56 protein-coding genes and 1 pseudogene (1 of these 57 running past the window's edge) are annotated in these 57671 nt (G+C 62.9%); 28 read left to right on the top strand and 29 right to left on the bottom strand.

Features of this window, described 5'->3' with window-relative positions:
• Positions 1–136: the 3' portion of an iron chaperone gene (locus SB659_RS10980; RefSeq protein WP_410550429.1), read on the top strand. 209 nt of this gene lie to the left of the window's left edge; 136 of the gene's 345 nt are visible here — the last part of the coding sequence; the start codon falls outside the window, past its left edge; the stop codon is at positions 134–136.
• Position 137: 1 nt separating this feature from the next.
• Here the strand turns inward: SB659_RS10980 and SB659_RS10975 are convergent, their stop codons facing one another.
• The 12 genes from SB659_RS10975 to SB659_RS10920 form a co-directional block, all read right to left on the bottom strand.
• Complete coding sequence (locus SB659_RS10975) at positions 138–941, bottom strand: IclR family transcriptional regulator C-terminal domain-containing protein (protein WP_410550428.1); 804 nt, start codon at positions 939–941, stop codon at positions 138–140.
• 149 nt (positions 942–1090) lie between these two features.
• Positions 1091–1759, bottom strand: coding sequence for a 3-oxoacid CoA-transferase subunit B (locus tag SB659_RS10970; RefSeq protein ID WP_410550427.1), 669 nt, complete (start codon positions 1757–1759; stop codon positions 1091–1093).
• Between the two features lie 2 nt (positions 1760–1761).
• Positions 1762–2466 (bottom strand): 3-oxoacid CoA-transferase subunit A, encoded by a 705-nt coding sequence (locus tag SB659_RS10965; protein WP_410550426.1) that lies wholly within the window; start codon positions 2464–2466, stop codon positions 1762–1764.
• 4 nt (positions 2467–2470) lie between these two features.
• On the bottom strand, positions 2471–3688 hold the full coding sequence (locus SB659_RS10960) for a thiolase family protein (protein ID WP_410550425.1): 1218 nt from the start codon (positions 3686–3688) through the stop codon (positions 2471–2473).
• 93 nt (positions 3689–3781) lie between these two features.
• Entirely contained in the window at positions 3782–4225 is a 444-nt protein-coding gene (pcaC, locus tag SB659_RS10955; protein WP_410550424.1) for a 4-carboxymuconolactone decarboxylase, read from the bottom strand.
• On the bottom strand, positions 4222–5037 hold the full coding sequence (locus tag SB659_RS10950) for an alpha/beta fold hydrolase (protein ID WP_410550423.1): 816 nt from the start codon (positions 5035–5037) through the stop codon (positions 4222–4224). Before SB659_RS10950 ends, pcaC begins: the two co-directional genes overlap by 4 nt.
• A complete protein-coding gene (locus SB659_RS10945; protein ID WP_410550422.1) occupies positions 5030–6451 on the bottom strand; it encodes a lyase family protein in 1422 nt (473 codons plus the stop codon). Before SB659_RS10945 ends, SB659_RS10950 begins: the two co-directional genes overlap by 8 nt.
• Positions 6448–7038, bottom strand: a complete 591-nt coding sequence (gene pcaG, locus SB659_RS10940; RefSeq protein ID WP_284978701.1) for a protocatechuate 3,4-dioxygenase subunit alpha — start codon at positions 7036–7038, stop codon at positions 6448–6450. Before pcaG ends, SB659_RS10945 begins: the two co-directional genes overlap by 4 nt.
• 4 nt (positions 7039–7042) lie before the next feature.
• Positions 7043–7927 carry a protocatechuate 3,4-dioxygenase subunit beta gene (gene pcaH, locus SB659_RS10935; RefSeq protein WP_410550421.1) on the bottom strand — a complete coding sequence of 295 codons (885 nt, stop codon included), beginning with the start codon at positions 7925–7927 and terminating at the stop codon, positions 7043–7045.
• 47 nt (positions 7928–7974) lie between these two features.
• The gene (locus tag SB659_RS10930) at positions 7975–9846 is read right to left on the bottom strand and encodes a bifunctional sugar phosphate isomerase/epimerase/4-hydroxyphenylpyruvate dioxygenase family protein (RefSeq protein WP_284978699.1); all 1872 of its coding nucleotides are present in this window, start codon (positions 9844–9846) and stop codon (positions 7975–7977) included.
• Positions 9846–10760, bottom strand: a complete 915-nt coding sequence (locus SB659_RS10925) for a shikimate dehydrogenase (protein ID WP_410550420.1) — start codon at positions 10758–10760, stop codon at positions 9846–9848. Before SB659_RS10925 ends, SB659_RS10930 begins: the two co-directional genes overlap by 1 nt.
• A 191-nt stretch (positions 10761–10951) precedes the next feature.
• Positions 10952–11722, bottom strand: a complete 771-nt coding sequence (locus SB659_RS10920) for an IclR family transcriptional regulator (RefSeq protein WP_284978697.1) — start codon at positions 11720–11722, stop codon at positions 10952–10954.
• Between the two features lie 203 nt (positions 11723–11925).
• Here SB659_RS10920 and SB659_RS10915 point away from each other — a divergent pair, with 203 nt between their 5' ends.
• Positions 11926–13248, top strand: coding sequence for an MFS transporter (locus tag SB659_RS10915; RefSeq protein WP_284978696.1), 1323 nt, complete (start codon positions 11926–11928; stop codon positions 13246–13248).
• Between the two features lie 174 nt (positions 13249–13422).
• Here the strand turns inward: SB659_RS10915 and SB659_RS10910 are convergent, their stop codons facing one another.
• Complete coding sequence (locus SB659_RS10910; RefSeq protein ID WP_410550419.1) at positions 13423–14775, bottom strand: NosD domain-containing protein; 1353 nt, start codon at positions 14773–14775, stop codon at positions 13423–13425.
• Between the two features lie 400 nt (positions 14776–15175).
• Here SB659_RS10910 and SB659_RS10905 point away from each other — a divergent pair, with 400 nt between their 5' ends.
• From SB659_RS10905 to bioB, 9 genes are all read left to right on the top strand, one after another.
• Positions 15176–16456 (top strand): extracellular solute-binding protein, encoded by a 1281-nt coding sequence (locus tag SB659_RS10905; protein WP_284978694.1) that lies wholly within the window; start codon positions 15176–15178, stop codon positions 16454–16456.
• Between the two features lie 69 nt (positions 16457–16525).
• A complete protein-coding gene (locus SB659_RS10900; RefSeq protein ID WP_284978693.1) occupies positions 16526–17413 on the top strand; it encodes a carbohydrate ABC transporter permease in 888 nt (295 codons plus the stop codon).
• Positions 17413–18342, top strand: coding sequence for a carbohydrate ABC transporter permease (locus tag SB659_RS10895; RefSeq protein WP_284978692.1), 930 nt, complete (start codon positions 17413–17415; stop codon positions 18340–18342). The genes SB659_RS10900 and SB659_RS10895 overlap by 1 nt, the downstream gene beginning before the upstream one ends.
• Before the next feature lie 28 nt (positions 18343–18370).
• Entirely contained in the window at positions 18371–19738 is a 1368-nt protein-coding gene (locus SB659_RS10890; protein WP_410550418.1) for a NosD domain-containing protein, read from the top strand.
• 68 nt (positions 19739–19806) lie between these two features.
• A complete protein-coding gene (locus SB659_RS10885; protein ID WP_284978690.1) occupies positions 19807–20859 on the top strand; it encodes a LacI family DNA-binding transcriptional regulator in 1053 nt (350 codons plus the stop codon).
• A 50-nt stretch (positions 20860–20909) separates the two neighbouring features.
• Positions 20910–21884 carry a carbohydrate kinase family protein gene (locus tag SB659_RS10880; RefSeq protein WP_410550417.1) on the top strand — a complete coding sequence of 325 codons (975 nt, stop codon included), beginning with the start codon at positions 20910–20912 and terminating at the stop codon, positions 21882–21884.
• On the top strand, positions 21877–23415 hold the full coding sequence (locus SB659_RS10875; RefSeq protein ID WP_410550416.1) for a glycoside hydrolase family 32 protein: 1539 nt from the start codon (positions 21877–21879) through the stop codon (positions 23413–23415). The genes SB659_RS10880 and SB659_RS10875 overlap by 8 nt, the downstream gene beginning before the upstream one ends.
• A gap of 289 nt (positions 23416–23704) precedes the next feature.
• Positions 23705–24181 (top strand): hypothetical protein, encoded by a 477-nt coding sequence (locus SB659_RS10870; RefSeq protein WP_410550415.1) that lies wholly within the window; start codon positions 23705–23707, stop codon positions 24179–24181.
• A gap of 342 nt (positions 24182–24523) precedes the next feature.
• A complete protein-coding gene (gene bioB / locus SB659_RS10865; protein WP_410550414.1) occupies positions 24524–25558 on the top strand; it encodes a biotin synthase BioB in 1035 nt (344 codons plus the stop codon).
• A 231-nt stretch (positions 25559–25789) separates the two neighbouring features.
• Here bioB and SB659_RS10860 read toward each other — a convergent pair whose 3' ends face one another.
• A complete protein-coding gene (locus SB659_RS10860) occupies positions 25790–28567 on the bottom strand; it encodes an FG-GAP repeat domain-containing protein (RefSeq protein WP_410550413.1) in 2778 nt (925 codons plus the stop codon).
• 235 nt (positions 28568–28802) lie between these two features.
• On the opposite strand from SB659_RS10860, the gene SB659_RS10855 reads away from it, so the two are divergent.
• The gene (locus tag SB659_RS10855; protein ID WP_284978664.1) at positions 28803–29051 is read left to right on the top strand and encodes a hypothetical protein; all 249 of its coding nucleotides are present in this window, start codon (positions 28803–28805) and stop codon (positions 29049–29051) included.
• A 13-nt stretch (positions 29052–29064) separates the two neighbouring features.
• Here SB659_RS10855 and SB659_RS10850 read toward each other — a convergent pair whose 3' ends face one another.
• The 5 genes from SB659_RS10850 to SB659_RS10830 all read right to left on the bottom strand — a co-directional run bounded on the left by SB659_RS10850 (position 29065) and on the right by SB659_RS10830 (position 33545).
• Complete coding sequence (locus tag SB659_RS10850) at positions 29065–29352, bottom strand: MoaD/ThiS family protein (protein WP_284978663.1); 288 nt, start codon at positions 29350–29352, stop codon at positions 29065–29067.
• A gap of 7 nt (positions 29353–29359) precedes the next feature.
• Positions 29360–30523 (bottom strand): WD40/YVTN/BNR-like repeat-containing protein, encoded by a 1164-nt coding sequence (locus SB659_RS10845; protein WP_410550412.1) that lies wholly within the window; start codon positions 30521–30523, stop codon positions 29360–29362.
• A 422-nt stretch (positions 30524–30945) separates the two neighbouring features.
• Positions 30946–32244, bottom strand: a complete 1299-nt coding sequence (locus tag SB659_RS10840) for an LssY C-terminal domain-containing protein (protein ID WP_410550411.1) — start codon at positions 32242–32244, stop codon at positions 30946–30948.
• A 70-nt stretch (positions 32245–32314) separates the two neighbouring features.
• Positions 32315–33304: an NAD-dependent epimerase/dehydratase family protein gene (locus SB659_RS10835; protein ID WP_410550410.1), complete on the bottom strand. Its 990-nt coding sequence runs from the start codon at positions 33302–33304 to the stop codon at positions 32315–32317.
• A 94-nt stretch (positions 33305–33398) separates the two neighbouring features.
• Positions 33399–33545 (bottom strand): lmo0937 family membrane protein, encoded by a 147-nt coding sequence (locus tag SB659_RS10830; protein WP_284976819.1) that lies wholly within the window; start codon positions 33543–33545, stop codon positions 33399–33401.
• A 295-nt stretch (positions 33546–33840) separates the two neighbouring features.
• Here SB659_RS10830 and treS point away from each other — a divergent pair, with 295 nt between their 5' ends.
• Positions 33841–36093, top strand: a complete 2253-nt coding sequence (gene treS / locus SB659_RS10825) for a maltose alpha-D-glucosyltransferase (protein ID WP_410550409.1) — start codon at positions 33841–33843, stop codon at positions 36091–36093.
• Between the two features lie 57 nt (positions 36094–36150).
• On the opposite strand, the gene SB659_RS10820 is transcribed toward treS, so the two are convergent.
• Positions 36151–37398: an FAD-dependent oxidoreductase gene (locus tag SB659_RS10820; protein ID WP_410550408.1), complete on the bottom strand. Its 1248-nt coding sequence runs from the start codon at positions 37396–37398 to the stop codon at positions 36151–36153.
• Positions 37391–38683 (bottom strand): MFS transporter, encoded by a 1293-nt coding sequence (locus tag SB659_RS10815; RefSeq protein WP_284976816.1) that lies wholly within the window; start codon positions 38681–38683, stop codon positions 37391–37393. The genes SB659_RS10820 and SB659_RS10815 overlap by 8 nt, the downstream gene beginning before the upstream one ends.
• Positions 38684–38731: 48 nt before the next feature.
• Here SB659_RS10815 and SB659_RS10810 point away from each other — a divergent pair, with 48 nt between their 5' ends.
• From SB659_RS10810 to SB659_RS10795, 4 genes are all read left to right on the top strand, one after another.
• Complete coding sequence (locus SB659_RS10810) at positions 38732–39538, top strand: IclR family transcriptional regulator (RefSeq protein WP_410550407.1); 807 nt, start codon at positions 38732–38734, stop codon at positions 39536–39538.
• A 123-nt stretch (positions 39539–39661) separates the two neighbouring features.
• A complete protein-coding gene (locus SB659_RS10805; protein WP_410550406.1) occupies positions 39662–40804 on the top strand; it encodes a cupin domain-containing protein in 1143 nt (380 codons plus the stop codon).
• Positions 40804–41640, top strand: coding sequence for a fumarylacetoacetate hydrolase family protein (locus SB659_RS10800; RefSeq protein ID WP_410550405.1), 837 nt, complete (start codon positions 40804–40806; stop codon positions 41638–41640). Before SB659_RS10805 ends, SB659_RS10800 begins: the two co-directional genes overlap by 1 nt.
• Positions 41640–42392: a maleylpyruvate isomerase family mycothiol-dependent enzyme gene (locus SB659_RS10795; RefSeq protein ID WP_284978653.1), complete on the top strand. Its 753-nt coding sequence runs from the start codon at positions 41640–41642 to the stop codon at positions 42390–42392. Before SB659_RS10800 ends, SB659_RS10795 begins: the two co-directional genes overlap by 1 nt.
• A 32-nt stretch (positions 42393–42424) precedes the next feature.
• Here SB659_RS10795 and SB659_RS10790 read toward each other — a convergent pair.
• A pseudogene (locus tag SB659_RS10790) lies at positions 42425–42529 on the bottom strand (recombinase family protein); the annotation flags it as partial.
• A gap of 50 nt (positions 42530–42579) precedes the next feature.
• Positions 42580–43065 (bottom strand): alpha/beta hydrolase, encoded by a 486-nt coding sequence (locus tag SB659_RS10785; RefSeq protein ID WP_410550404.1) that lies wholly within the window; start codon positions 43063–43065, stop codon positions 42580–42582.
• 570 nt (positions 43066–43635) lie between these two features.
• Here SB659_RS10785 and SB659_RS10780 point away from each other — a divergent pair.
• On the top strand, positions 43636–44706 hold the full coding sequence (locus SB659_RS10780) for a glucose 1-dehydrogenase (RefSeq protein WP_284978652.1): 1071 nt from the start codon (positions 43636–43638) through the stop codon (positions 44704–44706).
• Entirely contained in the window at positions 44703–45665 is a 963-nt protein-coding gene (locus tag SB659_RS10775; RefSeq protein ID WP_284978651.1) for an aldose 1-epimerase family protein, read from the top strand. The genes SB659_RS10780 and SB659_RS10775 overlap by 4 nt, the downstream gene beginning before the upstream one ends.
• A gap of 155 nt (positions 45666–45820) precedes the next feature.
• Here the strand turns inward: SB659_RS10775 and SB659_RS10770 are convergent, their stop codons facing one another.
• Positions 45821–46321: a MarR family winged helix-turn-helix transcriptional regulator gene (locus tag SB659_RS10770; protein WP_410550403.1), complete on the bottom strand. Its 501-nt coding sequence runs from the start codon at positions 46319–46321 to the stop codon at positions 45821–45823.
• Positions 46322–46411: 90 nt separating this feature from the next.
• Here SB659_RS10770 and SB659_RS10765 point away from each other — a divergent pair, with 90 nt between their 5' ends.
• The 6 genes from SB659_RS10765 to SB659_RS10740 are packed head-to-tail and all read left to right on the top strand — an operon-like array spanning position 46412 to position 52448.
• The gene (locus tag SB659_RS10765; RefSeq protein ID WP_410550402.1) at positions 46412–46867 is read left to right on the top strand and encodes a hypothetical protein; all 456 of its coding nucleotides are present in this window, start codon (positions 46412–46414) and stop codon (positions 46865–46867) included.
• Positions 46864–47505, top strand: a complete 642-nt coding sequence (locus SB659_RS10760) for a gluconate 2-dehydrogenase subunit 3 family protein (RefSeq protein ID WP_410550401.1) — start codon at positions 46864–46866, stop codon at positions 47503–47505. The genes SB659_RS10765 and SB659_RS10760 overlap by 4 nt, the downstream gene beginning before the upstream one ends.
• Positions 47502–49157 (top strand): GMC family oxidoreductase, encoded by a 1656-nt coding sequence (locus tag SB659_RS10755; RefSeq protein ID WP_410550400.1) that lies wholly within the window; start codon positions 47502–47504, stop codon positions 49155–49157. The genes SB659_RS10760 and SB659_RS10755 overlap by 4 nt, the downstream gene beginning before the upstream one ends.
• 2 nt (positions 49158–49159) lie before the next feature.
• Complete coding sequence (locus SB659_RS10750; RefSeq protein ID WP_284976804.1) at positions 49160–50950, top strand: thiamine pyrophosphate-requiring protein; 1791 nt, start codon at positions 49160–49162, stop codon at positions 50948–50950.
• A gap of 3 nt (positions 50951–50953) precedes the next feature.
• A complete protein-coding gene (locus SB659_RS10745; protein WP_410550399.1) occupies positions 50954–52075 on the top strand; it encodes an enolase C-terminal domain-like protein in 1122 nt (373 codons plus the stop codon).
• 58 nt (positions 52076–52133) lie between these two features.
• Complete coding sequence (locus SB659_RS10740; RefSeq protein ID WP_410550398.1) at positions 52134–52448, top strand: hypothetical protein; 315 nt, start codon at positions 52134–52136, stop codon at positions 52446–52448.
• Positions 52449–52497: 49 nt separating this feature from the next.
• Here the strand turns inward: SB659_RS10740 and SB659_RS10735 are convergent, their stop codons facing one another.
• From SB659_RS10735 to SB659_RS10725, 3 genes are read right to left on the bottom strand one after another with little or no spacing between them, the layout of a single operon-like run.
• Positions 52498–52659 (bottom strand): hypothetical protein, encoded by a 162-nt coding sequence (locus SB659_RS10735; protein WP_410550397.1) that lies wholly within the window; start codon positions 52657–52659, stop codon positions 52498–52500.
• A gap of 54 nt (positions 52660–52713) precedes the next feature.
• Complete coding sequence (locus tag SB659_RS10730) at positions 52714–52989, bottom strand: LysE family translocator (RefSeq protein WP_284978866.1); 276 nt, start codon at positions 52987–52989, stop codon at positions 52714–52716.
• A gap of 20 nt (positions 52990–53009) precedes the next feature.
• On the bottom strand, positions 53010–53180 hold the full coding sequence (locus tag SB659_RS10725; RefSeq protein ID WP_284978645.1) for a hypothetical protein: 171 nt from the start codon (positions 53178–53180) through the stop codon (positions 53010–53012).
• A 485-nt stretch (positions 53181–53665) separates the two neighbouring features.
• On the opposite strand from SB659_RS10725, the gene SB659_RS10720 reads away from it, so the two are divergent.
• The 3 genes from SB659_RS10720 to SB659_RS10710 all read left to right on the top strand — a co-directional run bounded on the left by SB659_RS10720 (position 53666) and on the right by SB659_RS10710 (position 54887).
• On the top strand, positions 53666–54232 hold the full coding sequence (locus SB659_RS10720; protein WP_410550396.1) for a recombinase family protein: 567 nt from the start codon (positions 53666–53668) through the stop codon (positions 54230–54232).
• A 131-nt stretch (positions 54233–54363) separates the two neighbouring features.
• Positions 54364–54627, top strand: coding sequence for a type II toxin-antitoxin system Phd/YefM family antitoxin (locus tag SB659_RS10715; protein WP_410550395.1), 264 nt, complete (start codon positions 54364–54366; stop codon positions 54625–54627).
• The gene (locus SB659_RS10710; RefSeq protein WP_410550394.1) at positions 54624–54887 is read left to right on the top strand and encodes a type II toxin-antitoxin system RelE family toxin; all 264 of its coding nucleotides are present in this window, start codon (positions 54624–54626) and stop codon (positions 54885–54887) included. The genes SB659_RS10715 and SB659_RS10710 overlap by 4 nt, the downstream gene beginning before the upstream one ends.
• Positions 54888–55205: 318 nt before the next feature.
• On the opposite strand, the gene SB659_RS10705 is transcribed toward SB659_RS10710, so the two are convergent.
• Positions 55206–56261: a LacI family DNA-binding transcriptional regulator gene (locus SB659_RS10705; RefSeq protein ID WP_410550393.1), complete on the bottom strand. Its 1056-nt coding sequence runs from the start codon at positions 56259–56261 to the stop codon at positions 55206–55208.
• Positions 56262–56896: 635 nt separating this feature from the next.
• Positions 56897–57631: an alpha/beta hydrolase fold domain-containing protein gene (locus SB659_RS10700; protein ID WP_410550548.1), complete on the bottom strand. Its 735-nt coding sequence runs from the start codon at positions 57629–57631 to the stop codon at positions 56897–56899.
• Positions 57632–57671: the final 40 nt, after the last annotated feature.

The raw sequence follows: 57671 nt of genomic DNA, 5'->3' as shown, positions 1-57671 counted from the left end.
CCTGCCCACCATGTCCGAGGAACTCGGAGGCTATTCCTGGTCCCCGGGGACGTTGCGGTTTTCCGTGGACAACCCGGTGCCGGACTCGCTGATCCGCCGGATCCTGGAAACGCGGCTGGCGGCGATCCGCGGCTAGATTAGTGCTTCGCGGAGACGTCCTCGGAGATCGCTTTGGCGGTGGCCACGACGTCGAGCCGCACCGACTCGAGATACTTTGCCGGGTCAGGCTGCGCCGCGACGGCCTGCGCCTGCAAGGAGACATTGATGGCGGCAACGTTGTCGCCATTATTGTGGTTCCACACCGGCGCTGCGATGGACATGAGCCCGATTTCCAGCTCCTGGTCCAGCAGGCACCAGCCTTGTGCGCGGACACGTTCGACGGCGGCCCTCAAGTCGGGCGCGCTGGCAACGGTCCGGGGCGTGATCGGGGTGAGTTCCGCCGTCGAAAGATACGCCTCGAACTTGGCCTGCGGCAATCCGGCGAGCAGGACGCGACCCATGGAAGTGGCATAAGCGGGGAAACGAGTGCCCACCGTGATGCCCACGTTCATGATGCGTCTCGTGGCAACGCGGGCAACGTAGAAGATGTCCGGGCCGTCCAGGACAGCAGCCGACGTCGACTCCCCCAACTTATGGCTGAGCTGTTCCAGGTGCGGCTGGACCAACTGCGGCAGGGACAAAGCCGACAGGTACGAGTACCCCAACTGGAGCACCTTGGCCGTCAACGCAAAGGTTTTGCCGTCCGTGCGGACATAGCCGAGTTCAACCAGCGTGTGCAGGAACCTCCGGGCGGTGGCACGCGTCAGCTCGGTTCGGGCCGCGACTTCACTGAGGGTCATTACCGGGTTGTTCGCATCGAAGGCCCGGATCACGGCGAGCCCCCGGGCCAGCGACTGGACGTACTGGTCGCTGGCCTGTGGGGTTACTGCCGAATCGCTCATGGTTACCAATCCTAAGTGCGTTCACGCACGGGACTTGCGGGGCCTACTCTGCACACGCACCGGAAGTTGCGGGGCCTACTCTGCAGGCTCCACACCCGAATTTCCCTGCAAAGCGGGCCCCACAACGCACGGGGGCCAAGTTGCAGGGCCTACTCTGCAGGCTTCAGGGACAAGGGGACGAGTATTTGGATCTCCTCGAACGTGCAACCGAACGTCTCCCGGACGGTGACGCCGTCCGGGCCGATGAGGAACACAGCCTTGTCCGTGTACACGCGGGTGACGCAGCCGACGCCGGTCAGCGGGTAGGTGCACTGCTCCACGAGCTTGGACGCGCCTTCGCGGGTCAGGAGCGTCATCATCACGAACACGTCCTTGGCTCCTGTTGCCAGGTCCATGGCACCTCCGACGGCGGGAATCGCGTCGGGCGCGCCGGTGTGCCAGTTGGCGAGGTCACCGCTCGCGGATACTTGGAACGCGCCGAGGACACAGATGTCCAGGTGCCCGCCCCGCATGATCGCAAAGGAGTCGGCGTGGTGGAAGTAGGACGCGCCCGGTAGCTCAGTGACAGGGATCTTGCCGGCATTGATTAAGTCACCATCGACGTCGTCCCCCACCGCAGCAGGGCCCATGCCGAGCATCCCGTTCTCGGTGTGGAGCGTGATGTTCTGTTCCTCGGTGAGGTAGTTCGACACCAGTGTCGGTTGACCGATGCCCAGGTTCACGAACGAACCCCGCACGATGTCCCGGGCCACGAGCTGGGCAAGCTCATCGCGGCCCAACGGCTTCTCGGAGGTTTGGATACTTGTCTGGGTGCTCATGATCAGGCCACCTGTTCTGTGTCGATGGCCGCCGAGTTCGAACCAGCAGGATCCACCCGGACCACGCTGTTGACGTAAATCCCGGGCGTCACCACGTTCTCCGGATCCAAGGCACCCGTGGGTACGATCTCCGAGACCTGGACGATGGTGTGCTTCGCGGCGGCGGCCATGATGGGTCCGAAGTTCCGCGCGGTTTTGCGGTACACGAGGTTGCCCTTGCCGTCCGCTTTCAATGCCTTAATGAGGGCGACGTCGGCGTGAATAGGGGTTTCGAACACCTGCCACTTCCCATCCAGCAGCCGTGTTTCCTTGCCTTCAGCCAGCGTGGTGCCGTAGCCGGTGGGTGTGAAGAACCCGCCGATTCCGGCACCGGCGGCGCGGATGCGCTCGGCCAGGTTCCCTTGCGGAACCAGCTCCAGCTCAATCTCCCCAGCCCGGAACTTGGCATCGAAATGCCAGGAATCCGACTGCCGCGGGAAGGAACAGATCATCTTCCGGACCCGGCCTTCCTTGATCAGCAACGCCAAGCCCTGATCGCCCTGCCCGGCATTGTTGTTGACCACGGTGAGGTCCTTCGCGCCACAATCCATCAGCGCATCGATCAGCTCGAACGGCTGCCCGGCGTTACCGAACCCGCCGATCATCACGGTGGAACCGTCCTGGATGCCAGCGACAGCCTCGCCAACAGTGTCGATAAAATTCAGCAATTCCCTACGCCCCTCTCACTGAAGCAGTAACGTTTTCCAGCACCACGGCCAGCCCCTGCCCCACCCCGATGCAGATCGCCGCGACGCCCCACCGTTGACCAGAGACCTGCAAGGAACGGGCCAGTGTGCCGAGGATGCGCGTACCGGAGGCCCCGAGCGGGTGGCCCATCGCCAACGCGCCACCGTGCTGGTTCACGATCGACGGATCGATCCCCCATGCATCCACGCAAGCCAACGACTGCGCGGCAAATGCCTCGTTAAGTTCGACGGCGCCTACTTGCTCCCAGCCGATGCCCGCCTTTGCCAGAGCCTTGTTCGCGGCCTCCACCGGGGCGAAACCGAAGAACTGGGGGTCGTTGCCATGCGCACCCCGGCCAGCGATGCGGGCCACGGGTTCCAAGCCAAGGATCGAGGAAGCTGCCTCCGAACCGATCCATGCCGCAGATGCACCGTCGGACAAAGGCGAGGCATTCCCGGCGGTGACCGTTCCGCCGTCGGGCCCGTCAGACTCGGGACGGAACACCGTCTTCAGGCCGGCAAGCTTCTCAGCCGACGAACCGGCACGGATGCCCTCGTCCCGGACCAGGTCGGTGCCCGGAACCGGTGTGACCAACGAATCGTAGAACCCTTCGTTCCACGCAGCATCGGCCAGGTTGTGTGAATCCGCAGCGAACTGATCCTGTCGCTCACGGGTGATCCCGTACTTTTCGCGCAGGCGTTCGGTAGCCTCGCCCAAGGAGATGGTCCAGTCCTTGTTCAAGGCAGGGTTCACCAACCGCCACCCCAGCGTGGTGGATGCCAACGTCATGTCTCCGGACGGGTAGGGCTTGGAGGTCTTCGGCAGCACCCACGGCGCGCGGGACATCGACTCGGTCCCGCCCGCCAACACAACATCGGCGTCGCCAACGTTGATCTGGCGGGACGCGATCATCGCTGCGTCCAATGACGAACCGCAGAGCCGGTTGACCGTGGTGCCGGGGATCGACGTCGGCAAGCCGGCCAGCAAGGATGCCATCCGGGCGACGTTACGGTTTTCCTCTCCGGCGCCGTTGGCATTGCCGAACACCACCTCGTCGATGCGCTCCACATCAAGGCCCGGTGCCCGCTTTACCGATTCGCGGACCACATGGGCAGCAAGGTCGTCAGGACGGACGCCAGCAAGGCCGGAGCCGAACTTACCAAAGGGCGTGCGCACGGCGTCGTACACAAATGCCTGGTTCATGGGTTTCTCTCTCAATCTCCCAACTAGGGGACAGTTAGCGTCGCTATGAGACTTCAGTGGGACGTGAGCTGTCCCCTGGTTGGGTTAGCGGGGTCAGTTGGTTTCGGAGGCGTCGATGTCGGCGAATACTTTTTGGGCGGTCTTGAAGGCCGAGTTGGCGGACGGAACGCCGCAATAGATGGCGGACTGCAGCAGGATTTCCTTGATGTCGTCCCTGCTCAGGCCGTTGTTGAGGGCAGCCCGGACGTGCATGGCGAGCTCCTCCCAGTGGCCGTGGGCCACGAGCGCCGTGAGGGTGATGGCGGAACGCATCTGGCGGCTGAGGCCTGGACGCGTCCAGATGCCACCCCAGGCGATCCTCGTGATCATGTCCTGATAGTCCTCGGTAAAGGAATCCTTGCCGGCGTTCGCCCGGTCAACGTGCGCGCTGCCGAGGACTTCGCGGCGGACTGCCATGCCGGCGTCGTAAATGTCCTGCGCGGTGGCTTCAGGCTGGACGGCACCATTCCGTTCGGCGCCGTCAGAAACAGTACTCACAGTCCGTTCTCCTTCATGAAAGTGCGCATCAGTCCTGCCACGACGGCAGGCGCTTCTGCCGGCGCGAGGTGACCGACGCCGTCGAGCGTTTCGGTAACGGCCGTACCGCCCCCCGCCCGAATGGCCGCGACAGTCTCTTCGGCCAACGACGGCGGAGCCACCTCATCCTCGACGCCGGCAATTACCTGCGTGGGGACGGTGATGCTGCCGAGTTGCTCGCGGACATCGAACGCGGCGAGGGCTTCGCAGCAGAACGAGTAGCTGAAGCGATCGGCGTCCCGGAGCGCGTGCAGGAGGCGGCTGCTGATCTCCGGCTGGCGATCCATGAAACCGGCGCCGAACCAGCGCTGCGCCGAACCTTGGATCATCACCGCTGTGCCCAGTTTGCGGACGTTTTCTGCCCGTTCCAGCCACCCTTCAGGAGTGCCGAGCTTGGGCCCGCTGCACTGGACTGACAGGCTGCGGAGCCGGTCCGCGTGCTTGATGCCGAGTTGCAGGCCGGTGGCGCCGCCCAACGAGACCCCCGCGTAATGGAACCGCGCCGCCGTCTTCCCTGGCGGGACCACAGAGTCAACAAGATCGACTACGGCGTCCGCCAACTCCGCGACGTCGAAACCTTCCGTAGCGGCGGGCGAGATGCCGTGGCCGGGGAGATCCCAGCCGATGACGTCGTACTCGTCGCCAAGGAGGGCCGCGGTTGCAGACCACAGAATGGTGGAGGTACCCAGCGATGGGCCCACCACCAGGAGTGGCTTGTTTCCCAGTTCGCGCTGCGGGGAAAGCAGCACGGCCTTGACACTTGGCTTAGCCACGGGTGGCTCCCTTCGTTGAGGACCCGGCAAAGTCGGGGTACGCGGCGAGGATCCGCTGGCTAATCTCCGCAGCCTCACCCAGATAGTTCGCCGGGTCCAGCAATGCTTCAAGATCGGAATCGGACAGCTTCTCCGCGGGGACAGCTTCGCGCAGCAGTTTCCGGTAGGTTGCTGCCTGCTCCCCCGCGGGCATTGCGAGCGTTTCGTCGACGACGCCCTGCAGCTTTTGCTTACCGTCTTCACCCAGCAGGGGCGCGACGGCGGCCATCACACCTTCGCTGAGGAGCAGCGGACCCGAAATGTCCAGGTTCCGGCGCATTACCTCAGGGAACACCCGCAGGCCTTCGGTCAGTTCGCGGAGATGTCCTGCGGCCCCCAAAGCCAGCGCCAACAATTGACGCAGCGCCGGCCATTCAGTGTGCCAAGCACCATCAGGCCGCTCATCGTTGAAGGTCGCAGCGGCCAGGTGCAGCTGCGATGCGAGGCCCGGAGCCTGCAACGCTGCGCTGCGGATCAGCACGGACAGCACGGGGTTCTGCTTTTGCGGCATGGCCGAGGAAACACCACGCCCGGCCGCCAACGGTTCGCCGAGCTCGCCGACTTCCGGGCGGCTCAGGAAGAGCACGTCCGCGGCGATCTTGCCGAAGGAATCCACGAGCGCCGCAAGCCCATCGCCGAGGGCAGTGACGGCGAGTCGGTTGGTGTGCCACGGAGCCGTGGCGAGTGCCAGTCCGAGCTTCCCGGCCAATGAATCCGCCAGCGTAAAGGGAGACTCTGGAGAGCCTGCCGTCAGCCTCGTACCGGAGGCCAGGGTTCCGCCTGCCCCGCCGAACTGGACAGGCAACTCCAGCGATGCCAAGCGTTGGGAGGAAGCCGCTACGCCGTGGAACCACTGTGCAGCCCTGAGCCCGAACGTGTAGGGGAGTGCATGCTGCGTCAGGCTTCTGCCCACGCACAGCGTCGCCGCGTGTTCGGCCGCCAAGCCGGCGAGCGCCGTCGTCGTGCCCTTTACCTCAAGCAGCAACGCCGAAATGGTGCGGCTGGCGAGCAGCATGAGCGCGGAGTCGAGGACGTCCTGGCTGGTGAGACAGGAGTGAACGGCGGACGCCGCGCCGATAGCCGCGGAATCCAGGGACTTGACGCAGGCGCGGAGGTCCGCGAGCAGTGGGATGACCGGGTTCCCGCCGCCTTGTGCACGTTCGGCAACGGAGGCGACGTCGTAGTGTTCGGGAGATGCGGCTTGGGCCACCACAACGGCGGATCCGGCAGCCACAAGGCCCGCTTCCTCGAGCACGGCAGCCCAGGCGGCTTCGACGTCGAGGATTGCCGCCACCACTGCACGGTCGCCCGTCAACGCCGCCACAGTGGGCGACGCCGAAACGGGGCTCAGGAGGCCGAAGTCGCCGTCGGTCATGATTGGTCCGTCACCAAGTCCAGCGAACCGTCCTGCTGGAAATCCAGGAACACGGTCTCGTCCCCGCCCTGCAAACGGATGTCCCAGGTAAGGCCGCCGTCGGGATCGCGGCGGGCGATGAGCGTTTTGCGGCGCTCGGAGTCCAAGGAGCTCAGCAGCGGATCATTGGCCAGTGCTTCTTCATTTTCCGGCAGGTACACCCGGGTGAAGAGGCGGTTCATGAGACCGCGGGCGAACACAGCCACGGAAATGAACGCGGCAGCACCGGGCTTCACCGGGCCGGGATTGACCGTAGTGAAGGTGTACATGCCGGAATTTCCGACGGCGGCCCGGCCCCACCCCGTGAAGGTGTAACCGTCGCGGACCAAAGAGCCGGCGCGCTGGACGATGTTGCCGTTGGAGTCGGGCTGCCAGATTTCGAGGATGGCGTCCGGGATGGTGTTGCCGGCGCCGTCGTACACCGTGCCTTGGAGGCGGATGCTGCCGGGGCTGCCGGGAGCGAGGAGTTCGTTGTCCTTGTTAAAAGGAAGGGCGTAGCCGTAGAAGGGGCCAACGGTCTGACCCGGTGTGGGTGCCAGCTTGCTCATGCGCTTACTCCTCGTCCCCGGCGTCGCCGTATGCTTCGTTTTCCGTCCAGGTCCGCTTGGAACCGGTCAGGATGATGTCCCACTTGTACCCGAGGGCCCACTCGGGGCTGGTCAGCTCGTGATCGTACTGGGCCACCAGGCGATCCCGGGCGTCTTGGTCCACGATCGACTGGTAGATGGGGTCCAACGGGAAGAGCTGGTCGCCGGGGAAGTACATCTGGGTGACGATGCGCTGCGTGAATTCCGAGCCGAACATGGAGAAATGGATGTGGGCCGGACGCCACGCGTTCAGGTGGTTCTTCCACGGGTACGCGCCAGGCTTGATGGTGGTGAAGCTGTAAGAGCCGTCGCTGCCGGTAATGCAGCGTCCGACGCCGGTGAAGTTCGGGTCAAGCGGTGCGGGGTGCTGATCGCGTTTGTGGATGTAGCGACCGGACGCGTTGGCCTGCCAGATCTCCACGAGCTGGCCGGCAACCGGGCGGCCGTCGCCGTCGAGCACCCGGCCCGAAACGATGATTCGCTCGCCCTGCGGTTCGCCGTTGTGCTGGATGGTCAGGTCGGATTCCAGGGCGTGCACGTCCTGGTGGCCGAACGCCGGCGAGTAGAGCTCAATGGTTTCCGGGTCCGCGTGGTGCAGGCTCTTGGTGGGGTGGCGGAGGATGCTGCTCCGGTACGGCGCGTAGTCCAGCCGCGGCATGGTCTCCGGTGCTTTACCATTCTTAATCGCCTCGGCGTAGCGGGCTCCGATGGCCTTGATCTCTGCACTGAGATCCGCCTGTGTTTCCACATCCTTGGTCTCGTGGGCCGCGTGTGGCTCTGCGGGTGGCACGAGTTCCTCGGATTCGAGCGCTTCTGTGGCAGTAACTTGTGCTGTGTGGTCTTGCGGCACGGCTGGCTCCTTTCTATGGCTTCTTATGACGGTCAGGGGCGGTGGGCTTACACCCGGTGGAGCGAGTCGTACTGCACGGCGTGACGCACCGGAGCGTTGGGCGCCCCGTAGCCGTCATAGCTGCCTCGACGCTCCGCCATTTCAAAGAACACGCTGCCAACTGTGGCCGTGTAGAAGTGGAGGAATTCGCCGTCGGCGTCCCGGTCATACAGGAGGTTGAGCTCCTTGAGGGTGGCCAGGAAGCCAGGTTCGAGATCGAACCTTGCGTCAAGGTCCTCGTAATAGTTGGCGGGAATCTGCAGGAACTCGAGCCCCCGATCGCGTGCGGACCGGGCTGTTGCCACGAGGTCGTCTACTGCGAAAGCGATGTGTTCCTGATACGTTTTGCGTGCTTTTTCGGCCTGCTGCGCCGGCGCGAGGTTCAGCACCAGCCTGACGGCTTTGTTGCCGGTTTGCATCACCTGCGAGCGCACCAGCCCGCCGGGGCTGGGCACCTCGGCAAAGGGCTGCGGTTCCAAGGCGAGGGCGCTGGTGTAGAAGAGGACGGCTTCGTCGAAGTGCTGCCACGGCTGGGCCAGATTGACGTGGTCGATCACCGCTGCGCGGCCCGCCTCCGGATGTCCTACCCCTTCACCAAACTCCTGCGTCCATGCAGCGGTTCCGTCCGGGCTGCCCTGGCACAAGAAGATCTCGGTGGAGTCCGGGGCTGCGATTCCTTGGAAGACTTCCTCGTCGGCTTGGACCCTGCGGGCCACCACAGGTGCCTTGAGTTGCTGGGCGCGAGCGGAGGCAATCACCGGTGAATCGACGTCGAACCCCAACGCGGCGATGGCAGGCTCGGCGTGGGATGCGGCTTGCTCGTTGATGATGACGCGGGCCTGCCCCATGGTCCAGAGCTGGACGTCCTTGGTGCGGTGGCGGCCGTTGAATTCGAAGCCGAGCTGCCCCAGGAGCTTCTCAAGCTGCGCAGTGTCGTCCGCCTTGACCTCTGCAAAGTTGAAGCCGGCCGGCTCGTTCACCTTGGGCAACGTGGCAAGTTCCATGGGATAACGACGGCGGTTGTTCCCTTGGGTTCCTGCCCCGGTCTCCGCCGGGCTGCCGGACAACCACTTGGCGCTCTGTTCCTCCAGCCAAATGAGCGAACGCATGGCGTCGACGGCGGTCCGCTCGGTATCGGACTGCCGGAAAACGTCATTGAAGACTTCAAGCGAAACAGGCCCGGTGTAGCCTGCCCGGACGACGTGACCCATGAACTTGGCGAGCTCGAACTGGCCCTCTCCCGGGAAAACCCGGTAGTGGCGGCTCCAGGACAGCACGTCCATGGTGAGTTGGGGGGCGTCGGCCACCTGCACGAAGAAAATCTTCTCCGCGTTCATGTCCTCGATCGGGGCAGTATCCCAGTCGCGGGACAGGATGTGGAAGGAGTCCAGGCAGGTCCCAAGGTTGGGGTGGTCCACCATCTCCACAAGGCGGTAGGCGTGCTCGTAATCGTTGACGTACTTGCCCCACGCCAAGGCTTCATAGGCCACCTTGACCCCATGGTCGCCGGCAAGCCGGGCAAGTTCGTCCAACTGTTCGGCCCGCAGCCCGTCGTCGTCGATGGTTGCTGTGGCGACGTTCGAACAGACCAGGATGGTGTCCATCCCCAGGCGTTCCATCAGGTTGAACTTGGCCTCCGCGCGCTTGAGGTTGGCCTTCAACAGGTCCGGGGTGACGCCGTCGAAATCGCGGAACGGCTGGTAAAGGTCCAGGCCCAAGCCGAGGTCCGCGGCCATCTTCCGGACGTCCTCCGGGCTGAGCGCCGTGGTGACGAGGTCCTGCTCGAAGATCTCAATGCCGTCAAACCCTGCGATGGCGCAGGCCTGCATTTTCTCTTTCAGCGTGCCGGACAGGCAGACCGTGGCGATTCCGGTGCGCATCAGCGGCCTGCCTTTGCGAGGGTTGGGTCGGCAGCAGACGCTGCATCCTCGAAAGCGATGAGTTCCAAGAAGTGCGCCCGCATCCGTTCAGGGTTGGCTTCGCGCCCTGTGATGAGTCGGAAGGCGTCCGCCGCCTGCCCGACTGCCATGCGGCCGCCGTCGAGGACGTCGCAGCCCATGGCGCGAGCCTCGCGGACCAACTGAGTTTCGATGGGGCGGTAAACGATGTCCGCCACCCAATGCCGTGGCTCCAGGAGGGTGACGTCCAGGGGCAGGCCCGGGTGTGCGGCCATGCCGATCGGGGTACAGTGCACCAGCCCATCAGCCAGGGGCATGAGGTCCGGCAATTCGCCGGGAATGTGCGGCGTGACCGTAGTGGCAGGAAAGAGGCCGCCGAGTTCCTCAGCGCGTTCTGCGGCGCGGGCCGGATCCACGTCGACGAGATCCAAAGTGGTCGCACCGGCCTTGAGCAACGCATAGGCTACGGCGGATCCGGCGCCACCCGCGCCGAGCTGGACCACGCGGTCGAGTTTTGCCTCCGGGAGCCCGCTGGCGAGCGCCGCGCCGAAGCCGGAGAAGTCCGTGTTGTGGCCGATGAGCCGGCCGTCCTGAATCAGGACCGTATTGACGGCACCCAAGCGGCGGGCGTCGTCGGAAATTTCATCAAGGTGCTCCAGCACCACCTGCTTGCAGGGGTGGGTGATGTTCAGCCCGTTATAGCCCATGCGCTGGGCTGCGGTGAGGAGATCGCCGACGGCGGTGGCGGGCAAAGCGAGTTCCAGCAGGTCGATGGGGCGGTACAGCAAGCGAAGGCCCTGCACGTCGGCTTCGCGTTCATGCATGGGAGGGGTCAGCGAGGGCATGACGCCTTCACCAATCAGGCCCACCAGCACGGACTCGGCTCGGTTGCTCATCCTCAAGCTCCTTTGACTTAACCACCGCCGATGGGAGGCGATAGTGGCGCTCCCGCCTTCGGTGTTGTTTAGATTACTACAAATGTTCATACTCCGCACGCAAGTTCTTATTGCGAACAAACGTAGCGTTGCGGGGCCCGCTCTACACGCTCCCGGGTTCAATTACCCAGCAGAGCGGGCCTCGCAAGGGGTTAGCGCTGGGGCAGGCGTGCCGAAAGTTCAGCCGCAGCCTCCTGCAAGGTGGGCACGAAGGCAAGGAGCTCCTCCATGGTCATGCGGAAGACGGGGACGGCGGTGGCAAGCGAGGCGAAAGCATGGCCTTGGCCATTGAGCACCGGGACGGCGACAGCCCGCATACCGATCTCGTTTTCCTCGTCCATCACCGCGTAGCCTTGGCGCCGAACCTGGTCGATCTCCGCCCGGAAAGCATCCCTGTCAGTGATGGAGCGCTCCGTTAACGGCTCAAGGGGCAGTTCCTCCAGCAAGCGTTTCCGTTCTATTTCTTCCTCGAAAGCCACGATTGCCTTACCCACCGACGTCGTATGCAGCGCGCCCAAGTGCCCCGGATCGCTCGTTACCCGGAACGTCTTCGGTCCGTCCACCTTGTTGACCGTCAGGTGATGGTTCCCGTCGCGCACGGAGAGGATGGTGGCCTCTTGGGTGCGCTCCGTGACCCGCTGCAGGACCGGCAATGCAGTTGCGGCAAAGCCGTGATGATTCGACACCCGCTGCCCCAGTTGGAACACGCGCAAACCCAAGTGATAGCGGCGGCCATCGGGTTCATAATCGACAAAGCCGTCGCGCGTCAGGGAGCCCAGCAAGCGGTACGTGGTGCTGAAGGGAAGGCCCGCACTCCTGGCCAAGTCGGCGGCGCTGGCGCCCCGGGGCTCGTCCCCCAGCAGTACGAGCAGGCTCAGCGCCTTTCCAACCATGTCTGTTTTTGTGTCGTCTTTCACACTCATGTATTGATGCTCCCACATAGTGAGAGCTATTTCTAGATAGTGGGGACATCTCTTGACAGGTGACCGCTCTCACAGTCACTATTGCTGTATTGCACAAGTAACTTCCACCATGCGGTTACTTGCTCGGGATCGACAGGCCGCACTCGGCGTGAGACTCCGCAGAAGACAGATCAGCGACATCGTCGTCACAGAAGGAACCTCCCATGCGCCAAACAATGCCGTCAGCGACGCCAGGCATTACAGAAACCACCGGAACGCCCAAGAAAGCAGCCCTCGCCAGCTTCCTGGGCAGCGCCGTCGAGTATTACGACTTCTTCATCTTCGGCTCAGCCGCGGCACTGATTTTCCCGCACGTGTTTTTCCCGTCCGCCGACGCCAATGCCGCGGTCATGTCCTTCGCCACCTTTGGCTTCGCCTACCTTGCCCGGCCTATCGGCGCCGCTTTCCTGGGCCACTTCGGGGATCGGATCGGGCGCCAAAAGGTCCTCATGTTCACCCTGGTCCTGATGGGCGCCTCAACGTTCGTGATTGGTTGCCTGCCGGACTTCAAGAACATCGGCTGGGGCGCCCCGATCCTGCTGGTGCTGGCCCGCCTTTGCCAAGGTTTCTCGGCGGCCGGAGAGCAAGCCGGCGCGTCGTCGATGACCCTGGAGCACGCCCCGGACAACCGTCGTTCCTTCTTCACCTCCTGGACACTGACCGGAACTCAAGGGGGCCAGATCCTGGCAGCCTTGGTGTTCATCCCCGTGGTCGCACTTCCTGACGACATCAAGTACGGAATCGGCTGGCGGATCCCATTCTGGCTCAGTGCCGCAGTAGTGGTGGTCGCGTACTTCATTCGCCGGACACTGCACGAGCCGCCGGCATTCGCCGAGGCACGGAAGAACAACCAGATCTCCAAGCTGCCTATCGCCGACCTGCTCAAGCACCACTGGCGGGATGTCCTCCGTGTTGTCTGCTGTGCTTTCATCGCCGCCATCAGTACGGTCTTTGGAACGCTCGCCATTAAATATGCCCAGGACGTTTCCCACGTGAACAGCACTATTACCCTGTGGCTGGTGGTGGTGGCCAACGTCGTCGCACTGGGAACGCAGCCGCTGTTCGGTATGCTCGCCGACAAAATCGGCAGGAAGCCGGTGTTTATTTACGGCGCTCTTTCCAGCGCCATCCTGACGCCCTTCTTCTTCCTGTCCTTCGACTCCGGATCCACGCCGCTGATGTTCCTCGCGGCCGTTGCATACTTCTCCTTCGGCTACGCTGCTGCAAACGCCGTCTGGCCGTCCTTCTACGGGGAGATGTTCAGCACCAAAGTCCGCTTCTCGGGCTTGGCCATCGGGACTCAACTGGGCTTCCTGGCCGCGGGCTTCGCGCCCACTATCGTCTCTGCCGTCGGCGGCACCAAACCTGGGGGCTGGGTTGCGGTCTCGGTCTTCTCGGGCATCGTCTGCGTCATCGCCGCGGTCGCCGCCTTAACGGCCCGCGAATCGGCAAAGATCCCCACCTCGGAACTCGGCTTGCGGGCTTAGCACCACTGCCGGCCAGCCCACCCGCAATCCATCAGCGGAGGCCGCACCCCTCCCCGATTACTGACCCGCAGCACGCGGAAAGCCCGGCATGCCCCTGGCAGACCGGGCTTTCCGCTGCCCTTAGTGGTGCGAGTTCTGAGTGCGCGGGTTAAGGCAACTGGAAGGAGTGTGGCGTCAGGGAGTCGGGCGGATTGCCGCGTCCTTGCTGTACGACGTGACCTGCGAAGCATCGCCGCTGTCCAGCACTTTGGAGTGCGTGGTCGATCCGTCAAGGACAACATGCTGTGATGCCACATCGCTGACAACATGGTTCAGTGCAACCACATTGCCGTCCCCGCCGGCGACGAGTATCTGCGTGGGCTGGGCACCAATCGGAAGGATTTTGGCGGGCGGGACATCGTAGGCAAACAGGTTATCCGAGACCAGGTTGTTGTCTCCCACCACGTGCATAACGCCGTAAAGATCATCCAATCCGTTCCCCCGCCCGATGAAGGGTGGGTAGCCTTCCGCGGTCCGGCGAAGATGGTTGGCCGTGATGAGGTTCTCTTTGCAGCCGTTGAGCATCCGGAGCATCCCGGGATAGAAGCCCTGGAGCCTGTTCGATGCAACGGAGCATCGGTTGCATCCCGTTAATTCGATGAGGCTGCGGCCGCGGGGGAAGAGGTTATTTCCCGTGACGAGAAGACCCTCGTGATTTTCGGCCAGCAGCGTGACTCCGTCGGGCCCTGCTCCCATGTGGTTTCCGCTGACAATTGTCGCCTGCCCCGCCCCCGTGAGCTCAACGCAATTTCCACATTCGGCGATCATATTGTCGTTGACGCGGAGCGCGTCGGCGCCGCGCACGATCAGGGCATGTTCGAGGTACACAAAGCCCATCCCCGTGATGTGGAACGAATCGTTGTCGGACGCAACCTCGATTCCAGTCTTGCTATTGCGATAGCTGTTCTTGTCGGGGGTGAACGCGACGCCGTCCAGGCAGAAGTCCCGGAACACAATCCCGGACAGTCGCGGGTCACCTCCCCGCTTCACGAGGAATGCTTGCGGGGCGCCCGGAGAAGTAAGGACCCGGATGTGGCTGCCACCGGGCTGAAGGTTCTGCCATCCCGTAGGGTTCGAACTGTCGAGGATGCTTCGTGAAAAGAATCCATGCCCGAATCCCGCAATGGTTAGATAACTAACGTCTACCACCACCTGGGTCACCAGATCGTAGTCGCCCGGAGGGATAATGATTGCCGCCCCGGGACGGGCGTCCGGAGTGGCCTGGCGCCTTTTGATGTCAGCAATGATGTCGTTGATGACTGCGCCGATGTCGGACTGGGCGGTCACATCGGGACGGCCCTTGACGCTCCACACCGTCACATCGTACGTATTTGGTGAAGTGAAGGGTTTGCCCTGCGGGTTGTCGGCAGCGTTTGCCGCTTGTGCTCCGCCAAGGGACAGCGCGGCAGCTAAGGTCCCCACAGCGCCGGCACCAACCAGCGAGCGGCGGGTTGGCGCGCTCGACTCAAGACTCTTGCCAAATACCATCAGGTACTCCTTTTTATTGGGGGGCGCTCCCCAGACATCCGGAACGGCTTGGTTCCGGGCAGGAAGCTTCGCAAAGACAAAACGTTTTAGCTAGCCACGGATGACGATAGGAGCCGCTCAGGTAGCCTGTCAACGAAAAAATTTTCGAGTCCCGTTTTGGCACGTTGGGCCGCCAGCAGCCTCGCAAGCCAAGAGGTCCGTCGCTGCCCCGGCCAGGCCCAGTAGCTGCACGACGACGTCGGGCGCGGATCGCGGGTGTGACTCTTGACACCGCCCAAGGACCCAGCCTACTGTGATGACAAGTCGTTTTGGCAAAACGGTTTTTCATCCCGGTTTTTCATCACCCTCACTATCACCCCTTCTTCCGTTCCGTTCCCTCAGAGAAAGGGAGTCGACAGCGATGTCCTCTCGAACAAAGATCTCCAGGCTTGCCGCTGTTGGCGGCCTTTCCGCTGCTGTGGTCTTAGCTGCCTCCGCATGCGGCGCAGGTGGTCCCGCCCCGTCGGGGCCTTCCGGCAGCAGCTCCATCAACGTCCTCGTCGAGGCAGGCGGGCATGCGGAACTGCAGCCCATCGCCGATCAGTGCAAGAAGGACACGGGAGTCAACGTGAACTTCGTGGAGCTTCCGTACGACGGCCTTTTCAACCGCTTGTCCAGCGAATTCTCTTCGGGCAGCGTCTCGTTCGACGTTGCCGCCCTGGACTCCGTCTGGCTGCCGAGCTTCAAAGATTCGCTTCAACCCATCGACGAGCTCTTCACCGATGAAGCCAAAAAGGACATCTTCCCGGCCCTGGTCAAAGAAGCCAACGTTGATGGGCACTTCATTGGGATGCCGGCGTGGACCAATGCCGAGATCGTCCTCTACCGCAAGGATCTCTTTGAGGACCCCAAGAACAAGGCCGACTTCAAGGCCAAGTACGGCTATGACTTGGCAGCACCCAAGACTTGGCAGCAGTACCAGGACATCTCCGCCTTCTTCACGAAGGACGGGATGTACGGCACGGACGTCAAGGGTGGCGTGGAAACGGAGTTCCTTGCCCACGTCCTACAGGCCGGCTCCCCCATGGTCCTGGACAGCAACAACAACGTTGTCATTGATAATGCGGCCCACAAACAGGCCCTTGATTTCTACACCAGCCTTGTCAAAGATGCTCCCGCCGGCGCCGCCCAGGTGGACTGGGCAGCCGCCCAGAATCTCTTCAACCAGGGCAAGACAGCCATGACCCAGTTCTGGGCTCACGCGTACCGGCAGATCCCGAAGGACTCCCCTGTCTACGGCAAGGTTGGCACAGCACCGATGATCGGTGGTTCTGCTGGTGTGGCCGGCGTTCCTGGCCCTTGGTACCTCTCGGTGCCCAAGGCAACCAAGAATGCTGATGCAGCCAAGAAGTTCGTCAAGTGCGCCTTCGACCACAACGATCTGGCCATCCAGTCAAGCCTCGGCCTGGCAGCACGTATCTCCGCCTTCCAGAAGTATCAAGACCAGCCCGGTTACGAGAGTTTCAAACCGCTCATCGAAACACTTAACGCCCCCGCTACGGCCACTCGTCCCGCAACGGCAAAATGGCAGCAGATCGTGGATACCGTGCTGGTTCCGATGCTCCAGAAGGCTGTGGCTGGCGGAGACAGCTCCGCCCTGCTCGCGGACGCGAAGTCCAAGGTCCAAGCCCTCCTTAAGTAAGTAAGACTCCGCGGCCGGCATCGGCCTAAGCTTTGCCGGCCGCGGACCCAACCAGCGGAAGAGAATCCCGTGCGCATTCCTGATCGCCGCTTCGCCCTCTACCTGATGACTCCCGCGGCCCTGTTCCTCGCAGTCTTCGTTGCCTACCCGCTGTTCCGGTTGGTTACGGACAGCTTCTTTAAGATCTCCCCGGTCGTTGGGGGTCCACGCAGCTTCGTCGGTTTTGACAACTACGTCGCTGCTTTCACTTCCGAGGCCTTCATGGGTGCCGGATGGCGAACGCTCGCCTACACCGTGATGGTAGTGACCCTCGAGTTCGCGCTCGGTTTGGGCATGGCCCTCCTGTTCACCACGCTTGGCACCAAGTCCCAAGTCTGGCGGACCATGTTCCTCTATCCGCTGATGATTGCCCCGATCGTGGCCGGTCTGCTGTGGAAGTTCCTCATGATCGACAACTTCGGTTTGCTGGGAACGATGCTGACGCAAGTGGGGATCCTGCAAAATCCGAACCAAATCGGATGGTTGTCCAACCCCGACATCGTTTTGTTTTCCGTTGCAATCCCGGACATCTGGCTAACCACCTCATTCATGTGCCTGGTGCTGTTCGCGGGGCTGCAGAACATACCCGGAGACCTGATCGAGGCGGCAAGGCTCGACGGCGCCCGCGCTCCGTCGCTGCTTTTCCGCATCATCCTCCCGCTCCTGCGTCCCGTTATCGCCGTCGCGCTGGTGGTCCGTGGCATCGACGCCGCGAGGGCTTTTGACACGATCCTCATTCAGACCAACGGTGGTCCGCAATCCGCTTCCGAAACCATGAGCCTGCTGATTTATCGGACCATGATCCGCTTTGGCGACCCCGGCCTGGCAAGTGCCATGGGCACGATCTACCTGTTGGCTATGCTTGCCATCGCCCTCGTTGCCGTAGCCACGATTTGGCGCCCAGGAAAGGACACCTGATGAGCACCGCACCAGTCCAAGCAGTCCCGGCGCTGAAAGACACAAAGCAACCTGCCTCCGCGAGGACCAGGCGACGCCGCGGCGTCAACAGGGAAGGACTCGAAGCCGGGAGGCGCAGCACAAGGACCATCTTGTGGGTTCTCCTCGCTGCATCCCTGATCCTTTACGGGTTCCCGTTCCTGTACCTGCTCCTCACATCATTCAAGACGCCGATCGATACGATTGCCGTCCCCCCAACCATTCTTCCCAAGGAATGGACGTTGGATAATTACGCCAATGCCTTAGGGCGCGGCGGGGTACTGGCGTCGTTCATCAACAGCATCCAGACCGCTGTTATCAGTACGTTGTTGTCCTTGGTTCTGGCCGTGCCGGCCGCATACGGCATCACCCGCTACAAAACCGCCAGCGGACGGGTCTTCATCATGGCCGCGTTGGTGACCCGCATGGTGCCACCGGTAGCAATTGGCATTCCGCTCGCGTCCATGATGGCCTCGGTGGGTCTCTCCGACACACCCATTGCGCTCTCGATCGCCCACACCACCATCTCGCTGCCGCTGTCCATCTGGCTGATGTCCAGCTTCTTCGAGTCGGTGCCCAAGGATCTTGAGGAGGCAGCCACTGTGGACGGCTGCAGCAGGCTCGGGGCCCTGTGGCGCGTGGTCATCCCGGTAGTCTCCGGGGGCATCGCTGTCACGGCGATCTTCGCCTTCCTCGCCTCGTGGAACGAGTTCCTCTTCGCATTGCTCATGACCGCGGTCCGATCCCAAACCACCCCCGTCGTCATCGCCAACTTCCAGACGCAGTTCGGCCTGGACTGGGGTTCCATGACGGCCCTGGCCGCCATCTACTCGATCCCGGTCATCCTCCTGACGCTTCTGTTGCAGCGCAAGATCGTCGCGGGTATGACGCTCGGCGCCGTCAAGGGCTGACAAACTAACCAAACAGAGGGGAGAAGCTATGCCAAGCAACAACTATTACGACGTGACAACGTGGCCCGTCGGCAACCCATCCGAGGACATCGGCGAGGTAATGAACAGCATTATCGCCGACATCAAAGCCCGGCAATCTGCCACAAATGTGGACGATGGTGGAAAACCTGGTGCAGTCATCTACGTTCCGCCCGGAGACTACCGGCTCCGCACGCAGGTGGTCATCGACGTCAGCTTCCTCAAGATTCATGGCTCCGGGCACGGCTTTACGTCATCCAGCATCCGCTTCAACGTTCCCGAGGACGAATGGGCCGGCTTGCACGAGTTGTGGCCGGGAGGAAGCCGCATCATGGTCGACCTTCCCCTCGCCGGGGACATCGAGGAATCCAAGGGAGCCGCCTTCTACGTTGAGCGGACGGGTAGCCCGCGGATCAGTTCGGTCGAATTCTCCAACTTCTGCATCGACGGGCTGCATTTCGCCCCTGACGGCTCGGCAATGGAGCCCGAAAACACCTACGTCAACGGCAAGACCGGCATCTATATCGCCAGTGCCAACGACTCTTTCCGTGTCACCGGAATGGGGTTTGTCTACCTAGAAAACGCTGTCACCATCTACAACGCGGATGCACTTTCCATACATGACAACTTCATCGCTGAATGCGGGAGCTGCATCGAGTTGCGGGGCTGGGGACAGGCATCAAAGATCACCGACAATCTCCTCGGAGCCGGCTTTAAAGGTCACACGATCTACGCCGAGAACCACGGCGGGCTCCTTATTACCGCGAACAACCTCTTCCCCCGTGGTGCGAGCAGCATCCACTTCTCAGGCGTTACGCGTTCAAGCATCACCAATAACCGTTTGCATTCGTTCTACCCCGGCATGGTCATTTTCGAAGCGGACAGCTCTGAAAACCTGGTGGCCACGAACCACTTCCTGCGTGACCACGAGCCCTGGACACCCTTCTTCGGGGTAGACAACGGCCTGGACGACCTCGCCGGGCTTCTGTGCATCAGCGGCAGTAATAACTCTCTGATCGGCAACCACTTTTCCGAGATCGTCGACTCCCAAGGCATCCGACCGGAAGGGGCGACGCCGGTCATCATCCGGCTGAAGGTGGGGGACGGCAACTATGTTGCCAGCAACCACGTGGTCGGGAAGGACATCCGGGCTACTTCGGGGGGCTCCGCTTTCGAAGCCCAAGTTGACGCATTGCTGACCACCAACGCCTCGGATGGTTTGACCGTGACGGCCGTCCTGGTCGATCCCGAATCGGCCAACAACACAATCCTTGATTCGGGCAGCGAAGCACAGGTGATCGCGGACCGAAGCGTCAATGCCGTCAGGGCCCTGCCAACGACCGCTTTCCGTGCGACTCGTGCACCTGTAACCAGCTAAACGGCTCCGGCCTAAGAAAATGAAGCAGCCGAACATAAGATCAGCACCATGAGGACGTGGGAGAAGAAATGACCAGTAGATCAGTCGGTATCAAGGATGTGGCAGCGGCTGCCGGCGTCTCTGTCACCACCGTCTCCCACGTCCTTAATGACGTCGCCTACGCACGCGTTGGCGCAGAAACAAGGGAGCGCGTCCACGAAGCGGCTCAACGGTTGGGTTACGGACCCAACCGTCTCGCCCAAGCATTGCGGACGCAGCGCTCGGGAATGATCGGGTTCATCAGCGAGGAGATCGCCACTACCCCGCATGCGGGCAGGATCATCCTCGGAGCAGAGGAGACGGCTCGGAGGCGTGGCTACCGCATCATGATCATCAACTCCACCAGCACCGGTTCCCAAGCATCCAAGGAAGGCCAGGTGGCGGACCTGCTGGACCGGCAAGTGGACGGCATCCTTTATGCCACCATGTACCACCGAAAGCTGGCCGTTCCCAAGAACCTGGCCGGACTCCCGGCCGTACTCGTGGACTCCGAGGACATCAGCCAGACTGTTTCATCCGTTATCCCGGACGAATTGGGCGGCGCAAGGTCGGCCGTCCAAACCCTGATCGACGCCGGTCATACCCGGATAGGCATGGTCAACAACACCGACGACGTGCCGGCAACCCACTCCCGGCTCAAGGCATTCATGGAAACGCTGTCCGACGCCGGACTGCCTTTCCACGAAGAACTGGTCCAGTCCGAGCCCTCGGAAGTATCTGGCGGGTATCAGGCTGCCCTGCGCTTGCTGAAAGGACAAGACCGCCCCACCGCCGTGTTCTGCTACAACGACCGGATGGCCATGGGCGCGTACAGGGCCGCCGGGGAACTTGGCCTGAAAATTCCGGACGACATTTCAATCGTCGGTTTCGACAACCAGCAGCTCATCGCCGAAAGCCTCTACCCTGCCCTGACAACCGTTGCCCTGCCCCACTACGAGATGGGCGCGTGGGCAACCGAGAACCTGATCGACGCAATCGAAGGAAAGACCGACCTCCAATTGTTCGCGGCGCATCCCACCGTTCTTCCCTGCCCCATGGTTGTTCGTGATTCTGTAGCATCACCGGCACGCGCCAACACCTGACCTCGAGTCCGTTCAGCAACGAACGCGCCCAATTTTTCAAGGACCCCAACATGCACAGCACCTCAGTTTTCCCGTGCCCCGAACCAGACGTCGTCGTCGTCGGCGAATCGATCATCGACATCATCCACATGGCCGGTGGTCTGGTTGGCTTTCCGGGCGGTTCCGGGATGAACGTCGCCTTCGGACTGGGCCGTTTAGGTGTCGGCACGGCATTTCTCACGGCGCTGGGCAGGGACGAACACAGTAAGAGCATCCAGCGGCACCTGAAGGCAGCCGGTGTGCAGTTGCTTCCGGGATCCGAACACCTTCGCCGCACATCAACTGCACAAGCGTCCCTAGGCAGCGACGGTTCCGCAGAATACGAATTCGACCTCGAGTGGAGCCTCCCCCACATCGCTCCTACTTTCCTCCCAAAGGTGCTGCACACCGGGTCGCTGGCCTCGTTCGTGGAGCCCGGGGCAAGCAGCGTGCGGTCCTTGCTTGAACTGTTCGCGGGACGCTGCCTGATCACGTACGACCCCAACATCCGCCCCACTCTCCTCCAGGACCACGCTGAAACGCTCAAGACCTTCGAACGCCTAGTGGCCCTGTCCACGGTGGTAAAGCTCAGCGCGGAAGATGCCGGGTGGCTCTACCGTCAGAAGTCTTGTCACGACGTCGGACGGCGAGTCCTCGAGCTCGGGGCGGAACTGGCCGTCATTACCGACGGTGCGGCCGGATCCCACCTGCGTTCGAGAACCGCACAGATCGACGTTCCGGCAGCCCAAGTGGTGGTCAAGGATACCGTCGGCGCCGGCGATGCCTACATGTCCTCGCTCATCGCGGGCCTCCTTGTGGACCCCGAGAGGGACTTTGGTTATGACAAGCTCTCCCGCTTGGGCACGGCGGCGTCCTTGGCTGCGGCCATCACGGTGGGCCGGCATGGAGCGGAGCCGCCAACGCGGACCGAGCTGAACCAATCCCTGGAGGAACTCAACCAATCCCTGGACCTTGCCGCGGTTTCCCGAAAGAACTCCGATGACTGACACAACCTCCCGCCCTGCCAGCCCTGCCGAAACCGCGACCCAGGATTTTAGGCCAGTTCTGCACTACACAGCCGAGAAGACGTGGTTGAACGACCCAAACGGACTCGTGTGGTACCAAGGCCTCTACCACCTCTTTTACCAAAGCAACCCCTTTGCCAACGTCTGGGGCAACATGTCCTGGGGCCATGCCACGTCAGCCGACCTTGTGCACTGGACCGAACAACCCGTGGCCATCGCTTGCGATGAGGAAGAGGACATCTTTTCCGGCAGCATCGTGGTGGATCATGGCAACACGTCCGGTTTCGGCACCGTGGAACACCCCGCGCTGGTGGCCATCTACACGAGCGCGTTCAAGAAAGGGTCCGCGTATGAAGGGACACAAGCCCAGTCCCTCGCGTTCTCCACGGACGGCGGGATGACGTGGAGCAAATACCAGGGCAACCCGGTTCTTGCCCGGGGCTCGGCCCATTTCAGGGACCCCAAGGTGTTCCGCTTCGAGGGGGCGGCAGGCTCTTACTGGGTCATGGTGGCGGTGGAGGCCCAGCATCAGCAGGTTGTGCTGTACCGCTCGGCCAACCTCAAGGACTGGGAATATCTGAGCACCTTCGGGCCCTCAAATGCCGCAGGAGGTGAATGGGAATGCCCCGACCTCTTCCCCCTCCCGCTCGATGGAAACCCGGACAGTGTCAAGTGGGTCCTGGTGGTCAATATCAACCCGGGCGCGGTGGCCGGCGGATCGGGAGGTCAGTACTTCGTCGGCGAATTCGATGGAGTGCGTTTCACGCCAGATCCTGATTCACTCGTCCCAGCGGGTGCAGGCGGAGCTCCGGACCTGGAAAACTGCCTGTGGCTGGATTGGGGGCGCGACTACTACGCGGCCGTTTCGTTCAGCAATGTCCCGGGGAACCGCCGCATCATGATCGGATGGATGAACAACTGGGACTATGCCAATTCGCTGCCCACGTCTCCGTGGCGGTCCGGAATGTCGCTTGCCCGTGAAGTGCAGCTCGCCACGGTGGACGGCTTACCGCGCTTGGTCCAGCGCCCGGTACTGCCGGTCAACGCCGGGAAGCCGACCCTCGACGTCGAAAATGTGGAGCTCGGGGACTCCCCGATCCAACTGCCCGACGCAGAGCCCGGGTCCGCTCAGCTGATCGAGGCGGAGATCGTTCCCGGAACGGCTGGCACAGTGGCGTTCAGGCTCTTGGCCGCATCGGATGGGAGCACCGGAACGGTCCTCAGCTTCGACGCTGGGACGAGCCTGCTCACGCTGGATCGCCAAAGCTCCGGATATTCCTCCTTCCACACGAAGTTCGCGTCCGCTGAGTCTGCACCGGTGAAGCTCGACGACGGCGTGCTGACGCTACGGATCGTCGTCGACCGCTGCTCGGTGGAGGTGTTCGCCCAAGGCGGCAGGGTTGTTTTGACTGACTTGGTGTTCCCCGTGGCCGGAAGCGTGGGTGCCCAACTGCGAGCGGCCGACGGCGGGACGGCCTTGGTTCGGAAACTGACCATCGCGGCGTTGTCCTGAGCACTGGGTCCTGCCCCGTGCGGCCGCGGGGACGGGACGCTAGACACACGGGCATATCCAATGAGCATGCCTTCGAGTGGAGCGTTTAGGGTACCTTCACCGGGCAGTTTTGCGGGCGGGTCTTACGGGAATTCCAATTCCGCGGAATGACGAGGATTTTCAGCGGTAAATGGCGGTCTTTTTACAGCGCTATTTGGCGCATCGGTAGCCCGCAAGGGGATCCTCTACCGGTGCAGAGGCCTACACTTTCAGCCATGGGGGACTCAGAGTCAGACGTCGGGCAACTCCGGTGATCGGGCGGGTCGCCGTCGGCGTCTGCGCCGCGGCCAACCTGACCTTCCTGGGTGTGATCATCACAGATGTGCTATCCAGCAGCGCCTCCGCGGTTCTGTCCGCGATGGCTCCCCCGTCAGGGCGCCTCGGCCTGCTAGCTTTCGGGCTCGGGGCGTCAGTCATACTCGGTCTCATCTTCGCGGTGAACTCCCTGACCGCTCCCGCCCCCGACTACGGGAAGATTCTGAATCTCTTCAGGCGCAGCGACCTCAAGGGATTGAGTGAAGCCGCACCAGCCATGCCGCTCTTGGGTTTTTCGTTCCTGATTTATTGGCTTGGCTTCATGGGCGTCTCCTGGTTCGCGTGGAGACGCCACGAGCCGGCGTCTGCCATGGCCGAGGTGAGCGGTGTCCTCATACTCGTCGGCGCTGCCGCCTTGGCTCTCTGGATGATCCTGGTGGCTCTCGGCAAGAGGTCATCGCACTCCATATAGCAAGTGGCGCCCAGGAACACGAGGCAGGAATTCCCGAATGGTTGCGCCCGACGCGGCCGATATAGATTTTCATCCGTCAAGAAAAGGCGCAGGTCGCGTGCGGGGTGTGGGGTGACCGCGACGATCGTTGACGGTTCGAAAGGCAGATCAGAAGCACGCCCCGGCTCACCTGGTTGGCGTACACCGCTATTGGTGCCTGTGAATCCAGGCCTGCATGTTGAGCAACGCCTACCAAGGCGCTGGCGCCCAGTATTGTAGGCATCCAACAAAATTCTCTCGTTGTCTAAAAACTATCGTCTGCTACGAGGCATTTCTGCCGCCGGCAAGCGCGAAGGACAATAAATGACGACTCAGGCAACAGTTGCAACAAGCGATGAAGCAAGCGACAAAATCTTGGTGGCCGCCCGCCAGCAGGTCCTTGAAAAAGGTATCGGCCTGACCCAAGAACAGCTCGAGGACGTCCTCCGTCTGCCTGACACTGCCCTTCCCGCCGCCCTGCAATTGGCCCACGAGGTGCGTCTAAAGCACTGCGGTGAGGATGTCGAAGTCGAGGGCATCATCTCCATCAAGACCGGCGGCTGCCCCGAGGACTGTCATTTTTGCAGCCAGTCCGGCCTTTTCGACAGTCCAGTCCGCGGCGTGTGGCTGGATATCCCGGGACTGGTCAAGGCCGCCAAGGAAACCGCAGCCACAGGAGCCACCGAGTTTTGCATTGTTGCCGCCGTCCGTGGTCCCGATATCAAGCTCATGAACCAGATCAAGTTCGCAATCGACCGGATCAACGAGGAAGTGGACATCAATATCGCTTGCTCGCTGGGCATGCTCACGCAGCGGCAGGTGGACCAGCTGGCCAGCTGGGGCGTCCACCGCTACAACCACAACCTTGAGACTGCGCGCAGCTACTTCCCGGAAGTGGTCACCACCCACAGCTACGAGGAGCGCCTCGAAACCTGCAACCTGGTCAAGGAGGCCGGCATGGAGCTGTGCTGCGGAGCCCTCATCGGCATGGGCGAGAGCTTGGAGCAGCGCGCCGAACTCGCCGCCCAGCTCGCGGCACTGGACCCCCACGAGGTTCCCTTGAACTTCCTCAACCCGCGCCCCGGAACCCCGCTCGAAAACCAGGGCATCATGGACGGCAAGGATGCACTCCGTGCCATCGCCGCGTTCCGTCTCGCCATGCCCCGAACCGTGTTGCGCTATGCCGGCGGACGCGAACTGACCCTCGGCGATCTTGGCACTCGCGAGGGACTCCTCGGGGGCATCAACGCAGTCATCGTCGGCAACTACCTCACCACGCTTGGCCGGCCCGCCACCGCCGACCTCAACCTGCTGGTGGATTTGAACATGCCGATTAAGGAACTCCAGAAGACGCTATGAACGGGGTTTCGACAGGCACCGACGGGTTTTGCGGGCACTGCGGCGAGCCGTTCGACGGCGGCTCCGGCCCGACGTCGGACGTTCACGGCCGCTGCGGCGAACGCCTGGCAATGGAGCCGCCGCGCTACTGTACCGCCTGCCGGCGCCGCATGAAAGTCCAGGTGACACCGACAGGATGGGCGGCGGAATGCTCACGTCACGGAGTGCTTGCACCTTGACGGGCACGCCAAGCTACCGCGGCGCGAGCACCACCGGCTGGAAACGTCCGGAACCGTTCCCCGTGTAGAGGAGCAACGTACTGTCCCCGGCTACGCCCACCACCGACGGCGCTCCCGTGCCGGTGAACGCGTTTCCGAGGGCGGTGAAGGAGGTGAACATGTTCCATCCGGAGCCCAAGGAAACCTTGGACAGGAAACCGCCATTGCCATCACCCGGGTACAGCCAGAGCGAGCCGTCCGTTCCGCGGGCCATGACGTCTTCCTTGCCGTCGCCGTTGAAGTCGCCGCCCTGGACCACCGAGTTGAACATGTTCCAGCCCGTGCCGATCTGACGCCAGGGTTGGAATCCTCCCGTGCCGTTGCCGGGGTAGAGCCACAGGCTCCCGTCCGGGGCACGGCCCACGATGTCGGCCTTGCCATCACCGGAAAAGTCGCCCGGAGCCAACAAGGCCGTGAAATTCTGCCAACCAGTGCCGATCTGCTTTCGGGCAAGGAAGTTACCCTTACCGTCGCTCGGGTACAGCCACAGGTTTCCCTGCGCGTCCCTCGCTGCGAGGTCAGGATGCCCGTCGCCATCGAAGTCACCCGCGCTCAGCACCGCCGTGAACATGTCCCAACCCGATCCGATCTTGAGCGGCGGCAGGAAGCTCCCGGACCCGTTGCCCCGATAGAGCCACAGGGCGCCGTCGGTGCCACGGGCCAAGACGTCCGCGACGCCGTCGCCGTTGAAGTCGCCTGCTTCCCAGACCTGCGCGAACTGGTTCCACCCGCTGCCGATGGGCAGCCGGTCGGCGAAACCGCTTCCGTTGCCTGGGTACAGTCGCATGGTTCCGGTCGAGGATGCTGTCAGCACGTCGGTGACCTGGTCGCCGGTGAAGTCCTGGCCGCTCACGAGGTCGCCCACTCCGGCCCAACCACTGCCGACGCCGGCACGCGGCAAGAAGCCACCCTTACCGTCGCCGGGGTAGACATAGAGGGTGCCGTCGGTTGCCGTGGCGAGCAAGCCCGCCGTGCCGCCACCGAACGAACCGGCCGCAGCGAGGCTCTTGAAGACATCCCAGCCCTGACCGATCTGCGAGGCAGCCAGGAACCCACCGGTTCCATCGCCCGGATACAGCCAAAGAGTTCCGTCGACGGCGGACGCGACCACATCGCTGTGACCATCGCCGTTGAAATCGCCCACCCCAACGATATTGGTGAAGCCTTGCCACCCGGATCCCACTTGGCGGGCTGCCAGGAAGCCGCCCTTGCCATCACCCGGGTACAGCCAGAGAGCGCCGTTGCTGGCGCGGGCAAGGATGTCCGGGAATCCGTCGCCGTCGAAGTCGGACGTGCCGAACACGGTGTTGAAGATGCCCCATCCGGAGCCGATTTGGACGGGATCGGCGAGCCGGTTGCCGGGGAGCCCCGCAAAGAGCAGCAGCGACCCGTCGGTTTCACGGGAGATGACGTCAGGGAGCTTGTCTCCGTTGAAGTCGCCTGCGGAGAACCGCATCCTGGCCTTCAGTTTCGGGTCGGCGTTGATGGTGACGCTGGCGGAGGTGGCGCTGACCGAGTTGATGGTCACCTGCGTGCCCGTATAAGTGGTGAACGTGCTCCCGGCCTGCCACGTCTGGTTCTTGGCGTACCACTGTTCAGGGAAGGGCTTGGTGGATGGCATCAGGATCAACGACGACGCGATCGTGGCACCACCGCGCTGGGCAACCTTCACACCCATGTTCCCGGAAGGGCCATACCGGAGGTAGTCGTCATACCCGGCGGGCTCCCGGAGCTCCAGGTAGTAGGCCTCCTTGCTGACGGGGTCCGTGAACTTAACGGCCCGCTGCGCAGCTGTACCGCCCCACGGCGTCAGGGTGTAGGTCTGCGAGCCTGTGGCCACACCGACGTCGCGAATTTCATCACCCCGGCCCAGCCCGGCGTAATCCCAAAAAGTGGAGCTGACCACGGGCTGCGCGTACTGTGCTGCGCCCATAAGGTCGGTGGTGTCTCCGTATTCACGGATGTAGCACGAAGGATCAGTGAACTGTCCGTTGCTGTCCGTGCCGACGTCCGGCGCTCCGCTTCCACACTGGAGGGCGTCAGCGTGCATGAGGCCAATGACGTGGCCGAATTCGTGGGACATCACGTTGTTGCTGAAGTTGCTGATCTGCGGCAGCAAAACCCGCCCGCTGTAGCTGCCGCTGCTGTAGCCGGCGCCGAGCGCACCACCCGAAAGCGTTGAGGTGGGGATGATGATGGCCATGGCCGAATACGGGCTGGAGGACCAGGAAAGTTCACTGGAAATCGTGGATATGATGGTCCCGTAGCTGTCCGTGGACCTGGCCTTGGATTGGAATTCCGGGACTTCACTGGTGACGGTCATGGACAGCCGGTTGTTCGTCATGGCCTGCCAGTAGCGGCTGGTGGAAGCAACCACCTTTTCGGCATCGGGCATGGAGACCGGGTTGGTGTTGTCCGCAAGCTTCGCAGTCACCAGGCGGATGCTGATGACGCCGTTGGGGCCGGCTGCTGCGCCGCCTTGCCCCAAGGGGGCAGCGCTTGGTCCCGAGGGGGCAGCGCTGCTGAGCGGAGCAGACTTCATGGGGGAGGTCTGCTGCTGCAGCGGTTGGGCCTGCCCGAGCGGGGTTTCGAAGACATGCTCGGAGTGGGGGGTGCCCGGGAAGAATTTAACATTGGGATTGGTCGGGCCCGGCAAAGGAACGGCAGTTGCCGGGGCCTGGACAAAGAGAAGGCCTGCGGCAAAGACCGCCAGGCCTGCGGAGAGCGCGGTTGATCGCCGCAAAAGATCCATCGGATCTCCTCTGGGACGGAGTCAGCGGTTCCTGTGAGTCTCAAGAACCGAGATCAGGGTACAACCGCTGCTGCCGGTCCCCGGGTAAGCGCGCGGGCCAGCCTGCCGACGTCGTAATCCCGGCATCGCGGAAAGCTAACTAGACCCTAACCCAGCGGAAATACGGCGGCAACAATGCCGCGCCACACTGGAATTGCCCGCAAGTACGGGCGCCGGCTCCAGCCAGGAGGACCTCATGCTGAAGGAAGTCACTACCCAAAAAACACGCATACGCGCTATCAGCCAACTGCACCGCGGCGACGAAATCGAGGCCCGCCTATCGGTGGGTCCGGCCTACGATGACGTGGTGGTCCGCCGCGGACGGGTCCAGGAGACGGCCCCGGGAATCGGCGTCATCTGGATTATGGACCATGCATCCGGGATGCGGAAGGCCATCAATACCGATGAATGCAGCGTCTGGCGGGTCAACCACAACGCCGCCTAACACCCGCCCCAGCTCAGCCTCCGGCCACGGACTGCATGATCAGGATCTCTTGGCCAGGAGCCACCTCAGTACCAAGGCCCTTCAACCGCCGGACTTCATCTCCGTTCACGTATATATTCACGTAACGGCGTAGCGCGCCGGTCTCATCACGCAAGCGCCTGGCCAGCACCGGGTAATCCCCGGTCACCGAATCCAGCAACGCCCCGACAGTTACCACGCCATCGGCGGACGCAGTCAGGTAGGACTGTCCGCCGACGAGCGGTTGCAGCACCCCGGGCAACAGGACCGTGAAGTCAGCCACGACCCCGCTACCCCGGTACCGGAGCGGCGGCCCGGGTTTCTGCACCATCCACGGCGGAACCGCTGCGGTCTCCGACCACGACGGCGGCGCGGACGCACAGCACGTCCGGCAAGTGTGCTGCGACTTCAGTAAAGGTCTCGCCCTCGTCCGCGCTTGCATAGACAGCCCCACCGCGGGTGCCGAAGTAGACGCCGACAGGCTCGGCGGTATCCACGGCTGCGGCATCCCTGAGAACCGCGTTGTACTCGCGCTCGGGAAGGCCTGTTCGGAGCTCTTTCCACGTGCTGCCGGCGTCGTCCGTCCGGTGGACGGCCAGGACTCCGCCCGGCGGTATGCGTTCGCCGTCGGCCTTCAGCGGAATGACCCACGCGGTGCCCTCCCTGCGCGGGTGGGTCAGCATGACGAAACCGAAATCGGCAGGCAGCCCCTCCGCGATGGAATCCCAGTTCTCGCCGTTGTCATCGGTCCGGTACACGCCGTGATGGTTCTGCGCGTACAAGCGACCCTCGACGGCGGCATCTGCGGCGATCTTGTGGACGCACTGGCCGAACTCGGGTTGCGGATCAGGCATGAAGTAGGCCGAGATGCCTTTGTTGCGCGGCTCCCAGGAGGCGCCGCCGTCGAGCGACCGGTACACGCCACCGGTACTCATGGCAATGTGGACGTTCTCGCCGGAAGGGCTCACCACGATCGAGTGCGCAGCGGCACCACCATAGCCGGCACCCCACTCGCTGCGGTGGGGGTGGTCCCACAGTCCCCGGTTCAACTCGAAGTGCTCGCCGCCGTCGGTCGACTTCCACACGGAGATTGGCTCACAGCCTGCCCAGACCACGCCCGGCCGGGACTCCGCATCGGGGTAGATCTGCCATATGCGTTCCAGTGCGGCGTCGGTGCCCTCTGGAAAGGTGATGGCGCCGTGCTCCGGTTCAGTCCAGGAGGCGCCGAGGTCATCCGAATGGGCGACGGTTGGCCCCCAGTGCTCGGACCGAACGCCCACCATGATCCGGGTTTTGCCGTCCCGCGTGTCGATTCCGATGCTGGGAATCTCGCTCATCAGGAAGTGCGGGCCGGAGAGGGACCAGTCTTTGCGGTCCGGGCTTGTTGCAAGCCACAGGCCTTTCTTGGTCCCGATCGCGAGGACATAACTCTCAGGGGTAGCCATGAACCCCATGGAACCATCTGCGCGGGGCTCTGGCAACGGTTACGGACATAGGGAAAGCCCCTCAGGAGGGGCTTTCGACGGATATGGACGGTGTTGCTTGGATTGGTCAGCGGTGATGCGCTCCTCCTCTCCGGGCTACATGGCCCATGCCGTTTCGGTAGCAAGACTTTAATACGATCAGGGGAAATTATTCAACCCCGGGCACCGCCGGAAACGCCACGGGAAACTAAAGCGAAAGTAGTAATTCGAGGTGGTGGCAATGCCGTCCGGGGGCCCGTAGAGTGGTTACTGCAGGACCGCGAAAGCGCCTGCTCAAAGGCTGCTCCGGAGTGCGTATCCCCCAATAACGCACTCCGGAGCTTTTTGGTTTAAGGGTTTGGTATCGGGAAGTTCTGCCCGCTGAGTCCAGCCGGGGCGTTGCGAAAAGCAGGTCAGGACGCCACGCGCCGGGAAACTACCGACGCCGGAACAGCCGGGACGCGCTGGCGTTTCGCGAAAATCCTGGCTCTTTGGCTGGATAGAGCCAGGAGCACGAGGATGTCCGTGGCTAGGCCGGCCAGGCCCGCTTCCAGCGAGATATGCGTGGTACCTGTGGAGTAGTCAACAGCCTGCAGCAGGATGGAAGCGGAGCTAAGGGTCATTGCGATGACCCGGGCACCGTTGCTGCCCAAAAAGACGCGCCATGCCAGGAACACCTCCCCTAGTCCGAAGAGCAGGACCACAGCGACGACGACGGCGAGAACCGCCGTCGTCATTCCCGGGTCGGTGAGGTTATCGAAGGTGACATCGCTCCCTGTCAGTAGGGCCATGACCAGTCCGAAGGCCGCTATGGCCCTGCCGGCGACCAGCGCGGCTCCCATCATGGTGGGCGCGGGGCGCCTGTCGCGGCTGTCAGTGGCGATTGGTGCGTGCTCTGTGGAAACCGGCACGCGTCGGGCGTCGATGATGGGCAGGTCACCGTCCGTGGAGATCGAGTCGCCGCCTCCGTTGCGGGAGTGGTAGCCGGTGGAGAAGTCCTCAATGACCTGAACCAGTACGTCCGGGTTGGCTTGGGAGACGGTGCGGACGATGTGGTCCCGTTCCACGTCCGTGTTTCGCTCGATCTTGTGCGTGATCTGGAGCGTGAAGAGGGAGAGGCCGACGCTGCGATCGTACGTTCCGGCGGCGAGCCAATCAACTTTGTGGCCACCGGGCAGGAGCCACCCGTCCGGGCAGCGCCAGAAACGCACGTGGTGTCGCTTACCCGGGGTGTTGTTGACCTCTTGCTGGTACGCGAAGTCCTGCTGACGGTCAAAGAGGTACAGGGGGCTGACCGGTGCCTCGGTGTAGCTCCGCCGCAGGATGGTGGAACTGACGATGCGCCCGCTGCTGGCCAGCGTAACGTCGTCGGCTTTGGTCCAGCCTGCGGAGTCCATGATCGTGTGGATTTGCGGTTCGGTCCCCAGGAGCGCCACATTGACGGGGTCGCCCAACAATCCGTCGCTGGTGCGCGCACGGCCGATGAAGTAGCCAGGGACATAGATGCTGGTCAGGATCCGATGTAGCCGTGGTAGCAGCAAGTAGGCCAGGAATGCCCAGAACACGAAGGAAAACCACAACCGGCCCCAGCCCAGGTGGAAGCTCTCGCCAACCAGGAGAAACGCCAGCCATACAGAAGCCGCGCCGCCAAGGACAAAGAATCCATGGTCCAGCCAGCTGTCAGTAACGTCCCGGCTCGGCGCTTTGTACATGAAACCCCCTTTGCTTTCTTCAAGCTTCGGGGTTTGGGTGTTTGTTGTACATGGCGCTGCCCAGAGCGGCTTAAGGGGCGGCGTACCCACGCAGTGGGTTTGCTACCTCGAGCTTGCTGTTGTCGATGAGCCAACGGACAGATTCGTGCACTGCTTCTTCCGGCTGGTACCGGGGCTCATAGCCAAGGAGAGTCTTGGCTTTCTCAATAGTCAAATAATGGTTGCGGGACAGATGGGCCCAGCTGGAATCGGCGAACTCGGGCGTGGTCTGTTCGCGGAATTCGTCCCAGCTGACCGGCGCAAGTTGTGGGGTTTGGCCAAACCATGAGGCCGCGATCCCGACGTAACCGCGAACGGTGAGTGCTGTGGGGGCGACGATGTTGAAGTCCTCCCCGGCAGCTGCCTCCGCTTTCCCGATCGCTTTCTCGAAAGCCTGTGCGACGTCGTCGGCGTGCACATGGTGCATGAGTTCCACACCGCTGCCGGGCACCTGCAGCGGTGACCCGGCGGAGATCGTCAGCCAGACTGAGGGGTCCAGGTTTCCCAAGGGTCCGATCGGTTGCCATCCCGGCCCCACGATATGGCCAGGATGCAGCGACGTGGTGACAAGTCCGCCGGACGCCGTCTCTTGCTTAAGCATTTGCGCGATGGCGCGCTTCTGGATGCCGTATTCGTCGTGCGGCTCAGCGGCGGAATCGGCCGCTTCTGCGATGGGCAGTTTGAGGCTTGCGCCGTAGCGCCAGATGGACCCGCAGTGGAGGAGGTGTCCCACGTCGCCCCGGAGGCGGTTGACCAGCATGGTGGCCGATTGCAGGGTAAAACACACGAGGTCGACCACGACGTCGGGCTGCAACTCCGCGACACGGTCGCCGAAGGTGCCGTCCCGGTCCTCTTGGGCGCGGTCGAGCGGGATTTGGCGAACTTGCCGCCACACGGGAGCGTCCGTATAGGGGCTGGTGCTACCGCGGCTGAGGTTGGTGACCTCGTGACCGGCACGTACCAGCCGGGGGACGAGGAACGATCCAATGTGTCCGCTTCCGCCGACCACGACGATTTTCATGGGTTGCGATCTCCCGGGGGATGGGCGGCGTGGCCGGAGACGGGCTGACCAACCCGTAGTGAAGTGGCCAGCCCGTCCGTCATTGGCTCAAGACCTAGACGCGGGACCTACCACGGACAAAGTGGACGATCAGCACGATCACGGCGATAACCAAGAGGATGTGAATGAGTCCGCCACCAATGTTGGCGAGCAGGCCGAGCAGCCAAAGAACGGCGATGATGATGGCTATCCAAAGCAACATGTGAGTCTCCTTATTATCGTGGCGCTGACGAAAATGCGTCTTCGCTCCCTACATATTCACAGAAGCTACACAAAAGGCAAGCACCCTTAGCAACGTTTTTTCTCTGGAGCGATGTATTCGGTGCCCAGCAGGGCGTACCAAGCTGCCGACGGACCTACTTCTTCTCCGCGGGTTCGACAAACGGGCAGTCGCGCCGACTAGCATGAATAGTCCGGGCCAGCCCGGGTACGTGACCTCTTGAACGACCCCTCGGACGGTCGGCGTTGACGCGGCGACCACATAAAGGAGAAAAACTGTGCGGGAGCCTGTAGTCAACGAGAACGTGTCAGGGACGAGCGCGGATCCAGAAGAGGCGCCAGAGGAAACGGCTACCGAACCAGCAGAGATCACCTTCGACGAGCAGTTCTACCCTGCCCGGCCCAAAGCGCTAAGGCCCATTGCCCGACGTCGGCAGTTCTTTGCCGCTCGACCGTCACTTGAGTTTGACGGACTGAACTCCACCTACGTGGACTGGCTCCGCAATCAGTCAATGCTCGGTGACGCCAACACCATGGCCCGGCAGCTATCCGGGCAAGCGAGCATGTGGCAGAACTCGTACGCCCGCCCGAATCCAAGGGCCGCTGTGGAGCGTGCGCCCGTCTGGTTTACTGCTTATCCCCTCTCCTTCATCACCCAGCAAGGGCAGTCCTTCCTCTCGGCGTTGGGCGATCCGGAACTCTGGGAGGCGTTCCGGGAAATCGGCATCCGCGGGTTGCACACCGGGCCGGTGAAGCTGGCAGGCGGCATCCGGGGCTGGGCTCAAACGCCCAGTGTGGACGGGCACTTCGACCGGATCAGCATGGCCATTGACCCTGCCTTCGGCACCGAAGAGGAATTCAGGCAGATGTGCGAGGTCGCCGCCGACCACGGCGGAACGGTCATCGACGACATCGTTCCCGGTCACACCGGCAAGGGCGCCGACTTCCGCCTGGCCGAAATGAACTTCCGCGATTACCCCGGCATCTACCACATGGTGGACATCCCGGAAGAGGACTGGCACTTATTGCCCGAAGTTCCGGAAGGACAGGATTCAGTCAACATCAGCCCCGCTGCCGAGAAAGCCCTGCAGCAAGCGGGCTACATCATTGGGCGGTTGCAGCGGGTGATCTTCTACGAACCCGGCGTCAAGGAAACCAACTGGAGCGCTACCCGGGCGATCATGGACACCACCGGCAAGAAGCGCCGCTGGGTCTACCTGCACTACTTCAAGTCCGGCCAACCGTCCATCAACTGGCTGGATCCAACCTTCGCAGGGATGCGTCTGGTGGTTGGCGATGCACTGCACTCGCTGCTTGATTTGGGAACAGGTGCCTTGCGGCTCGATGCCAACGGGTTCCTCGGCGTCGAGAAGAGCGCGGAAGAGGAGCCGGGCTGGTCCGAAGGCCACCCCTTGTCCGAGGCAGCCAACCAGCTCATCGGCTCCATGATCCGCAAGGTTGGCGGATTCTCCTTCCAGGAGTTGAACCTGACCATCGACGACATCAAAACGCAGTCCGAATCCGGTCCGGATCTCTCCTACGATTTCATCACCCGGCCTGCGTACCACTACGCCTTGGTGACCGGCGATACCGAGTTCCTGCGCCTGACCCTGAAGCTCGCCAAGGAGATCGGCGTAGACCAGGCATCGCTGGTCCACGCGCTCCAAAACCATGACGAACTCACCTACGAGCTCCTTCATTTTGCCGCGGGCCACCGCGACGACGTGTTCGAGCTTGGCGGCGAGGAACTGACGGGCGCCGAAGTGGCCGAAAAGGTCCAGAACACACTGCGGGAACGCCTCACTGGCGAAAACGGCCCGTACAACGCGGTGTTCACCACCAACGGCATCGCCTGCACCACGGTCAGTTTCATCATGGCGGCTTTGGGGGTCAAGGACCCGAACGCCATCACCCCGGAGCAGGAAACCCAGGTGCTGGACGCCCATGTGTTGCTGTCCATGTACAACGCGCTGCAGCCGGGCGTATTTGCGCTCTCAGGATGGGACCTCACGGGGATCACGGCCCTTGACCGGGAAACCGTCAAGGAACTCACCTCCCAAGGCGATACCCGTTGGATCAACCGTGGAGCGCATGACCTGATGGGCACCAGCCCGGACGCCACAACCTCCCTTGCGGGAATGCCGCGTGCACGCAGTTTGTACGGACCGCTGCCCGAGCAACTCAAGGATCCGGCCTCCTACGCCCGGCGGTTGCAGCAAATCCTCACGGTCCGGGAGGAATCCGGGATCGCAACCAGCACACTCCTGGACGTGCCGGAGGTCTCCAACCGCGGCTTGCTGGTGATGGTCAACCAGCTTGCCGACGGCGCCCTGCAGGTCACGGTACTGAACTTCTCAGACCAGGACATTGCCGGCAGCATCCAGTCATCGCATCTCGTTCCGGGCGCCGGCGTGCACGACCTCTTCAGCGGGGAAAACGTTGGCCAGGTAGACGATCTCTGCAGCTTCTTCCTTGAGTTGCGTGCTTTCCAAGGGACAGCGCTGCTGCTGAAGGACGAGCCCACCGAGTAACGGGCCCGCTCCCGGCCCAGCCACCCGCCGTCGAACGTCTCCTTCGTCGTGCGCTGTTTAGGCCTCAACGAGGCTGGTGCCGGCCGACACTTCGGCCGGCACCCCGGGCTCGTTGCGGCCGTAGAGCCAGTCGTTGTACTGGAAGTTGTTATCGCTACGGCTCTTGAACAGCATGTTCCGCAGGACGCGTGCCACGCCGTCGACGTGCCAGGACTCTCCCCAAATCCGCGCGGTCCGCTGGACCCGTGCGGTGCGGGAGGTGCGTGTGCCGTTGAACTGCCGGAACGCAGCCTCCCATGCGTCGGGGTTCACGCCTTGGTCGGTAAAGACCAGGCCGCGGGTGGCGTCCTGGAGAACGGCTGCGTCTTCCAGGGCTTGGCATGCACCTTGGGCCAGGTACTGCAGCATCGGGTGGGCGGCATCGCCAATGAGCGCCATCCGGCCGGAAACCCAGCTATCGATGGGATTGCGGTCGTACATGGGCCAGCGGATGCCCGTGGCCAGGTTCTTCAGGGCTTCCTGAACCGCGGGGATGCAGTCCTTGTAGGCTGCCTGGAGCTCGTCCACGCCACCGTATTGCTCTTCGCCGCGTTCAAACGAAGGGGACTTGAACACCGCCACGGTGTTGAGCAGTTGCCCTTTTCGCAGCGGGTACTGGACCAGGTGGCAGTTCGGGCCGAGGTAGACGATCACGTCTTCCAGGTCCGCTGCGGGAGTTTCCGGTGTGATCGGCACGGTGCCGCGGTATGCCACGTAGGCCGAGTTCACCGGACCATCATTCGAAACGGTACCGCGAAGGGTGGATTTCAGGCCGTCTGCGGCCAAGACGGCGTCGGCTTCAAACACATCGCCCTTGGCGGTGTAAGCGCGGGCCCGGTCGCCGTCGGTCTCCACTTTCTGCACCAGGACGTCGTTCACCAAGGTGACGCCGGCGGCCTGGCACGCCTCAAGCAGGATTCGGTGCAGGTCGCTACGGTGGATGACCACGTAGGGGGCGCCGTAGCGTTCCTCGAATTCACCGCCCAAGGTCTGGCGGGTCAGTTCCTCACCGGTGATAGCGTCACGGAACACCAGGTGCTTGGGCTGGACACCGATTTCCAACGCCTTCTCCAGCAGGCCCCAGCGCTTGAGGACGCGGGAGGCGTTGGGGGCCATTTGCAGTCCTGCACCCACTTCGCCGAAGGCGGGCGCAACTTCGACCAGCGTGACGTCGGCACCGTTTTCGCGGAGCGCCAGCGCTCCGGCAAGCCCGGCCATCCCGCCGCCCACTACCAGGACATCGGTGGACGCTTTGAGGTTAGACATTGGAAACTCCTACTGCTGTTGATTTCTTGATTTTGGTACCGACGGCTGCGAGCAGAACTGCCGCCGCGGCGGCTGCTCCGGCAAAAGCCAGGAAGTTTGAGTTGACGCCCAGACCCGCGGCGAGCAGAAGCCCGCCGGCCTGCGGTGCGGCCACCGCCCCAAGCCGGCCGACACCGAGCGCCCAGCCAAGCGCCGTACCGCGGAGGTGTGCCGGATAGTGGCTGGCCACGGCGGCGATGATCAGACACTGCGTGCCGTGCGTGCCCACCCCTGCGAGCACCAACATGACGTAGACGACGGCGACCGGTGGCCCGGTCACCAGCACCAGCAGTCCAATCATTGCTACGCCCGCTGCCGCGACGGCTGTGGGGATGGGCCCGAACCTGGTACCGGCCCACGCGGTGAGCACTGAGCCCGCCACTGCGCCCAAATTGAGCGCCAGCGCGAATGTCAGGGCTGATCCCAGGTTGTACCCGGCCAGCTGCATGAGGTTGGGCAACCAGGTTCCCAGCCCGTACCAAGCGAAGAGGGTCACCAGGGTGCTGATGGCGAACAGCAGGCTGATGCCCAGATGGGGCGCCCGAAGGAGGGACCGGAATCCCACATCTTCCTTCGCGGTCCCGCCCTTGGCCGCCGTCCCGCCCTTGCCGGGCGCCAGCGTCTCCGGAAGGTATCGGATACCCAGTGGGATGACCACCACCAGGGCGACGACGGCGATTACGAACATCACGGGCCAACCGAAGGCCGGAATGAGCGGGATACCAATGAGAGCGGCGATGGAGCCACCGATGGGAACACCGGACATCATGAGCGTGGCGATGGTGGACCGCCATTTTTCCGGAACGAGCTCGGCTACGAGGGCGTTGGCCGAGGGCACCAGGCCGCCCAAGCCGATGCCCGCCAGCAGCCGTAGGCCGCCGAAGACCGCGGCATTCGGAGCGAAGGCACAAAGAATGGTGAAGGCGGAAAAGATCGCGGCGCAGCCGATGATGGTCCGGCGGCGGCCCCAGGTATCGGCTATCCGGCCGGCAAAGACGGCGCCGACCATCATTCCAACAAAGGCCATGGAGCCGATGGTTCCGGCCGTAGCCTTGGTCAGGCCCCACCCGGTGTCACTGATGAGCGAGCCCTGTACCGTGCCGTAGACGATCAGGTCATAGCCGTCGAAAACGACCAGCAGCCAGCACACCAGGACGGCAAGCACGGTACGCCGGGGAAACGTGGAACGGCCTTCGCCCAGCGGGGCGGCTCGCTGCGGCACTGCAGCGGAAGTTGTGTGATTCATGCCACCACTCTGCTGGCACTCGTACCGCGGCGAACATAAGATTCTGTCATGCAGAATCTTCCCGCCCGTCGAAAGCCCACCTACTCCATTGAAGCGGTGGACAACGCCCTGCAGCTCCTGCAGCTGCTGCGGGACGTGGGCAGCCTGCGCCTCAAGGACGCCGCGGCGGAACTGGGCGTGGCTCCCTCCACGGCACACCGGCTCCTGGCCATGCTGGTGTACCGGGGCTTCGCGGTCCAAGACGAGACGCGCCGCTATGTTCCGGGCCCGGCGATGGGGGCTGGTCCCGCCGGCCTCAGCTGGACGCGGCAACTGCGGGACATCTCCCGGCCACACATGGAGCTGCTGTGCGCACGCACCAATGAGACGGTCAACCTCATGATCCGGGTGGGCACTAAGGTGCGCTTCCTGGACACCGTGGAAAGCACCAACATCCTCCGTGTCGGCGACCGTCAGGGCACCCTCTTGCCGGCACACAAGGCTTCGGGCGGAAAAGCTATCCTGGCGGAGCTGGATCCCGCAGCGCTGGAGCAGCTGTTCCGAAGCCCTAACGCGCAGCTCGCCGGGGACTTCGTTTCCGACGCCGAGTACCCGGCTTTCCTGCGCGAGCTTGAGTCGGTCCGCGCCAACGGCTTCGCCGCGAACTTCGAGGGCACGGAGGAGGGCATCAGCGCCTTCGGGATGGCTTTGCATAACGGTCAGGGCGTGGTGGTGGGCGCGTTGAGCGTGGCTACCCCGGTGGCGAGGTTTCGGCCGCTGTTCGACGCCGGCCTGGTGGGGGTCATGATGGAAACCCGGCGCCAGCTGGAGATGGACATTGCTGCCAACCCGGTGGATGGTTCGGCAGGAAGCTGACCTCCCGTTTATGGCTGGTCCAGCTATAAAATTCTGCCAGTCAGAATATCTTGGATATCACAGCGCCGCACTCCTTATGGTCGAATCCACGCCACAGTCAGTCCGCACGCAAGGAGAAGGCCAGTGTCGATCAGTGCTGAGAACCAAACCCATCAATCCGTAGCGCAGGAACACCACGTTCCCGAGCCCACACCGGAGGAGGCTGCCCAGCTTAAGCAGCTGTACCGGGATTTCGATAAAGAAAACCTGATCCCGCTGTGGGCCGAGATCGCTGACTTGATGCCGATGGTCCCGTCGCCCAAGGCCGTGCCGCACGTCTGGCGGTGGGATGACCTGTACCCCCTGGCCGCTCGCGCCGGTGACCTGGTGCCGGTGGGCCGCGGCGGGGAACGCCGGGCTATTGCCCTGGCCAACCCGGGCCTGGCGGGCACCCCGTACGCCACCCCCACGCTCTGGGCCGCCATCCAGTATCTGGGCGGCCGGGAAACGGCACCGGAGCACCGCCATTCACAGAATGCCTTCCGCTTTGTCGTCGAAGGCGAAGGCGTGTGGACCGTGGTGAACGGCGACCCCGTCCGGATGTCCCGCGGTGATTTCCTGCTGACCCCGGGCTGGAACTTCCACGGCCACCATAACGACACCGACGAGCCGATGGCCTGGATCGACGGCTTGGACATCCCGTTCGTGCACTACGCCGACGCCGGGTTCTTCGAGTTCGGTACCGAGCGCGTCACCGACGAAGCCACCCCGGACATCTCCCGCTCCGAACGGCTCTGGGCCCACCCCGGCCTCCGCCCGCTCTCCGGGCTGGATGACACCACCAACTCCCCCATTGCTGCCTACCGGTGGGAGTACACCGACCGGGCGCTGGCCGAGCAACTGCTCCTGGAAGACGAAGGCCACCCGGCCACCGTGTCGCAAGGCCACGCAGCCATCCGCTTTACCAACCCCACCACCGGCGGCGACGTGATGCCCACCATCCGGGCCGAGTTCCACCGCCTCCGGGCGGGTGCTGCCACGGAAACCGTTCGCGAGGTGGGCTCGAGCGTCTGGCAGGTCTTCGAAGGCACCGGCACCGTAGTCCTGAACGGCGAAACCAAGCAACTGGCCAAGGGCGACCTCTTCGTTGTCCCGTCCTGGACGGCATGGTCCCTCCAGGCCGACGCCGGTTCACACACGGAGTTTGATTTGTTCCGGTTCAGCGACGCCCCCATCTTTGAGCGCCTGAATTTCAACCGCACCTACATCGAAGGACGCACCAAGTAATGAGACTCCTCACCCTGCGCACCGGCTCCGGAGACACTGCAAGCACGACGGCGGTCCGCCAGGACGGCGACACACTCACCGAGATCCCGGGCTTCCCTGACGTCGGTGCCCTGCTGAAGGACCCCGCCTGGGAAGCCACAGCGAAGGCAGCCAACGGCGCAACCCACCCCCTCGACGGCGCCGACCTCGCCGCCGTCGTGCCTTTCCCCGGCAAGATCATCTGCGTCGGCCACAACTACCGCAACCACATCAAGGAGATGGGCCGGGACGTCCCGGAATACCCCACCCTGTTCGCCAAGTACGCCGAGTCCCTGATCGGCCCCAATGATGACCTGGCCCTGCCGCAGGAATCGGACACCGTTGACTGGGAAGCTGAACTCGCCGTCGTCATCGGCAAAACCGGCCGCCGCATCCGCGAAGAAGAGGCTGCCGAGCACATCGCCGGATACTCCGTCCTCAACGACATCTCAATGCGCGACTACCAGTTCCGCACCATTCAATGGCTGCAGGGCAAGACCTGGGAGAAGTCCACCCCGTTCGGGCCCGCCCTGGTCACCAAGGACGAGTTCACGCCAGGGCCGTTGATGACCTCATCCGTGGACGGGGAAGTCCACCAGTCCACCCCCACCTCGGACCTGGTGTTCACCCCGGAATTCCTGGTCTCCTACATCTCCACCATCATCACGCTGAACCCCGGCGACGTCATCGCCACCGGCACGCCCGGCGGCGTGGGCCACGCCCAGGACCCCAAACGCTACCTACAGGAGGGACAAGTCCTGGTCACCACCATCGAAGGACTTGGCCGACTGAAAAACCGCGTGGTCAAGGAAGCCTGATGGTAGCCCGGCACGATCAGACCACTGATGTGGCGCTCCTGGACGCACTGCTACAGGCGCGACGCGGCACGGCCTTCTTCGCGCGGAAGCTGAACGAACTGTCCGATTCAGGGCTCGACGGCGGCACCCTCCTCCCGGGCTGGACGCGCCGCCACGTTGTAGCCCATGTGGGCTACAACGCCCGTGCCCTCGCACGGTTGATCGAGTGGGCCGCCACCGGCGTCGAAACTCCGATGTACCCATCCCCGGAGGCCCGCCACCACGAGATCGAGTTCGGGGCGACCCTATCCCCGATCGCCCTGCGGAATCTGTTCGACCACTCCGCCGTGCACCTGAACGTTGAATGGCGCGACCTCCCCGCGGACGCCTGGCACCACAAGGTCAAAACCGCCCAAGGTCGGACCGTTCCCGCGGCGGAAACCGTCTGGATGCGCACCCGTGAAGTCTGGATCCACGCCGTGGACCTGAACAATGGCGCCACCTTCAACGACGTACCCGCGGCCGTACTGGAGCGGCTCCTCACCGACGTCACCGGCGCTTGGCACACCCGCGGCACGGACACAGGGCTGGTGATCAGGGTGAATGACACGGATTTTTGCTTCGGCGACACCGGCGCCGCGGACCCGACGATCATCAGTGGTCCGCTGCCATGCCTCGTCCAATGGGCAGCAGGCCGTGGTGCCAACGGGGTAGCAGCGTCCGGGCCCGGCGCCGCAACCGGCACCGTCCCGGCACCGCCGTCGTGGATCTGAGCGGCCCGCTCGGTCACCTACCGACCGGGCGGTGTGTGCCGTCCCAAGGCTTTGTCCGTGAACACCCTGTCCATAACCTTGCCCTCGAGGCGGCACAGCTCATTCTGATCCACCGCGCTCACCCGCACGTAGCCAATGCGCTGAGCATTTCACAACTGCCTCCAGTCCTGCACTGTGAGAACGCGTGTCAGCCCTCACCTGGGAGGTCAAGACAGGCAGCGGCCCATGCGGTGATGCCGGCAAGATCGGCCATCGCCTTAAGATCGTAGACACCGCAGTGCAGGATTGTGGCAGCGTTTACCGTCAGGGTCGCCGTTTGGCTCGCAAGTTGGGCTCCGGCGGAGTCGCCGGCCAGAACAATGCGCTGGGCGTCCACCTGCAGATCGGCCGCGTGCGCCCGGATGTAAGCGAGGGCGTCGTTGATGTGATGCACCGCAGAGGGGTACGTGCTCTCAGGGCGCAGAGGGTAGCCGATGCCAATAGTGGTGAAGCCTTCTGCGGCCAGGATCCGAAGATACGGTTCCACGTTGGACTGGGCACCTGAAATCCAGGCTCCCCCATCTATCCATACAATTGTCGGGAGTGGCTCTTCAGAGCCCTGCGGGCTGAAGACGTCGAACGGGGCGCCTTTCTTGTAGGTCACGCTCGTGCCGCGAAGAGACCTGTTCGGCACGTAGGGTGCCATCTCCTCCACCGTTGCTTTTGCCCCACGTTCGAAGACCCAACAGATCAGCAAGGCTGAAGGCCAAGGCGTGGCCCTGAGGGCTGCAGCACCGAGCGCTGCAACAACTATGAAAGCCGAAGCGGCCGCGCTCCCCTTGCGTGCGCCACTGAACTTACTTATGCCGCTGCCTGTGACCCTCGTTTCGCCTGTGCGGCTCGTCTGGCCTGAAGCGGGCCACAGCGCCCGTACAAGACGCGCTCCCGAACGCTCATGTCCGGACCTGAATTTCGGTGCCCCGCTATGACTCCCTCACCTGTCGTCTGGACCAAGGAGCTTTCTCGACAACGATGCTTTCTGGACCAACTGCCTTCTGGACCAACCTGTCTTCTGACCATGCTGGTTTCTCGACCATGCTAATGCTGATGCCCTCGCAGCCACGGGAGGGCCTCCCTAAACGGTGCGCCCGACGTCGAACGGTGGCTCTGTCCGTCCGCGCTTTGGGCCAGGAACAACACCGTTGCGCCAGCGCAAATAACGCGGGACACTTGCCAGAGATATCCGCTGCTGATGGGAGAAACCATGCGTGCACTGGCTGTTACACCCGGACAAAAGGATTCCCTGCACTTGCGTGATGTCCGGGACCCTGCGGAGAACGAGGGAAATGTCCTGGTTGAGTCATTGGCCGTGGGCCTCTGCGGGACGGATAGTGAGATCATCGCGGCTGATTACGGGGAAGCGCCGCCCGGGCAGGACTACCTCGTGTTGGGGCATGAGAACTTGGGCCGGGTGCTGGAGGCTCCCGCCGATTCCGGTTTGGCAGAAGGCGATCTGGTGGTGGGCATCGTACGGCGCCCCGATCCGGAGCCGTGCAAGGCCTGCGCCGTGGGCGAGTGGGACATGTGTCTGAACGGCAAGTACACCGAACACGGAATCAAGGGCTTGGACGGCTTTGCCCGGGAACGCTGGAGGGCCCAACCGCAGGACATGGTGAAGCTGGACGCACAACTGCAGGGCCTCGGAGTGCTGCTGGAACCGACCACCATCGTCGCCAAAGCCTGGGAGCAGATCGGACGGATTGGACAGCGCGCCTTTTTCGATCCGCATGTCACGGTGGTGACAGGGGCAGGTCCGGTGGGACTGCTCGCAGCCATGATGGGAGTCCAGCAGGGCCTGGAGGTGCACGTCTTCGACCTCGTCAAGGACGGCCCCAAGCCGGAACTGGTGCGCAAGCTGGGGGCTACGTACCACAGCGAGCCATTGCCTGAGTCCGGCCTAAGGCCTGACATCCTTGTTGAATGCACGGGTGTTACTCCGGTGATCCTTGACGCACTCAGTTGCCGCGCCCAGGATGCCATCACCTGCCTCACTGGCGTGTCCAGCACAGGGAAACCTGCCAAGGTGGACGTCGGGGCGCTCAACCGTGAGGAGGTGCTTAGCAACGGCGTGGTGTTCGGCAGCGTGAATGCCAACAAGCGCCACTACGACGCCGGCGCCGCCGCTTTGGCGAAGGCCGACCAGGAGTGGCTGGGGCGCCTCATCAGCCGTCGCGTCCCGTTGGGTGACTTCGAGGCTGCTTTCCAGCGCCGGCCTGATGATGTCAAGGTGGTCCTCGACATCACCAGCGAGGGCGGCGGAGGCGCTAAGCCATGACGGCGGAAGAGGCCGGCTCCGAGGATGTCCGGGACCTCAAGTTTTCCTCGGGCGCGCAGTACGAGATCCGATCCGGGCAGCAAATTGCTTGGCTCACCGAAGTTGGCGGAGCCCTTCGTGACTTCCGCATCGACGGCGTTCCCGTCCTGGACGGTTACGGCCCTGACGAAATGTGCACCGGAGCGCGCGGTCAATCGCTCATCCCATGGCCCAACCGGATCCGGAATGGAAAGTATGAATGGGAGGGCCAGCCGTTGCAGCTGGACCTCAGCGAACCTGACAAGGGTGGAGCAATTCACGGGTTGACCCGATGGCGGAACTGGGACGTCATCGAACGGGCTGAGGATGCCATTTCTTTTGTCTACACGCTGCACGCCTGCCAAGGGTGGCCCTGGGTTCTTGATTCCCGGGTGGACTACCACCTTGGACTTGACGGACTGACCGTGCGGACCACAGTGGTGAACCGAAGCGCGTCAGCGTGCCCTTACGGTACGGGCGCCCATCCGTACCTCAGCACCGGAGTGGTCCGGGGCGGCGCCATTGACGCAGGACTGGTCCAGGTGCCCGGCGCAACCTTCTTACCTGTGGATGAACGGGGTATTCCCACCGGACACGAGCGGGTGGACGGAACCGAGTACGACCTGCGGGAGCTTCAGCAACTGGGCACCCGGCATATTGACGTCGCTTACACGGACCTTATCCGTGACACAGACGGACGCGCATGGGTCAAACTGCTGCGTCCTGACCATTCCGGCGGGGTCGGGCTTTGGGTGGATCGGTCCTACCCGTTTCTGGAGATTTTCACGGGCGACGCCCTCCCCCAGTTGAACAGACGACGCGCCGGACTTGGCGTGGAGCCCATGACCTGCGCGCCGGACGCCTTCAACTCCGGCGAGGGGCTGATCACCCTTCAGCCCGGGCAATCCCACACTGCGGCGTGGGGCATCACGCCGACCTGAAGGTCTGCGAGTTGGAGGTCTGCGCGGGGCCACGTCTGGGCATCGGACCCCCTAGGAACCCGGCGCCAACTACGTAGTCGAGGGCCAACTATTGCGTCAGCGCAAGTACTGGAGTTCAATGAAGTCATGGATTGCGGCACCAGGATCCAGTTACTTCACGTGCTGGCCCCCAGGGTAAAGCGACCGTCGGTGGTGCCTTGGCCCCCGGCGGCGGCTGCGAAGGCCTCGAGCGCCGCGGTCAGCGCCGGCCGGCGCCCGGCCGGCATCCTCGACATCACCTCTGCAATGGCCTCCCGGCGGTGGTTCAGCACGGATTCCACGAGTGCTCTTCCTTTTGCAGTCAGCTCGAGCCAAATGTACCGCCGGTCAGCGGGGTCTTCCCTGCGCTCCAGCAGATCAGCTGCCACCAGCCGATCACAGATCCGGGTCGCATTGGAGGCGTGTACACCCAGCTCGGCGGCCACTCCGCCAAGATTTTGCGGTCCGCGGGTGTGGATGCGGACCAGCACTCGCAGCTGGGGGCTGTTCACCACATCTTCAACCTCCGCAACAGAGCTGGCAACGACGCGCAAAAGCGTATCGGCGGCACGCATCATTGCCTCGACTTCCCGACTCGAAACATCCGGGATCTGGTCGGATCCCCCACCTGTATCCATGAGCACCAGTTTGCTCCGATAGTTGCATTCCCGCAAAGCTTTGCCGCTTCACAAAATTTGAAAGCACCTCCCCTGCACGTAAGGAGAATCGTGAAAACACAACTACCACGGGACACAGTGCGCGGCATTGACCGGCTGATTACGAACGTGCAGACCGGACATTTTGAGCGTGCCCTCTCCGCGCTGACAGCGGCTGGCGCATTGGTCACAGCAGCAGAGATTTTCCTCGAACATGACAAGGCCAGCTTCGGTAACAAGTGGATGTGGGCGCCGGTTGTGCTCGGCCCCGTGGGTGCCGTGGCTGGAGTCGCGGGAGTCTTCAGTCGTCGGGCAGCCAAGACTGCCCTTCCCTTGGCCAGCGCAGCGATCATGGCCAATGGTTTACAGGGTACATGGCTGCATCTGCAGGGGATCCGCCAAAAGCCCGGGGGCCTGTCCAACCTCCGCTACAACCTGGAGATGGGGCCACCGCTGTTCGCACCGCTGCTGGTCACCATGGTCGGCGGTATGGGTGTCTTGGCCTCGGTGCTGAGGAGGGAGCCGTGAGCGGTCTGCCGTCGGAAGCGTCCGACGGCGGCGGCCGGTATCCGGGGTTCAGCAGCCTCGCGCAGGCCGGACACTGGGACCAGGCCACCGCCGCCGTCGTACAGGCCCGTTTGGGGCCGCCTCCGGATGTCCGCTTCTTTACTCCAGCCGAGGAAGCTGCAGCCAGGGCCCTTTTGGACATGCTGCTTAACCAGCAGGAAGAGCCAAAGGTGCCCGTGCTGAATATGGTCGATGCCCGGCTGGCCGCGGAGGAGACTGACGGCTGGCATTATGCGGACATGCCCCCGGACGGTGCGGCTTGGCGTGCTTCCCTCGCTGCCTTGGACGATGAGGCGCGGTCCCTGGCGGACTGTCCGTTTGCGCTGCTCGACAAGGAGCAGCAGGGCAGGCTGTTGCAGGGCATCTGTGACCTAAGACAGGAACCTTGGCACGGCCTGCCGGCGGACCGGGTATGGAGCCTGTGGACACGATATGCCTGCACCGCCTTCTATTCCCATCCCCTGGCTTGGGACGAAATCGGCTTCGCGGGACCCGCCTACCCTCGTGGCTACAAAAACCTGGGAGTCGACAAATTGGAACCCTTCGAGGTCCGCGACGTGCGAGCGGATGCCGACCCGACCCATGGAGCTGACCGGTGAGCTCGCTCAGGGAACGTAACCCGTCCGCGTGGCTCCTGCCCACCGGACCAGGCAGCAATACCGGATTGCGGGAAAAGATGCGCCGGTACGCCGATGCGGATGAAGTGGATATCGTCATCGTCGGCTGCGGCGCCGGCGGTGCCACGCTGCTCCAGCGGCTGGCCCGGGCAGGTTGGCGGGCGGTGGCCTTGGACGCAGGGCCCTTCTGGGAACCCGAGCAGGATTGGGTCAGTGACGAAGCCGGCTCCCACCACTTGTACTGGACGGAACCGCGGGTCATCTCGGGGGCTGATCCCGTGCCGTTGGGGTCGAACAACTCAGGGCGGGGCGTAGGCGGCTCGATGGTCCATTACGCCGGATACACGCCGCGTTTCCACCCCAGCGACTTCCGCACCCTCAGCACGGACGGAGTCGGGGCCGACTGGCCGTTGACGTACGAGGAACTCCGGCCGTTGTATGAGGAGATAGAAGCCGAATTGCCAGTCGCGGGGGAACACTGGCCCTGGGGTGACCCGCACCGCTACCCCCACCGTCCGCACCCTGTGTCCGGCAACGGTGAGCTCTTTCTTCGGGGTGCACAGGCATGCGGGATCACCGCCAAAGTGGGGCCGGTGGCCATCGCCAACGGCCGGTTCGGCAACCGACCGCACTGCATCTACCGCGGGTTTTGCCTTCAAGGGTGCAAAGTCAATGCCAAGGCCTCGCCCCTGATAACCCACATCCCCGACGCGCTGGGCCAGGGCGCCGAGGTGCGCCCGGACTCCATGGTCACCAGGATCGAGATCGATGAGCACACCGGCATGGCAACGGGCGTCGAATACCTGCGCGAGGGCGTCCAAAGGTTTCAGCGCGCGCGCATGGTGGCTGTGGCAGGCTACTCGATCGAGACCCCGCGGCTGTTGCTCAATTCGACGTCGCAGCGTTTTCCGGATGGACTGTGCAACGACTTCGACCAAGTGGGCCGCTACCTCATGGTCCAGGGCGCACCACAGACAGCCGGGAGGTTCCAGGCCGAGGTGCGGATGTGGAAGGCTCCTCCCCCGGAAGTCAGTACCGAAGACTTCTATGAGACAAATCCGGAGAAACCGTACAAGCGCGGATTTTCCATCCAGTGCGTATCGCCGTTGCCCATTACCTGGGCGGAGCACGTGGCTGCGCAAGGCCATTGGGGAGCCACGCTTCGCCGATATATGAGCGACTACCCGCACTGGGCATGCCTGGGCGCACTGTGTGAGTTCCTCCCCCTCGAAGGGAACCGCGTCACGCTGGCGGACGAAACGGACCACAACGGCATACCCGTGGCCTCCTTCAGCTACAGCCAGTGCGAGAACGACAGGCACCTGATGTCAGCTGCGCAGCAGGTCATGGAGCAGATCCTCACTGCCGCTGGGGCGGAAGAGGTGATCACCATTAAGAGGTATGCCCATCTTGTGGGCGGTGCCCGCATGGCCGCCACAGCGCAGACCGGCGTGGTGGACCGGAATTGCCGCACTTTCGCAGTACCCAATCTTCTGGTCACTGACGGCAGCGTCCTGCCCACACAAGGCAGCGCCAATCCGGCACTGACCATCATGGCTGTGGCGGCGCGTGCCGCCCGCATCCTGGTCAAGGGCGCCCGCAACGGCGTGCCGACAAGCACGAAAGGAGCATGATCATGGCAACAACCGTGGCTGACTACCTTCTCTCCCGGCTGGGCGAGTGGGGCGTGGACAAAGTGTTTGGATTTCCGGGAGACGGCATCAACGGGATTCTCGCCGCCTTCGGCAAGGCCGGCAACCAGCCGAAATTCATCCAAGCCAGGCACGAGGAGATGGCGGCCTTCGAAGCGGTGGGCTACGCCAAATTCTCTGGACGGCCTGCTATTTGCATGGCTACCTCCGGGCCGGGAGCAATCCATCTGCTCAATGGACTGTACGACGCCAAACTGGACCACGTCCCTGTGGTGGCCATCGTAGGCCAGATAGCGCGGAGCGCCATGGGCGGCTCCTATCAGCAGGAAGTCGACTTGTTGAGCTTGTTCAAGGACGTAGCCTCCGACTACGTCCAGATGGTCACGGTCCCGGAGCAGCTGCCCAACGTGATTGACCGCGCCATCCGGATCGCGGAGGCGCAGCGGGCTCCCACGGCTGTCATTATCCCGTCGGATGTGCAGGAGCTCGAATACGCAGCGCCCACCCACGAGTTCAAGATGGTTCCCTCCAGCGTGGGAACCCGTTGGCCGGCACTCGAACCGGCCCCCGAAGCAATCCGGGGTGCTGCGCAGCTGCTGAACGAAGGGTCCAAGGTGGCCATTTTGATCGGTCAGGGTGCCCGCGGTGCGGCCACGGAAGTGCAGGAAGTGGCAGAGCTGCTGGGAGCGGGCGTCGCCAAGGCACTCTTGGGGAAGGACTCGCTGTCCGACGAACTTCCCTACGTCACTGGTTCCATCGGTTTGTTGGGCACACGGCCCAGCTACGAAATGATGCGTGACTGTGACACCCTGCTCACCGTGGGCTCCAGTTTTCCTTACACCCAATTCCTGCCCAAACCCGGCCAGGCCCGCGGCGTGCAGATCGACGTGGATCCGAAGATGATCGGGCTGCGCTACGCCAATGAGTTCAACATCGTGGCGGACGCCGGGGCCGCGTTGCGGGCATTGATTCCCCATTTGGACCGTAAGAGGGACCGGTCGTGGCAGGAGGAACTGAAGTCCTCCATCACCCGCTGGTGGGAGACAATGCATGACGAAGCCATGGTCAGCGCCAATCCCATCAATCCCATGCGCCTGTTTGCCGAGCTCTCTACCCGGCTGCCCGATAACGCCATGCTGAGCGCCGACTCGGGATCCTCGGCGAACTGGTACGCGAGGCAGTTGAAATTCCGTGGCGAGGTCCGTGGCTCGCTGTCGGGGAACCTGGCCACTATGGGACCCGGTGTCCCCTACGCCATCGGTGCGAAGTTCGCGTATCCGGACCGGCCTGCCATCGCCTTTGCCGGTGATGGGGCCATGCAGATGAACGGCCTCGCCGAACTGATTACCATCAAGCACTACTGGCGGGAGTGGACGGATCCCCGGCTGGTGGTGGCCGTCCTGCACAACGACGACCTCAACCAGGTCACCTGGGAAATGCGGGCCATGGGTGGAGTACCGGCCTTCAGGGAATCCCAGGAACTACCGGACGTCGACTACGCCGGTTTCGCCGAAAGCCTGGGGTTGCAGGGCATCCACGTGGACAACCCCGACGACGTGGGGCGGGCCTGGGAGACCGCCCTTGCCGCGGACAGGCCAACGCTCCTTGACGTCCGCACCGATCCCGACATCCCGCCCATCCCGCCGCACGCTACCTTGGAGCAGGCACGGAACACCGCCGAGGCCATGCTCAAGGGAGACGACAGTGCGTGGGGCGTGGTGAAGGAAGGCGTCAAGACCAAGATCCAGGAGTTCCTGCCACATAAGGAGCGATGACCAGTGGTATTACCAAAAATGGCGGCGGCCGATGCTCCTATCACCGCTGTCCAGGCTTCGGCATACACGGTACCCACAGATGGGCCGGAAGCGGACGGTACTTTTAGCTGGGACTCTACGACAATGGTGCTGGTCCAAGTCGCTGCGGGCGGCAAGACCGGCCTCGGGTGGTCTTATGGTCCGGCGGCGGCCATGGCCTTGGTGGAAGAGTTACTGGGTCCCGCCGTCTGCGGCGTGGATGCCATGGACGTCCCGGCCGCCGCGGCAACGATGGCCCGGACGGTGCGCAACATGGGAAGAACCGGACTCGCGTCTTACGCGGTCTCGGCCATCGACTGCGCCCTTTGGGACCTTAAGGCCCGCCTGTTGGACTTGCCGTTGCATAAACTGCTCGGTGCTGCGCGGGACAGCGTCGCGGTCTACGGAAGTGGCGGTTTCACCACTTATACCGACGAGCAATTGAGGAGCCAACTGGAGGGCTGGGTCCAGTGTCAGCGGATTCCGCGAGTAAAGATCAAAATCGGCCAGGACGGCGGAACGAACGTCCAGCGCGACCTGGAGCGCATCCGCCAGGCGCGCGCCGTCGTCGGGCGTGGCACTGAACTGTTCGTCGATGCCAACGGTGCCTACACGGCAAAGCAGGCGATCCGCGTTATGCGTGAGGCTGCTGACCAGGAGGTGACATGGTTCGAGGAGCCGGTCTCAAGCGACCACCTGTCCGGCCTCCGGGCCGTGCGGAACGCGGTGGACGCGGACGTCGCCGCCGGAGAATACGGAACAGGCCTCCCCTATTTCCAGCGCATGTGCGCCGCCGATGCCCTCGACTGTCTGCAGGCGGACGTCAGCAGGTGCGGTGGCATCACGGAATGGTTGCGGATAGCCGCCGTTGCGGCCGCCCATGGCCTTGAAGTCTCCGGCCACTGTGCGCCCCACTTGAGCACAGCCGTCGCCGCCGCGACCCCGAACTTCAGGCACTTGGAATGGTTCCATGACCACGTTCGGATTGAGAGTCTTTTCTTTGACGGAACGCTGGATCCCGACGGCGGTTCGGTAACGCCTGGGGACGGCTCGGGCAACGGATTGTCGCTACGTACCGCTGAGACCGAAAAATACCGGGTCCGCTGACCGCCGGCTGTCCCCAGACAACGGCACCAGACGGCGAAGAATGACCGAAAGGAAACCCATGAACACCGACCCGAACAAAGCAGCCCCGAACAACGCAGCCGCGAACAACGCAGCCGCGAACAATCCTTCCAGCAAGGACCCCGAAGCCGACACGAAGCTGCAGCTACAGCTTGCTATCTTCGATGTCGCGAAGGGCGCACAGGGTAAGAGCCTGGAGACCATCATGGCGAGCCTGCGTTCGGCCTTCGCGGCCCGTGGCGTGAAGTCGCCGCCCACCACCTGGCTTGAAGCTGTCGCGTCCTCGGCCTCCTACGGCACGCCCTACATAGTGGATCTACCGGCAGCAGTTGCCGCAGATGCAGTGAGAACCTGACACTCGCCGGAACGGGTCATTCCATCGCCGAGCAGCACAGACGCCACCATCAGCGACGGAGCCTCAGATACCCGGCCTGAAGTTCAGCGATCGTGGCCCAGCCTTGAAGTGAAATCAGAACCCGTACAGAGGCTCCGCCGCGAAGATCGCCGTTGCAGATCATGGATTCGACTGACCGGGCCAAGGCTGTGAGGCGTGTCGCGCCGACCATGACGGATGACACCCTGATGCTGATGACAGTTTACAGCTTCCATCGAACCGAGAATCATCGAGGTGACCAACATGTCGCTTCCCTGTGGGATGAACTGCGAACGATCGCCAAGTAAAAGAGGCCAACCTTGGGGTTGAGCAAAGTGGACAGTGCCCCTGCGGCAAAACCGGCCGCGTTGCTGCGCTGAGAGGCATCGTCCTCCTCCCTGGTTTCCAACGTGCGTTTTGCCGCATTCCTCGTCTTCAGGAAGGAGGAAATACCTAAGTACAGCAGGTAGACGCCACCCGCGATCTTGAGCCAGCGGAACACCTCTGCGGGTTGCTCCAGGATCGCCGCCAGACCGACGCCGACTAGGGCCGCCCACGCAAGGGAAGGAACCGCCGAACCAGCCCGGCAGCGATCCCGGCCCCGGGCCGGATGAGGGCAAAGCGCAGCACCAGGAACGTGTCTGGTCCGGGCCTAAGCGACAGGATCAGGCAGAGTCCAACGAAGGCGATGAGGGAAGAAGCGGTCACAGTCACGATTATCCATGCCCGCACCTCCTCGCCGAAGGGCCGCCAGCACCGATACCAACCGATGACAGGGTATGTCAGGGCTCGGTTGGGCGCACCATTCGGACGTAATTCTCTGCTACACCCGGGAGCGGTCCAGTAAGACCACGAAAGGCAAACAGGTTCCTCGCGCGTTATCCGCCACAATCTTATTGTCGGCATTGATCGGGTCCACGCGTTACCGCACAACCGCGTCCTCGAGGTGAAGCACCAACGACGACGGATTCGATGAGACGTTAGCACTGAGCCGTTGGAGAGTTTCTACCAAAGGCATCCAGGGAGTCCCCAAGTTTTTCGATAATCTCTGTCTTGCATCAAGGTGCCTACCGGTCCAGCTGCAACATTGTCTGTTCAACAAGGGCACACCCCAACCTGACGACCGGGACACTTTGTCCTGGCCTTCTTTTGAGAGGAGCTTAGGACTCAACCTGACAGGACGACGGTTGGAGGCGGCGGTGGCAGGACAACGGATCGGGTACGTCCGAGTAAGCACTCTTGACCAGAATGAGAAACGCCAGCTCGAAGGCCAGGTTCTGGACCGAGTCTTCACGGACAAGGCCTCCGGCCGGGACACTTCCAGGCCGGCGCTTACGGAGTTGCTGCGGTTCGCCCGGGATGGGGACACCGTGGTCGTGCACAGTATGGACCGGCTCGCGTGGAACCTCGATGACCTGCGTGCCCTTGTCCAAGGCCTCACCCGCAAAGGTGTGCGGGTGGAGTTCGTCAAGGAGAGCCTGGTCTTCACAGGTGAGGGCTCCCCCATGGCCAACCTCATGCTCTCCGTCATGGGCGCCTTCGCCGAATTCGAACGCTCCCTCATCAGGGAACGCCAGCGGGAAGGCATCGCCCTCGCGAAACGGCGAGGCGCCTACAAAGGACGGAAGAAGACCCTCCCGCCGGAACGGGCAGCGGAACTCGTTCAGCGCGCCGGCACCGGTGTTCCAAAAACCCTCCTGGCCCGTGATTACGGGATCAGCCGGGAGACCGTCTACCAGTACATCCGCCACGCAAAGTTGGAGTGATCCGCTCCCCTTCCTGCACCGTCGATGTGCCATGGTCTGCACGACCATTGCTTTACAGAATCGCAATTATCGGCAAACGTACAAAATGAAGAGAGTGTATAGTTTGCAAAGTTTTTCTGTAGATTTGGTCCATGAGCGAGATGACCCTGACTTCAGCGCGCACGCACCTTGCCGAGGCCGTGGATGCCGCAAGGATGCAGCACGATCCTGTGTGGCTGACCAAGCACGGCAGGCGGCTTGCAGCGGTAATCGACGCCGGAGACCTGGATCGGCTGTTGCAGGCGGCCGAAGATCTGGAGGATCTCCGCGCGGTCCAGGCCGCGCGCGAAGAACGCGCGGCCAGTGCAGTGCCCATTCCGTGGGATGAGGTCAAGGCGGATCTGGGCCTGCTGTGAGTTTCGAGGTCCGGGTTGAGCAGGCAGCACTGCGGCAGCTGCGTAAGCTCGATCCCCAAGCTAGGCAGCGGGTCGGTGCGGCCATCGAACTGCTGTCGGAGAATCCCCGGCCGCCGGGGGCGAAGAAACTTGTCGGAGGCGATCGTGAATGGCGGGTACGGACCGGTGGCTACCGGATCATCTACGGAATCCACGACAACGTTCTAACCATCGTCGTCGTGTCCGTCGGAAACCGCAGGGACGTTGACAAGAAACGCTGAGGATCCCGGGCCTGGCCCACATAGGCCTCATACGGCGAACCAGCTGTCAGTTGGTTTTGAACAACTCTGGTCCGAGGTCCACTCGCCCTAGTCGAACCTCTATTGTGGGCTCTTTCTCGTGGACAGGAGAGGGTCTCTAAGGAGGGGCTATGAGACTACGGTAGTCCGTTCCCGATTCTGTCCATTCGAGCGCTGGCGGAAGCTTCGATGGCTGGGAATACCCACGCCCATCGAATATAAATCAACCGGACCGGGCTCACAGCGGCCTAAGACCCCGAGTCACCAAAAGCCGGGGCAGTTCCTTGCGGGGGCTGACGCTTACGAACCTGTAGGGTTCCGAGCGGGCGGTCCACTTGAATCTCGTACTATCAAAATCGATTGCGGAGTCGTCTGGCCTGTGACCTGGTGCGGCCCCGCGCTTATCAAGACTTCGGCGCATATGGATCCGAGGGCAGCGAGGTCCGGACGTACGGTAGTTAGCGGAGGACTGAAGTACTTGGCACCAGGTTGGTCGTTGAGACCCACCACGCTCATTTCTTGCGGGATATGAATCCCGTTCACCTGCAATCCGTTGAGCAGGCCAAGAGCCATCTGATCGTTGGCGGCGACTACACCGGTCAACTCACGGCTCCGAGCCAAATCACATCCCGTAATGTAGCCACTTTGTGCGCTCAGGTCTCCCTCAATCACGGCACTTGAATCGAGGCCGGCCGCCTCCATTGCCTGATGCCATCCGGCCTTCATGGCGTCTGAGACAAGTCTGCCGTTCGGGCCCGATAGGTAGCCGATACGCCTGTGGCCTTGTTGGACTAGGTGCTCAACCCCCAGCGCAACGCCCCGTCTCTCCCAAGCATGGCCTGAGCCGTTCCGGTCAGTGAGAGTTACGACGGGCACCCCAAGGCTTAGTCGCTCTAGTGCCGTCTCGTGGAGCTGTAAATCAAGAATGATTGCCCCAACCAGGGACTGTCCGGATAATTCAAGAAGCTTTTGTTCAATGGCCCTAGAAGGGGTTCCTACCTGAAACCCCCGCAGCAAAAGGAAGAGACCGGCCCGGCGCGCCGTTGCCTCTACCCCTTCCAAGGCCATCAAGCTTCCGTAGTCCATCGGTTCAGGCGCTAGGACGAGGATGGTCGTTTTTTCCCCCGTTCGTAGATTCCTGGCCGTTAGGTTTGGGTGATAGTTCAGTTCTGTGATCGCACTTAGTACCCTCGCGCGAGTAAGCTCACTGACATTGGGGTGGTTATTAACGACGCGGGAGACGGTTTGGTGTGATACCCCGGCCGCGCGGGCGACGTCTTTTATCTGCAGCGCCACCTTACGGATCTTCGTTTCGAAAGTGCCGTTCCTTGTTTCGAGGTGAGGGTCGAGTTTCATTCGGGTTGCTCGTTGCTATGGAGGTCCGGCACTTACCGCACAGTTTGTAATCGTGCTCATTTTCGTGTCCTGATGAGGAACGTCGAAGAATCGGATGTCCGGGTTCTTGGGCCCGAGAAAACCTGTTAGCCTGCCGCGTCGAACTCAAGATTGAATTGCATTTTTTCCTGTCCTGCTGTGATCCATGCCTTAGCGATTGCAACGTCAGAGATGTCCAGTTTTGTTGGCCGTCGGCTACGCATGGATTAGTCCGCTGGCTCCCTCCTGATCGTCCAGAAGGCACCGAATATTCCTTGGTTAGTCCTCGATCGCCTCCAAGAGCCTGACCCGGGCCGACTGATTTTTCCTCCGGGCAGAACCTGAAGCCGCTCGTCCCCATTGAGGAAGCGCCCCTTCTGCCAACCCTGCTTCGTTAGCCACAACTCACGGACCAAGTCGACTTCGAGCTCCGATCCTTGACGGTACCCGTGGCTTTGGATTCGGGGCTCATACTGTGGCCCTTCCTTTTGCCGTATATTTTCGTGAAACGAGCCCTCCCGTCCAGGGCGGTTGCGACAGGTTCTGCCGTCGACACCCTTTCTCTGGCGGCAATGACGCCTCCGGGGGAAACTGCCCTCTGGTACTAACAGCCACTTTCAACAGCGTCTGCCTGATCGGAGTCGCCGCGCCATGTGCTCGAGGGCTTCGTTTACGGGCTCGAAATCTTTGGAGAGGTTCAGGAAGCCATGGAGGACTCCCCTGACCATGACCTGCTCAGTATCGACGCCAGCGGCGGCAAGCGAGGCGCTGAACGCCTCACCGGACGCCCGTAAGTCGTCGTATTCTGCATTGAGTACCAGTGTTGGCCCTAACCCTGTTAGGTCGGTACCCCCGGGCACGGCGTACGGGGAATCTTGCGGGCGCGTTTCACCCAAATAGTTCTCCCTGGTGGAGCGGTGAAATTCCGGAGGTATTTTCAGGCAAGGCGGCAACTCCGCGCGTGCAGCCTGGAGCGATTTCGACGGGGCGGGGAGGTCAAAGTGCACGTTTGGATATACCAGTATTAGGTGCTCGGGCAACCAGTCACCTTCGTCCCGGAGGCGCAATGCCGCGGATGCGGCCAGGTGGCCGCCGGCACTGGCGCCTCCCAGAGAGACGGAACGAATGCCCAGATACTCCAGATTGTTTCGGACCCAGTGAACAGCAGCGACCACGTCGTCCAGGGGGATGGGGTAGGTGATCCCGTCAACGGCCAGCCTGTAGTCCACGCTCACCACTACTGCTCCTGCACGGGCGGCTAATTCCCTGGCCGTCCAGTCAGCTTCGTTCATGTCGAGGTCGCCGAACTTGAAAGGGGACTGCTGAAGGTTTAGTTGACAGCTGGGGTTGATATTTTCTTACGTGGCTGAGGCCGCGTTTTTTATTGTCTCA

This window comes from Arthrobacter sp. SIMBA_036, from assembly GCF_046535135.1.
GTDB lineage: Bacteria > Actinomycetota > Actinomycetes > Actinomycetales > Micrococcaceae > Arthrobacter.
Note: the sequence above shows the minus strand (reverse complement) of the source record. Positions and strands in the feature narration are given on the sequence as shown.

Excerpts from the sequence above, each read along its gene's own strand:
- SB659_RS10975 (WP_410550428.1), bottom strand. The coding sequence starts at position 941 with ATGAGCGATTCGGCAGTAACCCCACAGGCCAGCGACCAGTACGTCCAG.
- SB659_RS10970 (WP_410550427.1), bottom strand. The coding sequence starts at position 1,759 with ATGAGCACCCAGACAAGTATCCAAACCTCCGAGAAGCCGTTGGGCCGC.
- SB659_RS10960 (WP_410550425.1), bottom strand. The coding sequence starts at position 3,688 with ATGAACCAGGCATTTGTGTACGACGCCGTGCGCACGCCCTTTGGTAAG.
- SB659_RS10945 (WP_410550422.1), bottom strand. The coding sequence starts at position 6,451 with ATGACCGACGGCGACTTCGGCCTCCTGAGCCCCGTTTCGGCGTCGCCC.
- pcaG (WP_284978701.1), bottom strand. The coding sequence starts at position 7,038 with ATGAGCAAGCTGGCACCCACACCGGGTCAGACCGTTGGCCCCTTCTAC.
- SB659_RS10930 (WP_284978699.1), bottom strand. The coding sequence starts at position 9,846 with ATGCGCACCGGAATCGCCACGGTCTGCCTGTCCGGCACGCTGAAAGAG.
- SB659_RS10925 (WP_410550420.1), bottom strand. The coding sequence starts at position 10,760 with ATGAGCAACCGAGCCGAGTCCGTGCTGGTGGGCCTGATTGGTGAAGGC.
- SB659_RS10920 (WP_284978697.1), bottom strand. The coding sequence starts at position 11,722 with ATGAGTGTGAAAGACGACACAAAAACAGACATGGTTGGAAAGGCGCTG.
- SB659_RS10915 (WP_284978696.1), top strand. The coding sequence starts at position 11,926 with ATGCGCCAAACAATGCCGTCAGCGACGCCAGGCATTACAGAAACCACC.
- SB659_RS10910 (WP_410550419.1), bottom strand. The coding sequence starts at position 14,775 with ATGGTATTTGGCAAGAGTCTTGAGTCGAGCGCGCCAACCCGCCGCTCG.
- SB659_RS10905 (WP_284978694.1), top strand. The coding sequence starts at position 15,176 with ATGTCCTCTCGAACAAAGATCTCCAGGCTTGCCGCTGTTGGCGGCCTT.
- SB659_RS10895 (WP_284978692.1), top strand. The coding sequence starts at position 17,413 with ATGAGCACCGCACCAGTCCAAGCAGTCCCGGCGCTGAAAGACACAAAG.
- SB659_RS10890 (WP_410550418.1), top strand. The coding sequence starts at position 18,371 with ATGCCAAGCAACAACTATTACGACGTGACAACGTGGCCCGTCGGCAAC.
- SB659_RS10885 (WP_284978690.1), top strand. The coding sequence starts at position 19,807 with ATGACCAGTAGATCAGTCGGTATCAAGGATGTGGCAGCGGCTGCCGGC.
- SB659_RS10880 (WP_410550417.1), top strand. The coding sequence starts at position 20,910 with ATGCACAGCACCTCAGTTTTCCCGTGCCCCGAACCAGACGTCGTCGTC.
- SB659_RS10875 (WP_410550416.1), top strand. The coding sequence starts at position 21,877 with ATGACTGACACAACCTCCCGCCCTGCCAGCCCTGCCGAAACCGCGACC.
- bioB (WP_410550414.1), top strand. The coding sequence starts at position 24,524 with ATGACGACTCAGGCAACAGTTGCAACAAGCGATGAAGCAAGCGACAAA.
- SB659_RS10860 (WP_410550413.1), bottom strand. The coding sequence starts at position 28,567 with ATGGATCTTTTGCGGCGATCAACCGCGCTCTCCGCAGGCCTGGCGGTC.
- SB659_RS10855 (WP_284978664.1), top strand. The coding sequence starts at position 28,803 with ATGCTGAAGGAAGTCACTACCCAAAAAACACGCATACGCGCTATCAGC.
- SB659_RS10845 (WP_410550412.1), bottom strand. The coding sequence starts at position 30,523 with ATGGGGTTCATGGCTACCCCTGAGAGTTATGTCCTCGCGATCGGGACC.
- SB659_RS10840 (WP_410550411.1), bottom strand. The coding sequence starts at position 32,244 with ATGTACAAAGCGCCGAGCCGGGACGTTACTGACAGCTGGCTGGACCAT.
- SB659_RS10835 (WP_410550410.1), bottom strand. The coding sequence starts at position 33,304 with ATGAAAATCGTCGTGGTCGGCGGAAGCGGACACATTGGATCGTTCCTC.
- SB659_RS10830 (WP_284976819.1), bottom strand. The coding sequence starts at position 33,545 with ATGTTGCTTTGGATAGCCATCATCATCGCCGTTCTTTGGCTGCTCGGC.
- SB659_RS10820 (WP_410550408.1), bottom strand. The coding sequence starts at position 37,398 with ATGTCTAACCTCAAAGCGTCCACCGATGTCCTGGTAGTGGGCGGCGGG.
- SB659_RS10815 (WP_284976816.1), bottom strand. The coding sequence starts at position 38,683 with ATGAATCACACAACTTCCGCTGCAGTGCCGCAGCGAGCCGCCCCGCTG.
- SB659_RS10810 (WP_410550407.1), top strand. The coding sequence starts at position 38,732 with ATGCAGAATCTTCCCGCCCGTCGAAAGCCCACCTACTCCATTGAAGCG.
- SB659_RS10800 (WP_410550405.1), top strand. The coding sequence starts at position 40,804 with ATGAGACTCCTCACCCTGCGCACCGGCTCCGGAGACACTGCAAGCACG.
- SB659_RS10795 (WP_284978653.1), top strand. The coding sequence starts at position 41,640 with ATGGTAGCCCGGCACGATCAGACCACTGATGTGGCGCTCCTGGACGCA.
- SB659_RS10780 (WP_284978652.1), top strand. The coding sequence starts at position 43,636 with ATGCGTGCACTGGCTGTTACACCCGGACAAAAGGATTCCCTGCACTTG.
- SB659_RS10775 (WP_284978651.1), top strand. The coding sequence starts at position 44,703 with ATGACGGCGGAAGAGGCCGGCTCCGAGGATGTCCGGGACCTCAAGTTT.
- SB659_RS10770 (WP_410550403.1), bottom strand. The coding sequence starts at position 46,321 with ATGGATACAGGTGGGGGATCCGACCAGATCCCGGATGTTTCGAGTCGG.
- SB659_RS10750 (WP_284976804.1), top strand. The coding sequence starts at position 49,160 with ATGGCAACAACCGTGGCTGACTACCTTCTCTCCCGGCTGGGCGAGTGG.
- SB659_RS10740 (WP_410550398.1), top strand. The coding sequence starts at position 52,134 with ATGAACACCGACCCGAACAAAGCAGCCCCGAACAACGCAGCCGCGAAC.
- SB659_RS10735 (WP_410550397.1), bottom strand. The coding sequence starts at position 52,659 with ATGGTCGGCGCGACACGCCTCACAGCCTTGGCCCGGTCAGTCGAATCC.
- SB659_RS10715 (WP_410550395.1), top strand. The coding sequence starts at position 54,364 with ATGAGCGAGATGACCCTGACTTCAGCGCGCACGCACCTTGCCGAGGCC.
- SB659_RS10705 (WP_410550393.1), bottom strand. The coding sequence starts at position 56,261 with ATGAAACTCGACCCTCACCTCGAAACAAGGAACGGCACTTTCGAAACG.